This window comes from Microbacterium sp. NPDC078814, from assembly GCF_040702645.1.
Taxonomy (GTDB): Bacteria; Actinomycetota; Actinomycetes; order Actinomycetales; family Microbacteriaceae; genus Microbacterium.
On the sequence record NZ_JBFBLT010000012.1, the window covers coordinates 1 to 55,355 of the forward strand.

58 protein-coding genes and 3 tRNA genes (1 of these 61 running past the window's edge) are annotated in these 55,355 nt (G+C 70.0%); 20 read left to right on the top strand and 41 right to left on the bottom strand.

Going from position 1 to position 55,355, the window contains the following annotated elements; all coding sequences use genetic code 11:
* Positions 1-110: 110 nt before the first annotated feature.
* Positions 111-1,841: an FAD-binding protein gene (locus AB0300_RS16950; protein ID WP_126893476.1), complete on the bottom strand. Its 1,731-nt coding sequence runs from the start codon at positions 1,839-1,841 to the stop codon at positions 111-113.
* A gap of 71 nt (positions 1,842-1,912) precedes the next feature.
* Here AB0300_RS16950 and AB0300_RS16955 point away from each other — a divergent pair, with 71 nt between their 5' ends.
* A complete protein-coding gene (locus tag AB0300_RS16955) occupies positions 1,913-2,848 on the top strand; it encodes a LysR family transcriptional regulator (protein WP_029989652.1) in 936 nt (311 codons plus the stop codon).
* A gap of 77 nt (positions 2,849-2,925) precedes the next feature.
* Here the strand turns inward: AB0300_RS16955 and AB0300_RS16960 are convergent.
* The 14 genes from AB0300_RS16960 to AB0300_RS17025 all read right to left on the bottom strand — a co-directional run bounded on the left by AB0300_RS16960 (position 2,926) and on the right by AB0300_RS17025 (position 13,331).
* Positions 2,926-2,998 (bottom strand) — tRNA-Arg (locus tag AB0300_RS16960).
* A gap of 77 nt (positions 2,999-3,075) precedes the next feature.
* On the bottom strand, positions 3,076-3,660 hold the full coding sequence (locus tag AB0300_RS16965; protein ID WP_126893477.1) for an asparagine synthase: 585 nt from the start codon (positions 3,658-3,660) through the stop codon (positions 3,076-3,078).
* Between the two features lie 106 nt (positions 3,661-3,766).
* Entirely contained in the window at positions 3,767-4,618 is an 852-nt protein-coding gene (locus AB0300_RS16970) for a hypothetical protein (protein WP_238695607.1), read from the bottom strand.
* Between the two features lie 8 nt (positions 4,619-4,626).
* Positions 4,627-4,872 carry a hypothetical protein gene (locus AB0300_RS16975; protein WP_025104550.1) on the bottom strand — a complete coding sequence of 82 codons (246 nt, stop codon included), beginning with the start codon at positions 4,870-4,872 and terminating at the stop codon, positions 4,627-4,629.
* A 100-nt stretch (positions 4,873-4,972) separates the two neighbouring features.
* Positions 4,973-5,632 carry a GntR family transcriptional regulator gene (locus AB0300_RS16980; protein WP_025104551.1) on the bottom strand — a complete coding sequence of 220 codons (660 nt, stop codon included), beginning with the start codon at positions 5,630-5,632 and terminating at the stop codon, positions 4,973-4,975.
* Between the two features lie 68 nt (positions 5,633-5,700).
* The gene (locus AB0300_RS16985) at positions 5,701-6,342 is read right to left on the bottom strand and encodes an NAD(P)-binding domain-containing protein (protein ID WP_366216535.1); all 642 of its coding nucleotides are present in this window, start codon (positions 6,340-6,342) and stop codon (positions 5,701-5,703) included.
* A gap of 58 nt (positions 6,343-6,400) precedes the next feature.
* Positions 6,401-6,835, bottom strand: coding sequence for a Fe-S cluster assembly sulfur transfer protein SufU (gene sufU, locus AB0300_RS16990; protein WP_025104553.1), 435 nt, complete (start codon positions 6,833-6,835; stop codon positions 6,401-6,403).
* The gene (locus AB0300_RS16995; RefSeq protein WP_126893478.1) at positions 6,832-8,139 is read right to left on the bottom strand and encodes a cysteine desulfurase; all 1,308 of its coding nucleotides are present in this window, start codon (positions 8,137-8,139) and stop codon (positions 6,832-6,834) included. The genes sufU and AB0300_RS16995 overlap by 4 nt, the downstream gene beginning before the upstream one ends.
* Before the next feature lie 54 nt (positions 8,140-8,193).
* Positions 8,194-8,997, bottom strand: coding sequence for a DUF1206 domain-containing protein (locus AB0300_RS17000; protein WP_025104555.1), 804 nt, complete (start codon positions 8,995-8,997; stop codon positions 8,194-8,196).
* A 70-nt stretch (positions 8,998-9,067) separates the two neighbouring features.
* On the bottom strand, positions 9,068-9,703 hold the full coding sequence (locus AB0300_RS17005) for a GyrI-like domain-containing protein (protein ID WP_366216536.1): 636 nt from the start codon (positions 9,701-9,703) through the stop codon (positions 9,068-9,070).
* 86 nt (positions 9,704-9,789) lie between these two features.
* Positions 9,790-10,653, bottom strand: coding sequence for an AraC family transcriptional regulator (locus AB0300_RS17010; protein WP_366216537.1), 864 nt, complete (start codon positions 10,651-10,653; stop codon positions 9,790-9,792).
* Positions 10,654-10,737: 84 nt separating this feature from the next.
* Complete coding sequence (locus AB0300_RS17015; RefSeq protein WP_085603954.1) at positions 10,738-10,872, bottom strand: methionine/alanine import family NSS transporter small subunit; 135 nt, start codon at positions 10,870-10,872, stop codon at positions 10,738-10,740.
* Positions 10,869-12,488, bottom strand: a complete 1,620-nt coding sequence (locus AB0300_RS17020; RefSeq protein WP_366216538.1) for a sodium-dependent transporter — start codon at positions 12,486-12,488, stop codon at positions 10,869-10,871. The genes AB0300_RS17015 and AB0300_RS17020 overlap by 4 nt, the downstream gene beginning before the upstream one ends.
* Before the next feature lie 51 nt (positions 12,489-12,539).
* On the bottom strand, positions 12,540-13,331 hold the full coding sequence (locus AB0300_RS17025; RefSeq protein WP_366216539.1) for an SDR family oxidoreductase: 792 nt from the start codon (positions 13,329-13,331) through the stop codon (positions 12,540-12,542).
* 140 nt (positions 13,332-13,471) lie between these two features.
* On the opposite strand from AB0300_RS17025, the gene AB0300_RS17030 reads away from it, so the two are divergent.
* On the top strand, positions 13,472-13,939 hold the full coding sequence (locus tag AB0300_RS17030; RefSeq protein ID WP_366216540.1) for a MarR family transcriptional regulator: 468 nt from the start codon (positions 13,472-13,474) through the stop codon (positions 13,937-13,939).
* A 315-nt stretch (positions 13,940-14,254) separates the two neighbouring features.
* Here the strand turns inward: AB0300_RS17030 and AB0300_RS17035 are convergent, their stop codons facing one another.
* Entirely contained in the window at positions 14,255-15,289 is a 1,035-nt protein-coding gene (locus tag AB0300_RS17035) for a bifunctional NAD(P)H-dependent oxidoreductase/GNAT family N-acetyltransferase (protein WP_366216541.1), read from the bottom strand.
* A gap of 54 nt (positions 15,290-15,343) precedes the next feature.
* Here AB0300_RS17035 and AB0300_RS17040 point away from each other — a divergent pair, with 54 nt between their 5' ends.
* Entirely contained in the window at positions 15,344-15,838 is a 495-nt protein-coding gene (locus AB0300_RS17040; protein ID WP_126893484.1) for a MarR family transcriptional regulator, read from the top strand.
* Here AB0300_RS17040 and AB0300_RS17045 read toward each other — a convergent pair.
* Entirely contained in the window at positions 15,815-16,393 is a 579-nt protein-coding gene (locus AB0300_RS17045; protein ID WP_126893485.1) for a TetR/AcrR family transcriptional regulator, read from the bottom strand. The two genes, AB0300_RS17040 and AB0300_RS17045, sit on opposite strands and share 24 nt — an antisense overlap.
* Positions 16,394-16,466: 73 nt before the next feature.
* Here AB0300_RS17045 and AB0300_RS17050 point away from each other — a divergent pair, with 73 nt between their 5' ends.
* The gene (locus AB0300_RS17050) at positions 16,467-16,874 is read left to right on the top strand and encodes a VOC family protein (RefSeq protein WP_126893486.1); all 408 of its coding nucleotides are present in this window, start codon (positions 16,467-16,469) and stop codon (positions 16,872-16,874) included.
* A gap of 31 nt (positions 16,875-16,905) precedes the next feature.
* On the opposite strand, the gene AB0300_RS17055 is transcribed toward AB0300_RS17050, so the two are convergent.
* From AB0300_RS17055 to AB0300_RS17065, 3 genes are read right to left on the bottom strand one after another with little or no spacing between them, the layout of a single operon-like run.
* Entirely contained in the window at positions 16,906-17,700 is a 795-nt protein-coding gene (locus AB0300_RS17055) for an ABC transporter permease (RefSeq protein WP_126893487.1), read from the bottom strand.
* The gene (locus AB0300_RS17060; protein ID WP_126893488.1) at positions 17,697-18,413 is read right to left on the bottom strand and encodes an ATP-binding cassette domain-containing protein; all 717 of its coding nucleotides are present in this window, start codon (positions 18,411-18,413) and stop codon (positions 17,697-17,699) included. The genes AB0300_RS17055 and AB0300_RS17060 overlap by 4 nt, the downstream gene beginning before the upstream one ends.
* The gene (locus AB0300_RS17065) at positions 18,410-18,769 is read right to left on the bottom strand and encodes a hypothetical protein (protein WP_126893489.1); all 360 of its coding nucleotides are present in this window, start codon (positions 18,767-18,769) and stop codon (positions 18,410-18,412) included. Before AB0300_RS17065 ends, AB0300_RS17060 begins: the two co-directional genes overlap by 4 nt.
* 72 nt (positions 18,770-18,841) lie before the next feature.
* Here AB0300_RS17065 and AB0300_RS17070 point away from each other — a divergent pair, with 72 nt between their 5' ends.
* Positions 18,842-19,369, top strand: a complete 528-nt coding sequence (locus AB0300_RS17070; RefSeq protein WP_126893490.1) for a helix-turn-helix domain-containing protein — start codon at positions 18,842-18,844, stop codon at positions 19,367-19,369.
* A 93-nt stretch (positions 19,370-19,462) separates the two neighbouring features.
* Entirely contained in the window at positions 19,463-20,071 is a 609-nt protein-coding gene (locus tag AB0300_RS17075) for an SGNH/GDSL hydrolase family protein (RefSeq protein ID WP_366216562.1), read from the top strand.
* A gap of 94 nt (positions 20,072-20,165) precedes the next feature.
* Here the strand turns inward: AB0300_RS17075 and AB0300_RS17080 are convergent.
* A tRNA-Ser gene (locus tag AB0300_RS17080) sits at positions 20,166-20,257 on the bottom strand.
* A 163-nt stretch (positions 20,258-20,420) separates the two neighbouring features.
* Between AB0300_RS17080 and AB0300_RS17085 the strand changes: the two genes are divergently transcribed.
* Positions 20,421-21,128 carry a potassium channel family protein gene (locus AB0300_RS17085; protein ID WP_366216542.1) on the top strand — a complete coding sequence of 236 codons (708 nt, stop codon included), beginning with the start codon at positions 20,421-20,423 and terminating at the stop codon, positions 21,126-21,128.
* Between the two features lie 3 nt (positions 21,129-21,131).
* Here the strand turns inward: AB0300_RS17085 and AB0300_RS17090 are convergent, their stop codons facing one another.
* Positions 21,132-22,136, bottom strand: coding sequence for a LacI family DNA-binding transcriptional regulator (locus AB0300_RS17090; protein ID WP_025104562.1), 1,005 nt, complete (start codon positions 22,134-22,136; stop codon positions 21,132-21,134).
* 148 nt (positions 22,137-22,284) lie between these two features.
* Here AB0300_RS17090 and AB0300_RS17095 point away from each other — a divergent pair, with 148 nt between their 5' ends.
* From AB0300_RS17095 to AB0300_RS17135, 9 genes are read left to right on the top strand one after another with little or no spacing between them, the layout of a single operon-like run.
* Entirely contained in the window at positions 22,285-23,802 is a 1,518-nt protein-coding gene (locus AB0300_RS17095; RefSeq protein ID WP_366216543.1) for a sugar ABC transporter ATP-binding protein, read from the top strand.
* Positions 23,799-24,818 carry an ABC transporter permease gene (locus tag AB0300_RS17100; protein ID WP_025104564.1) on the top strand — a complete coding sequence of 340 codons (1,020 nt, stop codon included), beginning with the start codon at positions 23,799-23,801 and terminating at the stop codon, positions 24,816-24,818. The genes AB0300_RS17095 and AB0300_RS17100 overlap by 4 nt, the downstream gene beginning before the upstream one ends.
* On the top strand, positions 24,815-25,918 hold the full coding sequence (locus AB0300_RS17105) for an ABC transporter permease (protein ID WP_366216544.1): 1,104 nt from the start codon (positions 24,815-24,817) through the stop codon (positions 25,916-25,918). The genes AB0300_RS17100 and AB0300_RS17105 overlap by 4 nt, the downstream gene beginning before the upstream one ends.
* Positions 25,915-26,946, top strand: coding sequence for a rhamnose ABC transporter substrate-binding protein (rhaS, locus tag AB0300_RS17110; protein ID WP_366216545.1), 1,032 nt, complete (start codon positions 25,915-25,917; stop codon positions 26,944-26,946). The genes AB0300_RS17105 and rhaS overlap by 4 nt, the downstream gene beginning before the upstream one ends.
* A 56-nt stretch (positions 26,947-27,002) precedes the next feature.
* Positions 27,003-27,383, top strand: a complete 381-nt coding sequence (locus AB0300_RS17115) for an L-rhamnose mutarotase (RefSeq protein WP_085603978.1) — start codon at positions 27,003-27,005, stop codon at positions 27,381-27,383.
* The gene (gene rhaI, locus AB0300_RS17120) at positions 27,380-28,546 is read left to right on the top strand and encodes an L-rhamnose isomerase (RefSeq protein ID WP_303708520.1); all 1,167 of its coding nucleotides are present in this window, start codon (positions 27,380-27,382) and stop codon (positions 28,544-28,546) included. Before AB0300_RS17115 ends, rhaI begins: the two co-directional genes overlap by 4 nt.
* A 4-nt stretch (positions 28,547-28,550) precedes the next feature.
* Positions 28,551-29,399 (top strand): alpha/beta hydrolase fold domain-containing protein, encoded by an 849-nt coding sequence (locus AB0300_RS17125; protein WP_085603984.1) that lies wholly within the window; start codon positions 28,551-28,553, stop codon positions 29,397-29,399.
* A 46-nt stretch (positions 29,400-29,445) separates the two neighbouring features.
* On the top strand, positions 29,446-31,482 hold the full coding sequence (locus tag AB0300_RS17130; protein WP_338565398.1) for a bifunctional aldolase/short-chain dehydrogenase: 2,037 nt from the start codon (positions 29,446-29,448) through the stop codon (positions 31,480-31,482).
* Complete coding sequence (locus tag AB0300_RS17135) at positions 31,479-32,921, top strand: rhamnulokinase family protein (protein WP_366216546.1); 1,443 nt, start codon at positions 31,479-31,481, stop codon at positions 32,919-32,921. Before AB0300_RS17130 ends, AB0300_RS17135 begins: the two co-directional genes overlap by 4 nt.
* 7 nt (positions 32,922-32,928) lie before the next feature.
* On the opposite strand, the gene AB0300_RS17140 is transcribed toward AB0300_RS17135, so the two are convergent.
* From AB0300_RS17140 to serS, 4 genes are all read right to left on the bottom strand, one after another.
* Complete coding sequence (locus AB0300_RS17140) at positions 32,929-34,188, bottom strand: LCP family protein (RefSeq protein ID WP_085603992.1); 1,260 nt, start codon at positions 34,186-34,188, stop codon at positions 32,929-32,931.
* Between the two features lie 47 nt (positions 34,189-34,235).
* Positions 34,236-34,320 (bottom strand) — tRNA-Ser (locus AB0300_RS17145).
* Positions 34,321-34,362: 42 nt separating this feature from the next.
* Positions 34,363-35,184, bottom strand: coding sequence for an HAD hydrolase family protein (locus AB0300_RS17150; RefSeq protein WP_025104573.1), 822 nt, complete (start codon positions 35,182-35,184; stop codon positions 34,363-34,365).
* A complete protein-coding gene (gene serS, locus AB0300_RS17155) occupies positions 35,181-36,485 on the bottom strand; it encodes a serine--tRNA ligase (RefSeq protein ID WP_366216547.1) in 1,305 nt (434 codons plus the stop codon). The genes AB0300_RS17150 and serS overlap by 4 nt, the downstream gene beginning before the upstream one ends.
* Before the next feature lie 98 nt (positions 36,486-36,583).
* Here serS and AB0300_RS17160 point away from each other — a divergent pair, with 98 nt between their 5' ends.
* The gene (locus AB0300_RS17160; protein WP_366216548.1) at positions 36,584-37,582 is read left to right on the top strand and encodes a diacylglycerol kinase family protein; all 999 of its coding nucleotides are present in this window, start codon (positions 36,584-36,586) and stop codon (positions 37,580-37,582) included.
* A gap of 14 nt (positions 37,583-37,596) precedes the next feature.
* On the opposite strand, the gene AB0300_RS17165 is transcribed toward AB0300_RS17160, so the two are convergent.
* The 3 genes from AB0300_RS17165 to AB0300_RS17175 form a co-directional block, all read right to left on the bottom strand.
* On the bottom strand, positions 37,597-38,343 hold the full coding sequence (locus AB0300_RS17165) for a hypothetical protein (RefSeq protein WP_366216549.1): 747 nt from the start codon (positions 38,341-38,343) through the stop codon (positions 37,597-37,599).
* 57 nt (positions 38,344-38,400) lie between these two features.
* Complete coding sequence (cls, locus tag AB0300_RS17170) at positions 38,401-39,861, bottom strand: cardiolipin synthase (protein WP_025104577.1); 1,461 nt, start codon at positions 39,859-39,861, stop codon at positions 38,401-38,403.
* Between the two features lie 86 nt (positions 39,862-39,947).
* Entirely contained in the window at positions 39,948-40,121 is a 174-nt protein-coding gene (locus AB0300_RS17175) for a hypothetical protein (RefSeq protein WP_164498164.1), read from the bottom strand.
* Between the two features lie 112 nt (positions 40,122-40,233).
* On the opposite strand from AB0300_RS17175, the gene AB0300_RS17180 reads away from it, so the two are divergent.
* Positions 40,234-41,343: a DUF4192 domain-containing protein gene (locus AB0300_RS17180; protein WP_366216550.1), complete on the top strand. Its 1,110-nt coding sequence runs from the start codon at positions 40,234-40,236 to the stop codon at positions 41,341-41,343.
* Positions 41,344-41,354: 11 nt separating this feature from the next.
* Here AB0300_RS17180 and lysS read toward each other — a convergent pair whose 3' ends face one another.
* Complete coding sequence (gene lysS, locus AB0300_RS17185) at positions 41,355-42,887, bottom strand: lysine--tRNA ligase (protein WP_085604003.1); 1,533 nt, start codon at positions 42,885-42,887, stop codon at positions 41,355-41,357.
* An 86-nt stretch (positions 42,888-42,973) separates the two neighbouring features.
* Between lysS and AB0300_RS17190 the strand changes: the two genes are divergently transcribed.
* Positions 42,974-44,827 (top strand): DUF2207 domain-containing protein, encoded by a 1,854-nt coding sequence (locus AB0300_RS17190; protein ID WP_366216551.1) that lies wholly within the window; start codon positions 42,974-42,976, stop codon positions 44,825-44,827.
* A 27-nt stretch (positions 44,828-44,854) separates the two neighbouring features.
* Here AB0300_RS17190 and AB0300_RS17195 read toward each other — a convergent pair whose 3' ends face one another.
* The 10 genes from AB0300_RS17195 to hpt all read right to left on the bottom strand — a co-directional run bounded on the left by AB0300_RS17195 (position 44,855) and on the right by hpt (position 53,629).
* Positions 44,855-45,547: a DUF2520 domain-containing protein gene (locus AB0300_RS17195; RefSeq protein ID WP_085604009.1), complete on the bottom strand. Its 693-nt coding sequence runs from the start codon at positions 45,545-45,547 to the stop codon at positions 44,855-44,857.
* A 2-nt stretch (positions 45,548-45,549) separates the two neighbouring features.
* Positions 45,550-47,589: a PH domain-containing protein gene (locus AB0300_RS17200; protein WP_366216552.1), complete on the bottom strand. Its 2,040-nt coding sequence runs from the start codon at positions 47,587-47,589 to the stop codon at positions 45,550-45,552.
* The gene (locus AB0300_RS17205) at positions 47,586-48,167 is read right to left on the bottom strand and encodes a PH domain-containing protein (RefSeq protein WP_366216553.1); all 582 of its coding nucleotides are present in this window, start codon (positions 48,165-48,167) and stop codon (positions 47,586-47,588) included. The genes AB0300_RS17200 and AB0300_RS17205 overlap by 4 nt, the downstream gene beginning before the upstream one ends.
* Positions 48,118-48,600, bottom strand: a complete 483-nt coding sequence (locus tag AB0300_RS17210) for a DUF3180 domain-containing protein (protein ID WP_025104584.1) — start codon at positions 48,598-48,600, stop codon at positions 48,118-48,120. Before AB0300_RS17210 ends, AB0300_RS17205 begins: the two co-directional genes overlap by 50 nt.
* A complete protein-coding gene (gene folK, locus AB0300_RS17215) occupies positions 48,597-49,136 on the bottom strand; it encodes a 2-amino-4-hydroxy-6-hydroxymethyldihydropteridine diphosphokinase (protein WP_366216554.1) in 540 nt (179 codons plus the stop codon). Before folK ends, AB0300_RS17210 begins: the two co-directional genes overlap by 4 nt.
* Positions 49,133-49,528, bottom strand: a complete 396-nt coding sequence (folB, locus tag AB0300_RS17220) for a dihydroneopterin aldolase (protein WP_085604020.1) — start codon at positions 49,526-49,528, stop codon at positions 49,133-49,135. Before folB ends, folK begins: the two co-directional genes overlap by 4 nt.
* A 34-nt stretch (positions 49,529-49,562) precedes the next feature.
* Positions 49,563-50,372 (bottom strand): dihydropteroate synthase, encoded by an 810-nt coding sequence (gene folP, locus AB0300_RS17225; RefSeq protein ID WP_366216555.1) that lies wholly within the window; start codon positions 50,370-50,372, stop codon positions 49,563-49,565.
* Positions 50,369-50,980, bottom strand: a complete 612-nt coding sequence (gene folE, locus AB0300_RS17230; protein ID WP_025104588.1) for a GTP cyclohydrolase I — start codon at positions 50,978-50,980, stop codon at positions 50,369-50,371. The genes folP and folE overlap by 4 nt, the downstream gene beginning before the upstream one ends.
* Position 50,981: 1 nt before the next feature.
* Positions 50,982-52,982 carry an ATP-dependent zinc metalloprotease FtsH gene (gene ftsH, locus AB0300_RS17235; protein WP_259981931.1) on the bottom strand — a complete coding sequence of 667 codons (2,001 nt, stop codon included), beginning with the start codon at positions 52,980-52,982 and terminating at the stop codon, positions 50,982-50,984.
* A gap of 95 nt (positions 52,983-53,077) precedes the next feature.
* Positions 53,078-53,629: a hypoxanthine phosphoribosyltransferase gene (hpt, locus tag AB0300_RS17240; RefSeq protein WP_017204674.1), complete on the bottom strand. Its 552-nt coding sequence runs from the start codon at positions 53,627-53,629 to the stop codon at positions 53,078-53,080.
* Positions 53,630-53,751: 122 nt separating this feature from the next.
* Between hpt and AB0300_RS17245 the strand changes: the two genes are divergently transcribed.
* The gene (locus AB0300_RS17245) at positions 53,752-54,342 is read left to right on the top strand and encodes a DUF937 domain-containing protein (RefSeq protein ID WP_366216556.1); all 591 of its coding nucleotides are present in this window, start codon (positions 53,752-53,754) and stop codon (positions 54,340-54,342) included.
* Between the two features lie 26 nt (positions 54,343-54,368).
* On the opposite strand, the gene tilS is transcribed toward AB0300_RS17245, so the two are convergent.
* Positions 54,369-55,355, bottom strand: partial view of a tRNA lysidine(34) synthetase TilS gene (gene tilS / locus AB0300_RS17250; RefSeq protein WP_366216557.1) — the 3' portion only. The gene runs 6 nt beyond the window's last position; the window shows 987 of its 993 coding nt (coding positions 7-993); its start codon lies beyond the right edge, outside the window; the stop codon is at positions 54,369-54,371.

The window sequence follows — 55,355 nt, forward strand, 5'->3', positions numbered from 1 at the left end:
GCGACCGCGCCGTGGACGTCACGGGACACAATCTGCTCCCCGGCGTCGTCAGGGCACCTGCCGAACGTGCTGCACGCCGAGGCTCGACGCGAAACCGGGGTCTCGGCGGACTACTCGACGAGCTTGCCGGTCGTGTCGACGTCGCGCATGAGCTCGGCGATCTCGCCGGGGATCGCGGGGATCTCCTCGCGGGTCACGCCGGCGGTCGGCGACCAGACGAGGTTCACCCGCAGCGTGGGATCGGTGTCCGGGAAGTCGCTGCGGTTGTGGCATCCGCGGGTCTCCCGCCGCTCCCGCGCCGCCTCCAGCGTGGCCCGGGCGGCGAGCGCGGAGGCCTTGAGGTCGAACGCGTGCGCGAGGTCCTGGAACCCGGCGATGTCCGGGTGGATGCCGATGTCCTCCATCCGCCCCTCGATCATGTCGAGGTCGGCGAGGCCGGCGTTCAGCCCGTCCTCCGACCGCACCACACCGGCGTACTCCGTCATGAGGTTGCGGATCGCGCGCTGCAGAGCCCGCACGTTCTCGCGCCCCTCCGCGGCGAGGAGGTCGTCGATCTCGGCACGGGCGGCGGCGACCGCATCGGCCGACCGGCGCTGGGCGTCGAGTCCCGCGGCGTGGGCCATGGCGGCCTGACCGACGATCCGGCCGTAGACGAGCAGCTCGATGAGGGAGTTGCCCCCGAGACGGTTCGCGCCGTGGAGTCCGCTCGACGCCTCCCCGATCGCGTACAGCCCGTCGACGTCGGTCTGGTGGTCGTCCGGCCGCACCCACACGCCGCCCATCGAGTAGTGCGCGGTCGGCGCGATCTCGATCGGGTCCGCCGTGATGTCGAGCATCTGCAGCTCCATCATCGTCTGATAGACGCGCGGAAGCCGGGTCATGATGGTCTCGCGGGGCAGGTGCGACACATCGAGCCAGACGCCGCCGTTCGCGGTGCCGCGCCCTTCCTGGATCTCGGTGTAGGCGGCGAGCGCGACCCGGTCCCGCGTCGACAGCTCCATCCGCTCGGGGTCGTACTTCGCCATGAACCGCTCGCCCAGGGCGTTGCGGAGGACGCCGCCCTCCCCGCGCGCGGCCTCGGAGATGAGCGTACCGGCGGCGTTCTCGGGCTCGATGATGCCGGACGGATGGAACTGCACCAGCTCCGGATCGCGAAGTCGCGCCCCCGCCTCGACGGCGAGCCGGAAGGAGTCTCCGGTGTTCTCGTCGCGACGCGACGACGTGCGGCGCCAGATGCGGTTGTGTCCCCCGGCGGCGAGGATCACGGCGTCCGCATGGATGAGGTAGCGCGTGCCGTCCGCCTGATCGAAGCCGTAGGCGCCGAAGACGACGTTGTCGCGCACGAGCAGGCGCGTGATGTAGACGTTGTCGAGGATGGGGACGTCGAGTTGCTCGGCACGGGCGACCAGCGTCCGCTGGATCTCGAGGCCCGTGTAGTCGCCGGCGAAGGCGGTGCGGCGGTAGGTGTGCGCGCCGAAGAAACGCTGCGAGATGCGGCCGTCCCCTTCGCGGGCGAAGTCCATGCCCCAGCGCTCGAGGTCGCGGATGCCGCGTTCGGCGCCCTGGGTGACGATCTGGACGGTGTGGGGGTTGGCGAGGAGGTAGCTCTCCTTGATCGTGTCCGCCGCGTGCTGCTGCCAGCTGTCCTCGGCGTCCATCGTGCCGAGGGCCGCGTTGATGCCGCCCGCCGCGAGCGACGTGTGGGCGTCCTGCCGGGGGCGCTTGCCGACGGCGAGCACATCGACGCCGTGTTCGGCGACCTCGATCGCGGCGCGGAGCCCGGAGCCTCCGGTGCCGATCACGAGGACCGTGGTGGAGATCTGTCGTTCGGGTGCATTCATGCTCTCGACGCTAGTTAGGCGATCCTAATAACTCCAATGCATAGTTCGTCTGGAAACCATGCGGGTACGCTATGGATATGAACCTCGAGCAGCTCCGCGGGTTCGTCGAAGTCGCCCGCCTCGGCCATTTCACCCGCGCGTCCGAGCACCTCCACCTCGCGCAGCCCTCGCTGAGCCGTCAGATCTCGACCCTCGAGCGGGAACTCGGCGCCGAGCTGTTCCATCGCGCTCGCGGTCACATCGCCTTGACGGCCGCCGGCGAGACGGTCCTCCCCCATGCGCAGCGCATGCTCGCCGAGGCCGACGCCATCCGCGACGAGGTGGCCGAACTCGCCGGACTCCGCCGCGGCCGCGTGCGCCTCGGCGCGCCTCCCACGCTCTGCATCAGCCTCGTGGCGGAGGCCCTCAGCTCGTTCCATGCCACACACCCCGGCATCGATCTGCACCTCACCGAGGGCGGCTCAAGGCTGCTCGTGGAGCAGCTCGCGGTCGGGGCGGTCGACATCGCCCTCGTCACCCAGTCCGAGGGACCGGTGCCCGCGGGGGTCAGCCTCACGCACGTTCCGCTCCTCGCCGAGGAGCTCGTGGTGATCTCGTCGGCGGCCGCACCTCCGGTCACCCACGGCCCGTCCGTGAGCCTCGCCCACCTCGCCACCCTCCCGCTCATCCAGTTCGACGAGAGCTATGAGCTGCGGGCCGCGATGGACGCCGCTTTCCGCGCCGCCGACCTCACCCCGACCCTCGCACTGGAGGGTGCGGAGATGGATGCGGTGCTCCGCTTCGTCGAACGGGGCGTCGGGGTCGCGGTGGTCCCGGCGATGGTGCTCTACGAACGCCCCGCGCTGCGGTCGGCGCGCCTCGCCCACCCGGCGATGTCGCGGACGATCAGTCTCGCCCATCGCTCCGACGTCACCCCCGCGGTCGCGGTGGCCGCGATGCGCACCGCCATCATGGCCACGGCGGCCGACCTCGCCGAGCGCGACCCGGCGATCACCAGCCTGCTCTGACCGGAGCACTCACCCCGGAACAGCGAGAACCCCCGCCGCTTCCGCGACGGGGGTTCTCGTACTGTCTCAACACAGTGTGCGCCTCGAGGGACTCGAACCCCCAACCTTCTGATCCGTAGTCAGATGCTCTATCCATTGAGCTAGAGGCGCAGGACCCGCGGTGTTTTACCGCTCAGCGGGCCGACGACCAGCCTACAACAGACGAGACCGGAAAGCGAAACGAGGCCTCACTCCCCCTTCGCGGCCGCCTTCTCCTGCTTCTTCCGCCGTTTGTCCTTGGCCCGCTGCTGCGACGAGAGCGCCTGGAGATCGACAAGGCGCAGCGCCTGCATGCGCGCCTCCCGCATGCGCGCGTAGTCCGGGTCCTGATCCGGTCGCATGCCCTCGACGCGCAGCCGGCGGTCGAGGTTGTGCCGCACGTCGGCCCAGGCCGCCGCGCGCGCCTCCTCGACGATGCTCTCCAGCTGGGCACGGTCGTCCATCATCTCGCGCAGACGCTGCGCGACGCCGAGCGACTGCTTGGCCCGCCGCCGGAGATTGCGCACATCGCGGTCACGGTAGTCGTGCGTGCCGACCGGATCGGAATGCCGGCCGCGGGCGCGCTTGCGCAGGGCGGTGACCGTGGCGGCGGCCTCCTCCGACTCCTCGGCCATCGCCCCGAGGGCAGCCCTCGCATCCTCGACGTACTTGTCGAGGTCGAAGACGCCGTCCTCCGCGATGGTGCCGATGAGGATGTGATTCTTCACGGCGAGGCGCGCAGCGGCCGTCGCGATCGCGACGCCTTCGGCGATGGCATCCGCAGTCCGTCCCACCCGCACCTCCTTCTCTCGAGCGTACCGGTATCGATGCCGCGCAGTCTCGGCCGAAACGGCTCCGATCAGGATGCCGGAGACCTCCGACATCGACTCGGACTGCGGCTCAGCCGACGACGCCGACCCAGATCCCCGAGGCCCAGGCCTGCTGCTCGCCGGAGCAGCCCACCGCCCCCGGGAAGCCGCGGACCACGGCCATGCAGTTGGCGAGGAACTCCGGGTCGCCACCGAACATCGCTCCGTACGCGCCCGAGGAGGTGAGGGAGCCCCAGACGCGGAACTGGTAGATGTGGGCCAGCTCATGCGCCATCGCCCAGTTCAGGCGTCCGTCACTCCACCCGGTGATGTCGGCGCGATACTTGATGTACCCGTTGCTGTTGGCGCAGGCCGGTGCCGTGCCGCCCGCGCACGATGACGACTCGTACAGCCCCACGCCCCCGCCGCCGACCCTGTCGAGGGCGGCGCGCACCCGCGCGTAGCCGTCCGGCCCGCTCGACGTCCATGCGGGCCCGCCGGGGCCGGCACTCTGCGACGCCTGCCAGCCGGCGACCTCGGTGCCGACCTTCTGCGTGAGCGCCTCCACCGTCGCGGTCGCCGCGACCACGGTGTCCGGGTCATGGCGCTCGGCGCGCACGGTCTCCTGGGCGGACCGGGCGGACGCGAGGTGCGCCGCCGTGTCGACCTTGCCGTCCGCACCCTGGAGGACGGCGGCCAGTGTCGAGAGCTCCTCCAGGAATGCCGGCCGCACCGCCAGCACGGCAGCCCGATCCTCCGCGTCCTGCTCGGCCTGCGCCACGGCGCCGGACAGGTGGTCGGTGCGCTGTGCGGCGTCGTAGGACTGGTCGGCCAGCACGGAGAGCTCGGCCACCGCCTCGGCGCGCTCCTGGTCCAGTGCGTCGGATCGTGCGACGGCAGCCGCCGCGACGAGCACGGCCGCCGACACCGTCACCGCGAGCACCCGGCGCCTCACGGCAGGAAGCCCGTCGTGTCGTTCAGCTCGGCGTCCTGCTCCGCGATGCGCGATCGCAGAGCGGTGAGACGCTCCGCCAGTTCGAGGTTCTCGGCCTGCGACTCCGCGAGCACCTGCTCGATCCGCGCGATCTCCGCCTTCACGGCGGCGACACCGGCGGCGCGCTCCTGATCGGCCACCACCAGGAGCGCAGCACCTCCGAGCAGGAGGATCCCCCCGACGACGACAGCAAGACTTCGCATCTCGCTCCCCAGGACAGCGCGAACAGACCGGACCGACTCCGACCGGACAAGGATACAACCGCTCGCGGCGCGTCCGGGGGTCGTTCTCCCGACGGACGGCTCAGGTGGTCGCCGTCTGCGCCAGCCGCCGTTCGGCCGCGGAGTGCCCGCTCGCCAGGTGCGCGGGCACGATCCGTCGCAGCGCCTCGACATCGCGCGCGCGGACGGCCTCGAGGATGACGCGGTGCTCCTCCGCCATCGCCTCCAGATCGTCGTGCTGTCCGAACAGCCAGCGCAGGCGCGTCAGGAACACGGCGATGAGCTCGCCGAGCATCTCGTTGCCCGCCAGGTCGACGGCGATCTCATGGAACGCCGCGGCCGCCGTCCGGGCGGTCTCCGCGTCGCCGGCCCGGGCCGCGGCGACTTCGCGCTCGTACGCCTCGCGCAGCCGGGCGAGCCCTTTCGCGTCGTGGCGCTCGGCCGCGAACACGAAGATGAGGGTCTCGATCGCCTCGCGCACCTCCGCGAAGTTGCGGATGTCGTCATGGGTGAACTCCCGCACCACGGCCCACGTCCGGGGCCGTGCGACGACCACGCCCTCCGCGACCAGCGTGCGGATGGCTTCCCGCACCGGGAGTCGGGACACATTCAGCTCGGCGGCGATATCCCGCTCCACGAGCCGGGAACCGGGCGCGCGCCGACCCAGCACGATGTCATCCCGGAGGATCCTCGTGACCCTGACCGACTCGAGTTCCCCGCTTACCCCCACAGCCCCCGCCATCCGGGCATTGTCGCACCCCGGCCCGGGATTGGCCAAGTTTGGTATCCCAGACCGGGGCGCGCGCCGCGTCAGGGCAGACGGTTCGCCCGCGCGACGTTCGCCGCCAGCTCTTCCGCGTTCTGCCGGATGACGTACGCCGGACGGTCACGCTCGACTCGCCACGACTCGCTGAGCGGGCCGACGTTGACCGTGTCGAAACCGGCCTCGTCGTAGAAGCGGGTGACGAAGGCCACGGCCTCTGCGTCGTCCCCGGCCGTGGCCAGCGCGCGACGGTTCGGCGTACCGGCCGGCGTGCCGTCGGTGGTGATCTCGGCGGCGTAGATGTGGTTGAACGCCTTGGCGATCTTCGAGTCCGGGAGCTGCGCCTGCACGAGCTCGGACGTGGTGGTCTCGCCCTTGTCGAGGGCCTCGATGTGCCCGTCGCGCTCGAAGTAGTAGTTGTTCGTGTCCAGCACGATCTTCCCGGCGAGCTGCGCGGCGGGAAGCTGATCGATCGCGTGCAGCGGCACCGTCACCACGGCCACGTCGGCCGCGGCGGCCGCCTCCTCCGCCGTCGCCGCCTTCGCGCGCGGCCCGAGCTCTGCGACGAGATCGGCCAAGGTCTCCGGCCCTCTCGAGTTCGCGATCACGACGTCATAGCCGTTGGGCACGGCCACACGCGCGACCTGGCTGCCGATGTTGCCTGCTCCGATGATTCCGAGAGTTGTCATGCTCGGGCCAACGCCTGCCGGCGGATGCTATTCCCGTCGAGGAGGGAGGCGAACGCGGTCAGAGGCGCGTGAGCGCGTCCTCCGCCGCCACCCAGGCGAGCATGGCGCACTTCACGCGCGCCACGTACCGCGAGACTCCCCCGAGCGCCGCGGCATCGCCGAGCAGTTCCTCGTCCGGCTCGATCGTGCCGCGGGAGCGCATCGCCTCGCGGAAGGCAGCGATGCGCACCTCGAGCTCGTCCACGGTGAGGCCCTCGGCGAGCTCGGCAAGCAGGGACGCGGAGGCCTGGGAGATGGCGCACCCGTGTCCCTCCCACGCGATCGCCTCCACGCCGCCGTCGGCGCTGCGATGCACCTGCAGCGTGATCTCGTCGCCGCAGGTCGGGTTGAGCTGATGTGACTGGGCCGGGATCTCCTCGCGGAGCCCGAAGCCGTGCGGCGTGCGCGAGTGGTCGAGGATCAGCTCCTGGTACAGGCTCTGCAGGTCGCTCATGCGCCCCTCCCGAAGAACGCGATCGCTCCGGCGACCGCCTCGATGACGGCGTCCACCTCGGACGCGGTGGTGTACAGGTAGGTGCTCGCCCTCGTCGACGAGGTCACACCCAGCCGACGGTGCAGGGGCTGCGCGCAGTGGTGACCGACGCGCACCGCGATGCCCTGGTCGTCGAGGAACTGCCCGACGTCGTGCGAATGGATCCCGGCCACGTCGAAGCTCGCGAGGCCGACGCGCGGCAGCTCGATGCCCGCGCCCAGGACGCGCACGCCGTCGATCGCCCCGAGCCCTTCGACCAGACGCTGCCCGAACGCGGCCTCGTGCGCGGCGATGCGATCCATCCCGACCGCGGAGAGGTAGTCGACGGCAGCGGCGAGCGCGATCGCCTGGGACACCCGCTGCGTGCCCGCTTCGAAGCGCTGCGGTGGCGGCAGGTATTCGGCCGCGGTCGTGGTCACCGTCGTGATCATGGAGCCGCCCGTGAGGAACGGGGGCATCGCGGTGAGGACCTCGCGACGGCCGTAGAGCGCGCCGATGCCGGTGGGGCCGAGCATCTTGTGGCCGGATAGGACCGCGAAGTCGACGCCGAGCGCGTGCAGGTCCAGCGGGAGGTGCGGAGCCGACTGGCAGGCGTCGAGCAGGGTGAGGGCGCCGACCTCCCTGGCCAGCGCGACGAGGGTCTCGACGGGGTTGATCACGCCCAGAACGTTCGACACGTGGGTGAAGGCCACGAGCTTCGTGCGCTCCGAGATGATCTCCGCGGCCGCATCCAGACGGAGGGCCCCGTCGTCGTCGAGCGGGATGACCCGGAGCGTGGCCCCGGTGCGCGCGGCGAGCTCCTGCCAGGGGATGAGGTTGGCGTGGTGCTCCATCTCGGTGGTGACGATCTCGTCCCCTTCGCGGAGCCGGAGAGGCTCGGCCGCGGCGCCACCCCGGCCGAGGGAGGCGTTGGAGAGGGAGTAGGCGACGAGGTTGACCGCTTCGGTGGCGTTCGAGGTCCAGACGATCTCGTCGTCATCGGCGCCGACGAACCGGGCGAGGGTGCTGCGGGCGTCTTCGAAGAGCTCGGTCGCCTCGGCGGCCAGCGTGTGGGCACCGCGGTGGACGGCCGCGTTCATCGTGGTGGCGAAGCGGCGTTCGGCGTCGAGCACGGACTCCGGACGCTGCGAGGTCGCCCCCGAGTCGAGGTACGCCAGCGGGTGCCCGTGGACGCGGGTGTGCAGGATCGGGAAGTCCTCGCGGATCCGCTGCACCTCGGTCTCGGTCAGCGGGGTGATCACGTCGACTCCGGGAGAAGCGCTCATCGTTCCAGTCTCCCATCTTCCGGCCGACCGGGGCCCGGCGGAGGCGCGGAAGGACTATGACATGCGGGCGAGGCGGGCGCGGGCGATGCAGAAGGCGCCGTACAGCGCGAAGCCGACGCCGACCGCACCGAGGATGAGCCGGCCGAACGGCAGACTGAGGAGGCTGTGCAGAGCGGCGTCGAGACCCGCGGCGCGTTCCGGGTCCTGCGTCACGGCCGCCACCACGAACAGCACGCCGGTGACCCCCACCGCGATGCCCTTGCCGATGTAGCCCACGACGCCGAGCGCCATCACGCCGGCGCGGGCGGCTCCGGTCGGCACGTCGATGAGCTTGCGGAAGGAGCGCATGATCCCGCCGATGATGAAGCCGATGCCGACACCGATGACGCTGAGGCCGATCACCACGAGCAGGGCCACCCCGCCCGGTGCGGCGAGGACCACCTGGCTCAGGGTCTTCGACGCGTCGGAGGACTCCGCGCGGCCGCCCACCGCGTAGACGAGTGCGAGGCCGGCGATCACCAGGTAGGTGCCCGAGATCCCGAAGAGCTTGAGGCGCTTGCCCCACTTCTTCGTCTCGGCGGGGTCGGCGGCCAGGAACCCGCTCGCCACCTGCCACACGGCGAGCGCGAAGAGGCCCACGGCGATCGCGAGCAGCAGCAGTCCGCCGATGGGGTTGTTGCGCACCTGCTCCATCGCGCCGTCCTGGTCGGCGTCCCCCGACCCGCCGGCCGCGATCGTGATGGCGATCGCGCCGATGATGATGTGGATGATGCCGAGGACCACGAATCCCGCGCGGGCGGTCCGCCGGAACGCGGTGGAGTCCTTCGCCACGCGCGCCGCATGCTTGACGGTGCTCATGCTCGAAGAGTATCCGCCGCGGCGCGTCCCGATCAGGGGGTTGCTTTCCGGACCCCCGGTGCGACAGCGCTCAGGTGATCCGTTCGACGGGCTGCCGCAGGATGGTGCGCAGCCTCTCCGGAGCCGTCCGACGACGGTCGCTGAGGTAGATCTCGTGGTGCCGTCCGCGCATCTGCACCCCGTTCTCCGGGACGAAGCGCTCGTGCAGCTCCTCGAGCACGGGTCCTTCATCGTCGAACGGCCCGATGTGCAATGTCTGCACGCAGAGGCCCTCGTCGAGGACCTCCCGCCGGACGGCGGCCAGCGCCGGAAGCTCTTCCCCCTTCTTCGCGCTCTTCGCCGCGACCGTCTCGACCGCGCGGTCGAACAGGGCGGGAGTGACGTGATCGCCCACCATGATCATGAGCGTCCAGAGCCAGGTCGACTTGTCGCGCCGGGTGGTGAACGACGCCATGTCGGGCGCATGCCACAGGCCTTCCAGGGGCATCACGACCTGATCGATGCCGAGCTCGGCGCGACTGGCGAACTTGAGGGTGTACGCCAGCGGGTAGAGCGCCGCGACCGCATCGAAGAAGGCCGGAGCGGTGTTCGGATCTCCGGCGCCGTTGATCATCAGATAGGCCAGCGGTGGCACCTCGAGGACACGGAAGGCACCCCGCTTCGCCTGATACGCGTCGAGCGTCTTCTTGGGATCGATCGCCGTCATGGCCCGCCTCTCGGTACGTCGTGCGGTCAGTGTGCCACCGGGCACCGACATCGGGTCGAGCCCCAGAGGCCCGACCCGATGGGCGGTCAGCTCTGCTCGACGGGGAGCCAGAGCTCGCAGGAGGCCGTGTCGCCGGTGAACTCCCGGTAGCGGACGATCGAGGGCCCGGGCCGCAGCCGCCATGGGTTCGACGGGAACCACTCGGTCGCCGTCGCCGCCCACAGATTCTGCAGGGTCTCGGGGAAGGGTCCGCTCGCGCCGAACACGGCCCAGGTGCCCTCCGCCACGCGCAGGGCGTCGAGGTCGTCGGGAACCGCGGTGTCGGCGCGCACGGCCACCCCGTGCAGGTACGTCAGCGGCGTCCCCTCCGGGGCATCCGGATCGATGTCGGCGGTCACGGCGAGGATGCCCGCGGGCTCCTCGTTCCCGAGGGCTTTGAGTCGGGCGTGCTCCTCCGGCGGGATGCCGGCGATGTGCGCCTGGATGTGCGGATTGACGCCGACGTGGATCAGCGGGACCTCCGCGGCATGGCCGACGAGGACGAACGCGGGGCGGTGGGTGATGGTGACATCCATCGGGGTGCTCCCTTCGACGCTCAGGCGGAACCGGAGCGTGGGTTGTGTGCGGAGAGGACCCCCGTGCCGACGCGCGTCCGCCGGCCCGATGCCGTGCACGGCGCGGAACGCCCGGGCGAACGCCTCGGTCGAGCTGTAGCCGTGCCGAACGGCGACATCGAGCAGACTCGGCGCGCCGGCGGCGAGCTCCGCGCCGGCGAGCGTCATCCGACGACGCCGCACATACTCGGTCAACGGCATCCCGGCCAGCGCCGAGAACATCCGTCGCAGGTGGTACTCGGTGGTGCCGTGCGCATGGGCGAACGCGGCGACGTCGATCTCCTGACCGTGGTCCGCGTCGACGAGGTCGACCAGGGCGTTGAGCGTGCCGATCACGGGGGCCCTCCTTTCCCCACCATCGTTTCGCCGCAGTCCCCGCCTGCACCCGATCGTCGTGGTCCGATGCGATCGGGCCGGGGATCAAAGCTCGACCGGGACCGCCGGCTCGGCGTCCTCCACCTCGGGATGGCGGGCGAGGTTCACGACGGCGGCGATGAGGCCGCCCCACACCGTGACCATGGCGATGATCATCATGACGATCGCGGTGGTGGTCATGCTCCCGCTCCCTTCGTCTGCGCCGCCGGGACGGCGATGCTCGTCGTCTCCGGGTCGGCGGCGTACTCCTCCTGGTCGAGGAAGTCGTCGTACCCGACGTCGTCCTTGGCGCGCGAGCGCCTGCTCCACGGCACCAGCGACAGCAGCACTCCGCCGACCACCAGCGCGATGACCATGCCCCAGCCGAACACCCCGAGGAACCAGCCAGGGTAGCCGCTGTACGGCTCGGCGATCTTCGTCAGGAGTTCCGTGATCAGCAGGTAACCGAGCACGAGCGGGGCCAGCACACCCACGAGCAGGCGCCAGATCAGCCCGACCCGGAAGCTGGATCGCCGGTTGAGGTGCTCCTGCAGCTGCGGCAGCCTGTGCAGCACCCACGCCACCACGATCACCGCGACGAGGGCGACCGCCATGATGCCGAAGGCGTTGACGAAGGCGTCGGTGGTGTCGAGCACCGACAGCGCGGTGGTGGTGGAGAACAGGGCCATCGAGATGACGGCGAGCGGGATGGAGACGATGAGGGTGGTGCGCACCCGTCCCCACCCGAGCTTGTCCTGCAGGGCGGCCACGATCACCTCGAGGATCGAGATGAGCGAGGTCACCCCCGCGAAGACGAGGGCCCCGAAGAACAGCACGCCGATGATCGAGCCACCGGTCGCCTGCGACACGATCGTGGGGAAGGCGACGAACGCGAGACCGATGCCCGAGGTCGCGACGCCGGAGACATCCGTGCCCTGCGCCTGGGCCATGAACCCGAGGGCGGCGAACACGCCGATGCCGGCGAGGATCTCGAAACCGGAGTTGGCGAACGCGACCACGAGACCGGAGCCGGTGAGGTCGGTCTTGCGCTTGAGGTAGGACGCGTACGTCACCATGATCCCGAACGCGACGGACAGCGAGAAGAAGATGTGCCCATAGGCGGAGGCCCACACGGCCGGGTCGGCGAGCGCCTCCCAGTTCGGCGTGAAGAACGCGTTCAGACCGTCCAACGCGCCGGGGAGGAAGAGGGCCTGCACGACGAGCACCGCGAACATGAGGGTGAGCAGCGGCATCAGGATCATGTTGGCGCGACCGATGCCGCGCTTGACGCCGAGCGCCATGATGATGATGACGATCAGCCACACCGCGATCAGCGGCAGGCCCACCTGCGGCACGAACTCGCCGGACAGGCCGACCACCGCGACGTCGGCGGACTTCAGGAAGTCGACGAAGAAGAAGTCGTTCTCGTTGCCCGCACCCCAGGTGAGCTGCGCGGAGAACCAGGTGTACATGCCCGCCCACGCGACGATCACGGCGTAGTACACCGCGATGACGACGCAGATCAGCACCTGCCACCAGCCCAGCGGTTCGGCGGCCCGGTGCAGGCGTCGGAATGCGAGGGGCGCGGAGCCCCGGAACCGGTGGCCGATCGCGTAATCGAGGAAGAGCAGCGGGATGCCGGCGGTCAGCAGCGCGCACAGGTACGGAATGAGGAACGCACCGCCGCCGCCTTCGTAGGCGACGTAGGGGAAGCGCCAGATGTTCCCGAGACCCACGGCGGAGCCGATCGCCGAGAGGATGAACACGTTCCGCGAGCCGAAGGCCTCGCGCTGCGGGGTCTGGGTCGGTTCAGGCATGCCCGCGAGGATACCCGAACGTGTGCGCCCCGGCGACTCGCCCGGCCGCGCTCACAGCATCGCGGTCAGCACCCCGCCGTCCGCCCGCAGCGCGGCGCCGTTCGTCGCCGATGCGCGGACGCTGGAGAGGTAGACGACGAGGTCGGCGACTTCGGCCGGATCGAGGAAGCGCCCCAGCAGTGTGGTCGCATTCTGTCCGATGATCGCCTCCTTCATCACCTCCTCGGAGACGGACCGGGCCTCGGCGACCGCGGCGACGCTCGCCGCGACCCCCTCCGAGTAGGTCGGGCCGCCCAGGACGGTGTTCACCGTCACGCCGGTGCCGCGGGTGAGTTTGGCCAACCCGTTCCCGAGCGCGATCATCGCGGCCTTCGTCACGCCGTAGTGCACCATGTCGGCCGGGACGTTGACGCCGGACTCGCTGCTGACGAAGACGATGCGCCCCCAGCCCCGTTCCCTCATCCCCGGCAGGAGAGACCGGGAGAGGCGCACGCCGCTCATCACGTTCACCTCGAAGTAGTGCGCCCAGTCCGCATCGGCGACGTCCGCGAAGTCGGCGAGACCGAAGAGACCGACGTTGTTGACGAGGATGTCGACGTCACCGAGCCGCTCCGTCAGCCGCGCCACCTGCGACGGGTCGGTGAAGTCCGCGGCGATCCCGGACACGGTCACCTCCGGGTGCGCGAGGGCCAGCACGCCGACCGCCGCGTCGACCCGCCCCTCGTCGCGACCGTTGATCACGACATCGACACCCTCGGCGGCGAGAGCCGACGCGACCGCGTATCCGATCCCCTGGCTCGATCCGCTGATGAACGCCCTCTTGCCGCGCAGCCCCAGTTCCATCCGTCTCCCTCTCACTTCCGCGGACGCCCCGCATCACTTGCCTGAGCAAGTCATACTAGCCTCCAGTCACTTTCCTGAGCAAACGAAGAGCACGGCTCGACCGCTACGGTGGAGGAATGTCGTCATCCTGCCCCGCCCCCTTGAGCACCGAAGAGATGGACGTCTGGTCGGCACTCGCGACGCTCCTCGAACGGCTCCCCGCGGCCCTCGACGCGCAACTGCAGCGCGACAGCGGACTGACCCACTTCGAGCACGGCATCCTCTACGCCCTCGATGCGGCACCGGAGCGCACGCTCCGCCTCAGTGTCCTCGCGGGCTACGCGAACAGCACGCTGTCCCGACTCTCCCGTGCGGTCACCCGCCTGGAGGCGAAAGGCTGGATCCGGCGCGAGGTCGATGCGGAGGACGGGCGCTTCACCCTCGGCATCCTCACCGACGCCGGCCACCGGAAGGTCGAGGAGTCGACCCCCGCACACCAGGCCCTCATCCGCCGCGTCGTCTTCGACACCCTGACCCCGGCGCAGGCCCGGCAGCTCGGCGCGGCCAGCCGGAAGATCTCCGCCGCACTCTCCCCCGACCCGACCTGGATGCCGGGGACGCGGGCGTGAGGAGGGCCCGCCCGCACGCGAGAACACGAAAGCCCCGGCGAGCGGACTCGTTGGGGCTTCTCAGTGCGGAGACGAGGGGATTTGAACCCCTGGTCCCCGTAAGGGGACTCCACCTTAGCAGAGCCCGCGACGTATGCAGTTGTCGAATGATCCCGGTGACCGCTGCCCCCACCCGTATCGAGCACCTCGCGTGGAGCAGCTTCAATCCCGCCCCTGCGGCAAGAGCATTCCTCGAAAGCCTGCCGATTCCTCAACCGGGCGACGACAAGTAGGTGCATGGGCAGGAAGCCGAGTGCCAGTCCGTCGGGTTTCGCTTCAGAAGCGCTTGACGAGTTCGACTGTTCCTTCGGGGTTCTCGGTGTGCTGGACGAACCCTTCGCTCGTGTACAGATGGATGTTCTTCGTGCTCCGCGATCCGGTGCTGAGCTCGATACGGTCGCAGGAGCTCGCGAGAGCATCCGTCGCGTGCCGGAGGAGCCAGCGCCCGATTCCCCGCCCGTAGAGATCGGGAACGACGGCGAGTCTGCCGATGTGCCCTGTTCGCGATGCGCGTCGAGCGCGAACCATTCCGATGAGACGCCCGTGGAGCCAGAGTCCGATGGTCTCCCAGTCGGTGAGCCAGGTCTGCACGTCTTCGAGGGTCTCGGTGAACGGAGGGAGGTCTAGTGTTTCGTTGCTCAACGCCTCGTCGACCCAGCAGCATCGCTGCAGAACCAGTACGTGCGGGGCGTCGTCGGGAGTCAACGAGCGTGTGTAGCTTCCGGGCAACGGCCCAACGTCGATACCGGGTCGCGCAGCCTCCCGCATGGGCTTGAGCGCGTGAGCTAGTCTGACCAGCTCCTCCAGCAAGCCCTTCGCCGACGCGGTCAGCTGTACACTCGGACGAACCCCAGTCGAATCGATCGTGTCTTTCAGCCGCAGGGCGACGGTCGAGCCGAGCGGGACGAGACGAAGCGTCGTTGTCACCTGTTTCGCGTGCTGCACGGATCGGGTGCCTGCCGACGTGTTGCCGTAGCTCACGAATCCCATGGGCTTCCACGCCCATTCATGGCTCAGGTAGTCGAGGGCGTTCTTGAGCGTTGCGGGCATGCCGTAGTTGTACTCAGGTGTGACCGCGATGAAGCCATCCGCCTCGTCGACGATCTTGCTCCACGCTTTGGTGTGCGGCTTTCGATAGGCGCCGAGAGCAGGATGATCCTCCTCGTCGAAGAACGGGAGATCGAGATCGCGCAACGACACATGCTGAAGCTCGACGTCGAGTGCGTCAGCGCGGGGGGTGAGGGCTTGCAGGAGCCAGTCTGCAACCGCCGGGCCCATCGCTCCGGGCCTGGTGCTGCACGTGAGGATCACGACTCTAGGCGATTTCGTTGACATGTAAACGAGCGTAGATCGTAGAATGATTACATGTCAACGAAAAGGATCGGGTCGGCGGCGCCTTGGTTGAGCGAGGACGAGGAGGTCGCCTGGCGCGCGTTTCGTCGCATGACGATCGCAGTGCAGGCCGGTGTGGTGCACGACCTTGCTGCATCGGGTCTCTCGGAGCCCGACTACGAAGTACTCAGCACCCTGGTCGAAGCGCCGGAGATGACGAGCACACTGCATGCCCAGGCGCAGAAGATGGGGTGGTCGCGAAGCAGGCTCTCGCGTCAGGCCGGCAGGATGGAAGCGCGAGAGCTGATTCGCCGTGACCCCGACCCGGCAGACGGTCGCGGCTGTCTGCTCGTACTCGCCCCACTCGGGCTCGACGCCCTTCGCGGAGCGACTGCCGTGCACCTGGAATCCGTGCGCCGCCGCTTCGCCGATCGGCTCGACGCGCGCGACCTCCTTGATATCGTGCGAATCTCTGGAAAGCTCGCCCATGCCCCAGAACCGGCTCTACGACACGTAGGCCGTGAGTAGTCTGTCGAGAACCTTATGAGATTGCCGACGAGCCAGGTCGGTGTCCTCGTGTTGGGCCGTCCAGAGAGCCGCCTCGTTCATCGCGCCGGAGAGCTGCGCGGTCGACGCATCGAGGATGTCTTCTGCAACTCCCGCCTCACGTAGTGCCTCTCGCAGATGCGTCGCCGAGTTCTCCGCGTCGAGTCGGCGCCATTCCTGCCAGCCGGTCACCGCTGGTGCATCGATGAGCAGGATTCGCATGGCCGCCCCGTTCGTGATCGCATCGAGGAACGCGTGCGACCCGGCCCTGAGCTGTTCGAGAGGCTGCGGGTCTGCCTTCTCTGCTGCCGCGACGACAGCTCGTGCGACGTCGGCTTGGAGGCGGGCGACGACCTCGCCGAACAGTGCGACCTTGTTCCGGTAGTGGTGGTAGACCGCGCCTCGCGTGACCCCGGAGTCCCGGGCGACGTCATCGACCGAGACTTCGCTGAAGCCTCGTGCTGAGAAGAGCTCCTTCGCCGAATCGAGGATGCGTTGGGCTGTCTGGGCGGCGTCGGCCGCGGAGGCGCGAGGCATGGTCCTCTCCCTTTACGTACAGTGTGTATGTAAACTGGCTTCGTTACATTCATATCGTACGTAAAGGAGTGCAATGTCCGTCACCAGCCTCTATCCCGTGCTCATGTCTCGCGATGTCGACGCCGCGGCGTCCTTCTACCGCGACTTCATCGGTTTTGAGACGACCTTTGAATCCGACTGGTATGTCAGCTTGCGCTTAGGGGAGTTCGAGCTGGCGATCTTGGCTCACGATCACCCCACGGTGCCGGACGGATACCGTGAGCTTCCCCGAGGAGTGATCGTCAACCTCGAAGTCAGCGACGTCGATGCCGTCCACACGCAGCTGGCCGGCAAGACAGAGGCGAACGTGGTGTTACCGCTTCGCGATGAGGACTTCGGTCAGCGGCACTTCATCGTTGCCGCCCCCGACGGCGTCCTGCTCGACATCATCCAGCCCGTGGCCCCCAGCGAGGACTACGCGAGCGCGTATGTGCAGACATAGAGGCTTTCGTTCGGCGAGACCCTGGATCCGGTCACCTCAGGTCTCGCCGAAGGGGAACGAAGACGGCGAGAATCGCCGCGATGACCGCGTATGCCACGAGAATCGCAGCGCCGAGCACAGGTGAGACCATCGTCGCAGGCGTCAGCGCTGTCTGGCTCGCGATCGCGCCGGTGAGGAAGTCAAAACTCGTCAGCGATGCCGTCGCGCCGCCCGGCAGGAACGGGTAAATCGCGTTGACGCCGGGAACCAGCATCAGGATGTACTCGACGAACAGGAAGTAGCCGAGCACGACGCCGATCGCGACGAAGGGTGAACGCGCCAACGCGCCGATACCTACTCCGAGCAGCATGTAGGCCGCAGCGGCGAGGGTGAGCTGTATGAGGGCCGGCGCCAGATCCACCGCATCGACGCCCAGCGGTACACCGCGCACCCATGCTGCGACGATCAGGGCGAGCAATGCCGACAGAGATGCGATCATTCCGTAGACGATGCCCAGCACTGTGTACACGGCGAGCTTGGCTGTTAGTACTCGACCCCGTCGAGGAACGACGAGGAGCGTCGTGCCGATCGTGCGGTGTCGATACTCGCTTGTGATCGCGATGGTCCCGACCAGCGCGGGGATGAACAGAAGCACGGTCCCGATGCCGAGCACGAATCCAACGCCTTCGGGGGTGTCGATGTCCGGCATGGGAGGCTGGGCGTTCTGCGGTCCGGTGAGCGCAAGGAGAAGCGTCAATCCGCCACCACACGCGAGCGCAACCACTGCCGACCACAGTGCTACTCCGGTGGCGCGCAGTCGCACGACCTCTCCGTAGACGGCATTCATGAGAGAGGTCCTTTCTGCGTGAGGTGCAGGAATGCTTCCTCGAGAGGAGCATCTTGCGCCACGAGTCGTTCGAGCGCGCCCGTCCAGACGGTGCGGCCCTGGTCGATGAGGATGACGTCGTCGATCGCGTGCTCGATCTCATGAAGCACATGGCTGGAGAGCAGTACGGCGCCGCCAGCATCGGCGAACCCGCGCAGGAATGTGCGGAGCCACGCGATTCCGCTTGGGTCCAGACCGTTCGACGGCTCATCGAGCACGAGGATGTCCGGGTCGCCGAGCATCGCGGTGGCCAGCGCGAGGCGCTGCCGCATCCCGGTGGAGAAGGCGCCGATTCGACGATCGGCGTACGACTGCGCCCCCACGAGGGATAGCACGGTGTCCACCCGCGACCGGTCCATTCCTCCGAGTGCCGCGTAGGTGTGAAGGTGAGCGCGTGCTGTCATGCGTGGATGCGCTGACGCGATGTCCAGGACCGCGCCCACGGTACTTGCGGGCGCAGACAGGTGGGCGTAGGGCAGGCCGGCGATGAGCGTCTCACCGCTGTCTGAGCGGATCAGGCCGAGTAGCGCGCGCATCAGCGTCGATTTCCCTGCCCCATTGGGCCCGAGAAACCCGACGATGCGCCCATACTCGACTTTCACGTTCACATCTTCGAGTGCAACGACGTTTCCGAACCGCTTGGAGAGCGCCTCTACCTCGATCGCAGCGTTCAAGAGTGCACATCCGATCGGAGGTCTGCCGCGATCGACGCTGCAGCATCGGTGCTCAGGAGGATCTCGTCGAACCCGACGGCGGCCCGGTCGACGGCGATCCGCAGCAGCGGGTGCCCGCGCTTCATTGAGACCAGGCGCCGCACCCCGGAAGGGTGCCTAAACGTGCCCAGTTTGCGGTAGCCGGAGATGACGAGACCGGACTTCATCCCGAGGATCTCGGAAGTCCATCCCTGTTCGCTCGCGACACCACGGATCGCCGACCTCGGAATCAACAGCTTCGGCAAGCCCGTCATCGTCGACTCCCAACCGGGAAACTGCACGTGCACTCCGGCTCGGTCGTATGTGATGTTCGTCATCGTTCTCTCCTCGATCGCTAGAGTGGAATCGTACTGAGAACATTATCATCGTGATAACAGTGAGGAGTCAACGTGCCCGACGGGACTGCTCTGGCAAAGGTCGTACTGCACCCGGTGCGATTGCGGATCGTCCAGCAGCTGGGTGGCCGCAACCGCACGACGGCGCAGTTGCGCGAGGCGCTCCCGGATATCCCGCAGGCCACGCTCTACCGACATGTGGCTGCCCTCCTCGATGCCGAGGTTGTCGCAGTGGTCGACGAGCGCAGATCTCGTGGTGCGATCGAGCGAACCTTGGCGCTGGGCGACCGGATGGCAGCCATTGACCACGCTGAGCTTTCTGCGATGAGCAGCGCGCAGCTGAGCACTGCCTTCCTGGCTTTCCTGGGAGACGTCACGGGTGACTTCGATCGCTTCCTCAGCGCGGATTCTCCCGAAGCCCGTGAGCTGGTCGGATTCGCCCGAACGCCCTTGTACGTGAGCAGGGAGGATCTCGCCACGATTCAGGCAGGCCTCGCTGAGCTACTCACTCCTTACCTGACGGAACGGGAGGACGGTCAGCAACGCGTCAACCTCGCCACGATCCTCCTTCCAGACCCGTGAACGCAAAAAGAAACGACGGCAACGCAAAGGAGCCAAGATGCCAACGACGAAGCACATCCTTGTGTACTCGGACTCGCTGACTGGGGCATAGTCCTGACGACTCGGCAGCGACTTCCTTTCGAAGAGCGCTGGCCCGGAGTTCTGCACGCCGCGCTCAACGCGGGATGGGACGGTCACATCCGGCTCACGGAGGACTGTCTCAACGGGCGCCGCACCGCCTTCGACGACCCATACAAACCGGAGCGGAACGCCCTCAGCGGCATCCAACAGGTCATAGAAGCGCAATCACCGCTCGACCTCGTGATTCTCCTACTCGGCACCAACGACTTCCAATCCATGCACCAGCACAAACCCTGGCACTCCGCGATGGGCATCGCAGCGCTCATCAACGAGATCAGGACAGCACCGATCGAGCCCGGGATGCCTACCCCGCCGATTCTCGTCATCGCGCCCCCGCAGCTGGAGAACCCTCGAGGACCGATCGGCCCGAAGTTCGCGGGCGGGGATATCGCCGCACAGGGTCTCGCGCAGGCAATTCGACAGGTCAGCGAAGACACCGGCTGCGTCTTTTTCGACTCGAACACGATCACCACCAGCAGCAAGCACGACGGCGTGCATCTCGACGCCGACCAGCACCACGCCCTGGGCGTCGCACTCGCGCCGGTCGTCGCGCACCTGATGGCAGACCGCAATGCTCGCTGAAGCTCCGCTGTCCAGCAACGAGGGTCGGGGCTATCTCGGTAACGGTGGTTCCGGCGGCTTCCCGGAAGAAAACCGGATCTGACCAGGAAAAATTTGGCGGAGACGAGGGGATTTGAACCCCTGGTCCCCGTAAGGGGACTCCACCTTAGCAGGGTGGTGCACTAGGCCGGACTATGCGACGTCTCCAGACATCCGGCTCGAGAGCACGGATGCACCCCACCATCATAACGGGTCCGGCGCGTGGTCACGAACCGCCGGTCTCGGATGCTCCCGGGAGCCGGCCGCATGCCCTGCGATACTGGCCGCACGTTGCGAGGGTCCGGCCCCCGCGGACGCGAGAGGAGACGCCATGTCCGAGCCATCGGGAGCGCACGTCCGCGCGGGGTTCGCTGCCCCGGCCGACCCGAGGCGCGGCGCCCTGGGCTATGCCGCGGTGCTCGCCCTCCTCGTCGTGTCGTACGGACTGTGCGCGGCCCAGCCCGGCACGGTCCCCAGCCCCTGGGCGTTCCTCGCGATGCTGGTCACGGTCGCGATCGTGTTCCGCGTGACCAGGGCGCACGCCCTCGTGCAGCGGGTGTCGTGGGTCGTGCTCTCGGCCGCGGGGCTGGCTGCCCTCCTCGCGGCATTCTTCGCCACGGACAGTCCCGCCCTCGCGGTCGCCCTGTCCGCCGCCTCCATGCTCGCGCTGCTCGTGGCGCCGTGGGCCATCATCGCGCACCAGGTCACCCGCCGAGGCCTCGACGTCGAGGCGCTCCTGGCCGCGGTGACCGCGTACATCCTCGTCGGCATGTTCTTCGCCTTCGTCTACAACCTGCTGTCGCTGCTGCTGCCGACGCCGCTGTTCGGAGATGCGGCGAACGACTCGCTCGGCAATCAGCTCTTCTTCTCGTTCACGGCACTGACCACGACGGGCTACGGGAACCTCGTCCCCGTCGGACCGGGCGTGCAGGCGGTGGCCGTCGCCGAGGGGATCACCGGGCAGCTCTTCCTCATCACCGCCGTCGCCCGCATCATGCGGGGTGCGAGCGCCCAACGCACCACATCGACGCCGGCCTGACGGTCACTCCCCGGTCGTCGAGCGGCGGGCGACGAGCTCCGGCCGGAACAGCACGTGCTCCGGCGCCGGCGCCACCTCGTCCTGGCCTCGCAGCAGCAGGTCGACGGCGGTCGAGCCGATGAGAGCGGCCGGCTGCCGCACCGAGCTGAGCGGGATCACGGCGGCCGCCGCGAAGTCGATGTCGTCGTAGCCCACGAGCGCGATGTCCTCGGGGACCCGGGCATCGCCGGTCATCACCAGGCTCTGCAGGAGGCCCAGTGCCAGGAGGTCGTTCGCCGCGAAGACCGCGTCCGGCCGGTCCCCGGGGGCGCGGTCGAGGATCTGCGCACCGGCCCGGCGTCCCTCCTCGACGGTGAGCGCGGAGGTCGGGATGAACTCCAGCCCGATCCCCGCCGCGGCCGCCGCGGCCTGCGCGCCGCTCAGGCGGTCGGAGACCTGGCGCAGCGCGACCGGGCCGCCGACGAAGGCGATCCGGCGACGACCGACCGCCAGCAGGTGCTCGGTCGCGATGCGTCCGCCCTCGACATCGTCGACGGCGACGGAGGCGAACCGCTCGTCCTGCGATTCCCGGTCGACGAGCACGGCGTGCGTCCCGCGCTCATGCATCCGCACCAGCCGCGGCAGGGATTCCGCCACGGGAGTGACGAGCACGCCGGTCACCCGCTGCTCCTCGAAGAGATCGAGATGCATCGCCTCCCGCTCCTGCTTCTCGTCGCTGTTGGCGACGAGGACGGAGAGTCCGTGCTGGTCGGCGCGCTCCTCGGCTCCGCGGATCACCTCGGCGAAGAAGGGGTTGCGGATGTCGAGCACGACGAGGCCGATCGTCCGACTGCGCCCCGCACGGAGCTGCCGTGCCGCGTCGTTGCGCACGAACCCGAGGCGGTCGATCGACGCCTGCACACGCGCGACGGTCTCCGCGGCCACCTTCTCCGGCCGGTTGAGCACGTTCGAGACGGTCCCGACGGAGACACCCGCGTCCTCGGCGACCTCCCGCACACTGACGGCCATCGCGCCCTCCCTCCGGCTCCCGCCGCTGAAACGACTCATCCGCGGGGATCGCCTCAGACTCTCATGCCGTATTGACACGCGTCAACACAGCCCCTAGTCTCATCTCCATCAGGGTTTGAAACGATTCATTCCCTCAATGGAGAGAGAAATGATGTCCTCACCCACGACGGCGCCCGTGCTCGAGCTCGCCGACGTCCAGAAGGCGTTCGGGTCGGTGATCGCCCTGCGCTCCGGCACCATCGCCGTCCGCCCCGGCTCCATCCACGCGCTCGTCGGCGAGAACGGGGCCGGCAAGTCCACGCTCGTGAAGATCGTCGCCGGTCTCTACCAGCGCGACGGCGGGGTCTTCCGGCTTCGCGGCGAAGACGTGGACTTCACCTCGACCGCCCAGTCGAAGGCGGCCGGCGTCGCGGTCATCTACCAGGAGCCGACGCTCTTCCCCGATCTCTCCGTCACCGAGAACATCTTCATGGGGCGCCAGCCGACCGGGCGGTTCGGGCGGATCGACCGCAAGGCCATGCGCCACGAGGTCGAGCGGCTCTTCACCCGCCTCGGCGTCACCATCGACCCCGACCGCCCCGCCGAAGGCCTGTCGATCGCCGACCAGCAGGTCATCGAGATCGCCAAGGCGGTCTCCCTCGACGCCACGCTGCTCATCATGGACGAGCCCACCGCGGCGCTCTCCGGCGTGGAGGTGGAGCGCCTGTTCGCGATCGCCCGGAGCCTGCGCGACGAGGGCCGCGGCCTCATCTTCATCTCGCACCGGTTCGACGAGGTGTTCGCGCTCTGCGACACCGTCACGGTCATGCGAGACGGCGCGTACATCGCGACCTCCGCCATCGCCGACACCACGGTCGACGAACTCGTGCACCAGATGGTCGGCCGCGAGGTGTCCGAGCTGTTCCCGAAGCAGGAGGCGACGATCGGCGAGCCGCTGCTCGAAGTCGAGGGGCTCACGAGTCCCGGCCTCTTCCACGACATCTCGTTCTCCGTCCGTGCGGGCGAGATCGTCGGGCTCGCCGGCCTCGTCGGCGCCGGGCGCAGCGAGGTCGCGCGCGCGGTCTTCGGCGTGGACGGGTACCGCGAGGGCAGCGTGCGCATGAAGGGCGGCCGGATCCGCGCGCGCCGTCCGGTCGACGCCATGCGCGCCGGGCTCGCCCTCGTCCCCGAGGACCGCCGGAAGCAGGGCCTCGTCATCGAAGCCGGCGTCGGCGGGAACATCACCCTCGCGATCCGTCGGCGTCTCGCCCGCCTCGGCCTGCTCACCACCGCGATGGAGAACCGCGCCGCTCGGGAGTGGGCCTCGCGGCTCGAGGTGAAGACCCACGCCCTGGACACCGTCGCCGCGACGCTCTCCGGCGGCAACCAGCAGAAGGTCGTCCTCGCGAAGTGGCTCGCCACGCAGCCGCAGGTGCTGCTCATCGACGAGCCCACCCGCGGCATCGACGTCGGCACCAAGTCCGAGGTGCACCGCCTGCTGTCCCAGCTCGCCGGTCAGGGCATGGGCATCCTCATGATCTCGTCCGAGCTACCCGAGGTGCTGGGCATGGCCGACCGGGTGCTCGTGATGCGCGAGGGTCGCATCACGGCCGAGATCCCCCGCTCGGAGGCCACCTCCGAGAACGTCATGTTCGCCGCGACGCATGCATCGGAGCTCAGCTCGTGACCACCGCCATCCCCGTCTCCGCGCTCACCAAGCGCATCTCCGGTCTCGGCAGGGCCCGCGAGTTCGGCATCCTCCTGGCCCTCGTGCTCGTGGTGACCGCCGCGACCCTCAACAATCCCAAGTTCCTGTTCAGCGCCGACGGCTGGCGCGACCTGCTGCTGACGCCGTCGATCCTCGTGCTCGTGGCCGTGGGACAGGCCATCGTCCTCATCACGCGCAACGTCGACCTGTCCGTGGGTTCCGTGATGGGTCTGACCGCGTACCTGACCGGTCGGCTCTTCATCGACATCCCGGGCATCCCGATCGTCCTGGTCGTGGTCGCCGCCGTGGTGCTCGGCGCCCTCCTCGGTCTCATCAACGGCGCCCTCGTCGCGTACGCCAAGGTGCCGGCGATGGTGATCACCCTCGGCACCCTCTACGCCTACCGCGGCATCAACGTGCTGTGGACCGGCAGCGACCGCGTGAACGCCTCCGACATGCCGCGCGACTTCCTCGCCCTCGGCACGGGGCAGGTCCTCGGCATCCCGATCCTCGCGATCGTCGCGGTCGTCGTGCTCGCCGTCGCCGCCTGGTACATGAAGAACACCCGCGGCGGCCGGGAGTTCTACGCGATCGGCTCCGACCCCGCGGCGGCCGAGCTCTACGGCCTGCGCGTCACGCGCCGCGTGCTCACCGCGTTCGTCCTGTCGGGAGCTCTCGCCGGACTCGCCGGCGTCTTCTACGCGGCCCGATACGGCACCATCAACTCCCAGGCGGGAGCGGGATGGGAGCTGGACGCGGTGGGCGCGGCCGTCATCGGCGGCGTCGCGATCACCGGCGGCATCGGCTCGGTGTGGGGCGCCGCGATCGGCGCCGTCCTGCTGCTGACCATCAACCGCGCTCTGCCGATCCTCGGCATCCCCGACTTCTGGCAGCGTGCCGTCGTCGGCCTGCTCATCATCGGCGCCATCGTGCTCGACCGCGTGCTCGCGGTGCGGCAGAGACGGCGGCTCATCGAGGCGAGGGACGAATCATGACCACCGCGACCGCCACCGCGACCACCCGCGTCATCCGCGACTACGACAAGCCCCTGTGGCGCCGGCTCCTGCTCACGCGCGAGGCCGCGATCGTCGGCCTGCTCCTGCTCGTCGCGATCGTCTCGGCCTCCAGCATCCGCGGGTTCGGACAGCCCATCACGCTGACCTACCTGCTGCTCGACATCGCCCCGATCCTCCTGATCGCCCTGCCGATGACCCTCATCATGATCACCGGCGAGATCGACCTCTCGGTGGGCAGCATGGTCGGGCTGTCCAGCGTCGTCACCGGCGCGCTGGTGCAGGCGGGGCTCCCGTTCGAGCTCGCGGCCCTCGCCGCCCTCGTCGTGGGCGTGGTCGGCGGCGCGTTCAACGGCTTCCTCGTGACGGTCGTCGGCTTGCCCTCGCTCGCCGTCACGATCGGCACGCTCGCCCTCTTCCGCGGCCTCGCCGTCGGACTGCTCGGCACGGCCGCGGTCACCGACTTCCCGGAGTTCTGGACGGCTCTCGCCAAGGCGAAGATCGCGGGCACCCCGATACCCGTCATCACGATCCCGTTCCTCGTGCTCGTCGCGGTCTTCGCGGTCCTGCTGCACTTCACGCCGTTCGGCCGCGGGGTGTACGCGATCGGTCTGTCGAAGGACGCGGCGCACTTCTCCGGTGTGCACGTCGAGCGCACGAAGCTCATCCTGTTCGTGCTGTCCGGAGCGGTCGCCGCGTTCGCCGGCATCTTCTACACGCTCCGCTACGGCAGCGCCCGCGGCGACAACGCCACCGGCCTCGAGCTCCAGGTCATCGCGGCCGTCGTGCTCGGCGGGGTGTCGGTGTTCGGCGGTCGCGGCAAGATCTACGGCGTCATCGCCGCCGCCTTCCTCATCGGGGCGCTCGCGAGTGCACTCCGCCTGGTGAACGTCACCTCCGACGTCATCAACATCATCACCGGCACGCTCCTCGTGATCTCGGTGGTGGCCGCAAGCTTCCTGGCCTGGCTGCAGAAGGCACGCCGCCGACCGGGCAGACCCCCCGCCGGTGCCGCCACAGCGACGAAGGCACCGATGGACGCCGCATCCGCGGCATCTCCCGACGAAAGGAACGAACAATGACGTTTGCACGCAAGCGTGTCACCGCCTTCGCCGCCCTCGCGGTGGCGGCGGCGGTCGCACTGACCGGCTGCGCCGGCTCCACCGACGGCGGAGGAGACGGCGGCGGCGACGGGGCGGACGCCTCGATCACCTTCCTGCCCAAGAACCTCGGCAACCCGTACTTCGACACGTCCAGCGAGGGCGGCAAGAAGGCCGTCGAGGAGTTCGGCGGCACGTTCTCCGAGGTCGGTCCTGCCGAGGCCACGCCCGACGCCCAGGTCAGCTACATCAACACGGCCACGCAGCAGGGTGTCGGCGCCCTCGTCGTCTCGGCCAACGACCCGCAGGCCATCTGCGACGCGTTGAACGAGGCCAGGGACGCCGGGGTCAAGGTCGTCACCTTCGACTCCGACACCAACACGGACTGCCGCGACCTGTTCATCAACCAGGCCGACTCCGAGGGCATCGCGAAGGTGCAGGTCGACCTCATCGCCGAGCAGATCGGGGGCGCCGGGGAGATCGCCATCCTCTCCGCGTCGGCCAACGCCACGAACCAGAACGCGTGGATCGAGCTGATGGAGGAGTACGTCGCGAGCGAGTACCCCGACATCACGATCGTCGAGACGGTCTACGGCGACGACGACGACCAGACGTCGTTCGACAAGACGGCCGCGCTGCTGCAGACCCACCCGGACCTCAAGGGCATCGTCTCGCCCACCACGGTCGGCATCGCCGCCGCGGCGCGCTACCTGTCGACGTCCGACTTCAAGGGCCAGGTCGCGCTGACCGGACTCGGCACGCCCAACCAGATGCGCGAGTACGTGGAGGACGGCACCGTCACCGCCTTCGCGCTGTGGAACCCGGCCGACCTCGGCTACCTGGCCGCTTACGCCGCCCAGGCCCTGATCGCCGGCGACATCACCGGTGAAGAGGGCGACACCTTCGAGGCCGGCGACCTCGGCGAGTACACCGTCGGCGCCGACGGCGTCGTCCTGCTGGGCGACCCGTTCGTGTTCGACGCCGACAACATCGGCGACTTCGACTTCTGAGTCGCCTCCGGCCGGCGCTCCCCGCGGGCGCCGGCCGGACCCCCGAGAGGAATCGCATGACCCGCGTCGCCTTCCAGCTCCAGGTGAAGCCCGAGCTGCTGCCCGAGTACCTCGCCCGTCACACGCCGGTGCGCCCGGAGATGCTCCGCGAGATCGCGGCCGCCGGACGGCGCGACTACAGCCTCTTCCTCGGAAGCGGTGGGGTGCTCTTCGGCTACTACGAGACCGATGACGATGCGGCCGCGCAGGCGTACCTCGCCGCCTCCCCCGTCGCCGCACGCTGGGAGGCCGAGATGGCCCCCTTCTTCCTCGACCTCGACGGCCGTCCCGATCAGGCCGCCACCCCTCTCACCGAGGTGTTCCACCTCGAAGACCAGCTCGCCGCCGCCGGCGAGAGCGTCACACCCGCCACCGACAACGAAGGCCGTGCATCGTGAGCATCCTCACCCCCGACATCCTCGCCGCGCTCGAGAAGCAGAGCATCGAGCTGCCCAGCTGGGCGTTCGGCAACTCCGGGACCCGGTTCAAGGTGTTCAGCACTCCCGGCACGCCCCGCGACCCGTACGAGAAGATCGCCGACGCCGCGCAGGTCCACGCCCACACCGGGCTCGCCCCCACCGTGGCGCTGCACATCCCGTGGGATCTGGTTGACTCCTTCGACGACCTGCGCCGTCATGCCGAGGACCACGGCGTCGCCCTCGGCACCGTCAACTCCAACACCTTCCAGGACGACGACTACAAGTTCGGCGCCCTCACCCACGAGGATGCGGCCGTGCGCCGCAAGGCCATCGACCACCACCTGGCCTGCATCGACGTCATGGACGCCACCGGCAGCCGCGACCTGAAGATCTGGCTGGCGGAGGGGTCGAACTACCCCGGTCAGGCCGACCTGCGCGGACGGCAGGATCGCCTGCACGACTCGTTGCAGCAGATCTACGCGCGTCTCGGCGACCACCAGCGCCTCGTGCTCGAGTACAAGTTCTTCGAGCCGGCGTTCTACCACACCGACGTCCCGGACTGGGGGACGTCCTACGTGCAGGTGACCGCCCTCGGCGACAAGGCGATGGTCTGCCTCGACACCGGTCACCACGCGCCGGGCACCAACATCGAGTTCATCGTGATGCAGCTGCTGCGCCTCGGCAAGCTCGGCTCGTTCGACTTCAACTCCCGCTTCTATGCGGACGACGACCTCATCGTGGGTGCGGCCGACCCGTTCCAGCTGTTCAGGATCCTGTTCGAGGTGATCCGGGGCGGCGGGCTGAACAACCCCGACGTGGCCTTCATGCTGGACCAGTGCCACAACATCGAGGACAAGATCCCCGGACAGATCCGCTCCGTCCTGAACGTGCAGGAGATGACCGCGCGGGCGCTGCTCGTCGACCGGGATGCGCTGACGACTGCCCAGCGCAGCGGCGACGTGCTCACCGCGAACGCCGTCTTCATGGACGCCTTCTCCACCGACGTCCGCCCGGCCCTGGCCGCGTGGCGAGAGGAGCGCGGGCTGCCCGCCGACCCGATGGCGGCGTACGCGGCCTCCGGGTACGGGCAGCGGATCGTGGAGGAGCGCGTGGGCGGCGTGCAGGCGGGCTGGGGAGCCTGAGCGTATGAGCGCGCGCGACATCCACGATCACGTCTTGGACGGGCCGCACGGGCCGCTGCGTGTGCGCGTCTACTCCCCGAAGTCGCCGAGCGGCCACGGCCTGGTGTGGGCTCACGGCGGCGGATTCGCCGGCGGCGACATCGACATGGCGGAGGCCGACGCCGTCGCGCGGGCGTTCGTCGACCACGGGATCGCCGTGGTGAGCGTGGACTACGCCCTCGCCCCGATGACAGCCGAGTGGAGCGCACGCCTCGGCGCGGAGAAGCGCGGGGGTGTGCACTACCCCGTCCCGCACGACGAGATGGTCTCCGCGTTCCGCTGGGCCGCCACGTCGGACGTCGCTTCGCGAGGTTGGGCGATCGGCGGAGCCAGCGCAGGCGGCAACCTCGCCACCGGCGCGGCGCTCCGCCTCGCGCACGAGGGCGGCGTGGTGCCCGCACTCGCGGTCCTCGCCTACCCGACCCTGCAGGCGGTGCAGGCCGCTCCCGACCCGGAGCTGCGTGCCCTGCTCGACGGAGATCCCTCCGCTGACGTGTTCACCCCGGACTTCGTGCGGGGCATGTACGAGAACTATCTCGGGAGCGACCCCGACACGGCGGACGTCTATGCCGTCCCCGGCACCGCAGAGCCGACGGCGCTCGCCTCTTTCCCGCCCACCATCATGGTCAACGACGAGACCGACGAACTCCGTATGTCCGGCGAGGCGTTCGCCGGCTCCCTCGCCACCGCCGGCGTGGAGGTCGACGTCGTCGTCGAGCCGGGCACCACCCACGGGCACCTCAACCGCCCCGAGGAATCCGCCTTCGCCGCGACGATCGATCGGTTCGCGACTCGGATCCTGCAGCTCCCCTGACTCTCCGGCGTCGACCGGCATCTTCACTCACGAACCGAGGACTCACATGACCAACCCCACCGCCGCCGACCTGATCGCGCGGAGCAACCGCCTGGGCGCCGACCCGAAGAACACGAACTACGCGGGCGGCAACACCTCCGCCAAGGGCACCGAGATCGACCCGGTGACGGGGCAGCCGGTCGAACTCCTCTGGGTGAAGGGCTCCGGTGGTGACCTCGGCACCCTGACCGAGGCCGGTCTCGCGGTCCTCCGCCTCGACCGCGTGCGCGCGCTCGTCGACGTCTATCCGGGGGTCGAGCGGGAGGACGAGATGGTCGCCGCCTTCGACTACTGCCTGCACGGCAAGGGCGGCGCCGCCCCCTCGATCGACACCGCGATGCACGGCCTGGTCGACGCCCCGCACGTGGATCACCTCCACCCCGACTCGGGCATCGCGATCGCCACCGCGGCCGACGGCGAGGCACTCACGACGACGATCTTCGGCGATCGGGTCGTCTGGGTGCCGTGGCGCCGCCCCGGCTTCCAGCTCGGACTGGACATCGCGCAGATCAAGGCGGAGAACCCGCAGGCCATCGGCACGATCCTCGGCGGCCACGGCATCACCGCGTGGGGAGACACCTCGGAGGAGGCGGAGGCGAACTCCCTGTGGATGATCGACACCGCCGCCGCCTACATCGCGGAGCACGGCTCCCCCGCGCCGTTCGGCGGCACGCGATCGGGCTTCGAGGCCCTGCCGGAGCCGGAGCGCCGCGCACGGGCGGCCGCCCTCGCCGGCACCATCCGCGGTCTCGCGTCGACGGACAAGCCGATGGTCGGCCACTTCACCGACAGCGACGTGGTCCTCGACTTCCTGGCGTCCGAGAAGGCTCCGGCCCTCGCCGCCCTCGGCACGAGCTGCCCCGACCACTTCCTGCGCACCAAGGTCAAGCCGCTCCTCCTCGACCTGCCCGCCACCGCGACCCTGGAGGAGCAGACGGAACGCCTGCGGGAGCTCCACGCCGCCTACCGCGCCGACTACCAGGCCTATTACGACGCCCACGCGACCGCCGAATCCCCCGCGATCCGAGGCGCGGATCCGCTCATCGTCCTCGTGCCCGGCGTCGGGATGTTCTCGTACGGGGCGAACAAGCAGACCGCACGGGTCGCCGGCGAGTTCTACGTCAACGCGATCAACGTCATGCGCGGTGCCGAGGCCCTGTCGACCTACGCCCCCATCTCCGACGCGGAGAAGTTCCGCATCGAGTATTGGGCGCTGGAGGAGGCGAAGCTGCAGCGGATGCCGAAGCCGAAGTCCCACCAGGGCCGCATCGCCCTCGTCACCGGTGCCGCGAGCGGGATCGGCAAGGCCATCGCGACCCGCCTTGCCGCGGAGGGCGCCTGCGTCGTCGTCGCCGACCTCGACCTCGGCAAGGCCAGAGCCGCGGCCGCCGAGCTCGGGAACGAGGACGTCGCCATCGGGGTGGCCGCCGATGTCGCCGACGCCGACGCGGTGCAGGCGGCGATCGACGAGGCGGTGCTCGCGTTCGGCGGCCTCGACCTCGTCGTGAACAACGCGGGTCTCTCGCTGTCGAAGCCGCTGCTGGAGACGACCGAGAAGGACTGGGATCTCCAGCACGATGTGATGGCGAAGGGCTCGTTCCTCGTCTCGAAGGCGGCGGCCCGGGTGCTCATCGATCAGGGGCTCGGCGGCGACATCATCTACATCTCCTCCAAGAACTCCGTCTTCGCGGGTCCGAACAACATCGCCTACTCGGCGACGAAGGCCGACCAGGCGCACCAGGTGCGACTGCTCGCGGTGGAACTCGGCGAGCACGGCATCCGGGTCAACGGCATCAACCCCGACGGTGTGGTCCGCGGTTCCGGCATCTTCGCCTCCGGGTGGGGAGCGAACCGGGCGGCCACGTACGGCGTCAAGGAAGAGGACCTCGGCCAGTTCTACGCCAACCGCACCATCCTCAAGCGCGAGGTCGTGCCGGAGAACGTCGCGGACGCCGTCTTCGTGCTGACCGGTCCGGAGCTGAGCCGGACCACCGGGCTGCACATCCCCGTCGATTCCGGCGTCGCCGCGGCGTTCCTGCGATGACCGGCGACCGCTCGCCCGCGACCGCACGGCACGTCCGTGCGGTCGCGGCGGTGGATCTCGGCGCCACGAGCGGTCGTGTGATGATCGGCCGCGTGGGGCCGGGCGTCCTGGAGCTCGAGCCCGTCTCCCGCTTCCCGAACGGCCCGGTCGCCCGCGCCGACGGTCTGCACTGGGACTTCGACGCGCTCGTCGACCATGTCCTCGACGGCCTGGCCGAAGCGGTCCGCCGGGAACCGGGCATCGAGTCGATCGGGATCGACTCGTGGGCGGTCGACTACGGCCTCCTCCGCGCCGGCGAGCTGCTCGCGGAGCCGTTCCACTACCGCGACGACCGCACCGCCCGCGGGGTGGACGAGGTGCACTCCCTCGTCCCGTTCGACGACCTCCACGCACGCAACGGCCTGCAGTTCCTCCCGTTCAACACGCTCTACCAGCTCCGGGCGGACGAGCTCCGGCACGACGCCGATACCGCGCTCCTCATCCCGGACCTCCTCGCCTTCCTCCTCACCGGCGCCCGCGTCGCCGAACGGACCAACGCCTCGACGACGGGGCTGCTGGATGTGAGGGCCGGCACCTGGGATCAGGCGCTCGCGACCCGCCTCGGCATCGATGCCTCTCTCCTGCCGGACCTCGTCGATCCCGGCACGGTCATCGGTCGGCTGCGCCCCGAGGTCGCGGAGCGCATCGGCGCGGATCTGCCGGTGATCGCCGTGGGCTCGCACGACACCGCCTCGGCGGTGGTCGCCGTCCCGATGACGTCGCCCCGTGCCGCGTACATCTCCTGCGGTACCTGGGGACTGGTCGGGGTCGAGCGGGTCGAGCCGATCCTCACGGCGGCGGCGCGGGACGCCAACTTCACCAACGAACGCGGCGTGGACGACCGCTTCCGCGTCCTCCACAACGTGACCGGACTGTGGCTCCTCAGCGAGACCGTGCGGGCCTGGGAGGCCGAAGACGGAGAACCCATCGATCTGTCGGGACTGCTCGCCGAGGCCGCCGCCGCGGAGCCGCCGTCGGCGGTGTTCGCTGCGAACGACCCCGCGCTCTCGGCCCCCGGCGACATGCCGGCGCGTATCGCCGATCGCCTGCGGGCGAGCGGCGTCGCCGCCCCCACCTCGCGCCCGGCCTTCGTCCGGCTCGTCGTGGAGAGCATCGCGGCCGCGTTCGCCGACGCCGTCGGGACGGCGGGCCGGCTCTCCGGGCAGCCCCTCGACGTCGTCCACCTCGTCGGCGGCGGGTCTCTCAACCGGCTGCTGTGTCAGGCGACCGCGGACCGCACCGGGCTTCCCGTCCTCGCCGGTCCTGTCGAGGCGACCGCTCTCGGCAACGTCCTCGTCCAGGCGCGGGCCCGGGGAGCGGCGCCGGCCGCGCTCTCGGAGCTCCGCGCTCTCGTGGCGACGACGCACCCGCCGACGGTCTACCGCCCGCGGGGCGCCTGAGGGCCGATCAGCGCACGTTGCCGTTCGAGCAGGTCTGCTGGGCGGCGGAGTTGCCCTTGATCGAATCCGGCAGCGCCACGACGTCCGGAGCGGTCGTCGGGGTCGGCGTCGCCTCCTGCGTCGGTTCGGCGGGCTCGGTCGGCTCGGTCGGAGTCGTCGGGTCCTGCACGACGACGCCGTCGTTGCTGGTGTTCTCGTGGGTGATCTGTAGCTGGGCGTTGGCCTCGATCGCGTCCCAGAGCGCGACGGCGGCCTCCTCGTTCGGCACGACCTTGTTCGGGTCGTTCCAGTCGGTCAGCGTCGGGTACTGCACGAACACGATGTCCTCGAACGGCACCGACTTCACGGCGAGCGCGATCTGCACGATCATCATGGGATCGGCGAGCGACGTGCTCGTCTCCAGGTTCTGGATGCCGGTGTTGGCGAGCTTCAGCATGACCGGCACGTTGCCCAGCACCTCACCGCTGATGAGCTTGCGCGCGAGGCTGGACATGTACTGCTGCTGGTTGCCGATGCGGCCGAGGTCGCTGCCGTCGCCGACACCGTGCCGGGTGCGGAGGAACTGCAGGGCTTCGAGGCCCTGGACGGTGTGGGTGCCGGCGGCCATGTCGAGACCGGTGTAGCGGTCGCGGATCGGGTTGGCGAGGCAGACGTCGACGCCGCCGATCGCGTTGGTGATCTCGATGACGCCGCCGAACGTCACGGAGGCGGCGAACTGCACCTCCTGGTCCGTGAGGGCGGAGATCGTGCGGACGACGCAGTTCAGGCCGCCGTCGGTGTACGCGACGTTCAGGGGCTGCTTGCTCATCGCGGCGGTGGCGTTGCCGTCCTCGTCCTCACAGGACGGGATCGGGATCATCAGGTCGCGAGGGAAGCTGACGACCGTGATCCGCCGCGGCTCCTCCGAGACGTGCACGAGCAGGTTCACGTCGTTGAGGGTGCCCTCGGCGTCGCCGCCCGTGCACCGGTCGCCGAAGTACTGCTTGTAGTCGTCCTCGCACGTGTCGACGCCGGTGAGGACGAGGTTGAACCCGCCCTTGTACGCGCTGATGTCCGGCGGGAGGTCTTCCTGGCCGTCGAGGTCGACGGCGTTCGCCGAGACCGTGCTCGAGAAGTCGAACCAGATGTAGGCCGCGACCCCGATGCCGCTGACGAGCACCACCGCCATGCTGATCGCGAGGAGCTTGAGCAGCTGACTGGCGGCGCCGGGCGAGCGCAGCTGACCATGTCGCGCGACGGTGCGGCGGCGGCGGGTGTTCTCGCTCACTCGGGCCCTTTCGAATTCAGCGACGGCGGGGTACCGCGCTCAGGAAGCGGAGGGTGTGGGATTCGAACCCACGAGACATCTCTGCCCACTGGTTTTCAAGACCAGCTCCATCGGCCGCTCGGACAACCCTCCCGACAGAAACATCTGCCGACCAGGCGCGAGTCTAGCCGAGTTCTATTCTCCTGCGTCGACCTGGGCGGGTGCTGGAAGCGTGTTCAGCGCCGCCGCCAGCCCTCCCTGCTCGACGTCGGCGGTCACCTCACCCGCGGCGTCCTTCACCTCGGCGGGCGCCTGCCCCATGGCCACGGCGCGGCCGCCGCCGGTGCGCGCCCAGCCGAACATGCCGATGTCGTTGCGTCCGTCCCCGGCGACGAGGACCCGGGCCGCGTCGAGGCCGAGCTCGTCGCGCACGCGCTCCAGCGCCGTCCCCTTGTCGACGCCCTGCGGGGCGATGTCCAGCCACGCCGTCCAGCCGATCGCATACGAGACCTCGTTGAGTCCGGCGTCGGCGACGAGTCGGTGGAAGTCGTCCTCATCGTGTCCGGGCGAGACGACGACGATGCGGGAGACGGGGAGGGCCCCGAGCTCCTCGAAGTCGACCTGGCGGCCGCCGTCGAGCGTCCAGTCGTCGAGCTGCTCGGTGAACAGCCGCTGCCCCGACCCGAGCTCGACCATGTAGCGCGCGTCCGGAAGGCGCTCCTGGAGCAGGGCGAGCACCGGCGTCGGGTCGAAGGTCTCGACGTGCCAGCGCTCCCACTCGTCGCCGTCACGGCGCATGGTCACCGCACCGTTGGAGCACACCACGTAGTCCGCGGTCAGCCCGAGCTCCTCCACGTAGCGGCGGGTCGCCATCCAGCTTCGTCCCGTCGCGATGGTCACCACATGACCCGCGTCCCGCACCCGGGCGACGGCCTCGGGCACGCCGGGGCTCATCGTCTCGTCCTGCAGGAGGATGGTCCCGTCAACGTCGAGGCCGACCAGCCAGGGCGCTGTCATCGGGCGGCCTGCTCGTCGGCGAGCGGGCGGATCACCTCGAGTCCGCCGAGGTAGGGGCGCAGGACCTCGGGGACCCGCACCGAGCCGTCCGCCTGCTGGTGCGTCTCGAGCAGGGCGACGATCCAGCGCGTGGTCGCGAGCGTGCCGTTGAGCGTCGCGACGTGCTGGGTCTTCGGCGCCGTGCCGCCGTCCTCCGCGGCCGGGCGGTACCGGACGTCGAGACGCCGCGCCTGGAAGGTCGTGCAGTTCGACGTGGAGGTCAGCTCGCGGAAGGCGCCCTGAGTGGGCACCCAGGCCTCGATGTCGTACTTCCGCGCCGCGCTCGACCCGAGGTCTCCTGCGGCGACGTCGATCACCCGGTAGGCGAGGCCGAGCGAGGTCAGCATCTCCTCCTGCAGCGCGACGAGCCGCAGGTGCTCCGCCTCGGCGTCCTCGGCCGTGGTGTAGACGAACATCTCCAGCTTGTTGAACTGGTGCACGCGGATGATTCCGCGGGTGTCCTTGCCGTGCGAGCCGGCCTCCCGGCGGTAGCAGGTCGACCATCCGGCGTACCGGAGGGCCCCGCGCGCGAGGTCGACGATCTCGTCCTTGTGGTACCCGGCGAGCGCGACCTCGCTGGTGCCGACGAGGTAGAGGTCGTCGTCCTTGTCGAGGTGGTACACCTCATCGGCATGCTCGCCGAGGAAGCCCGTGCCCTGCAGGATCTCCGGACGCACGAGCGTGGGCGTGATCAGCGGCACGAAGCCGTTCTGCAGCGCCTTGTCGAGGGCGAGGTTCATGAGCGCGATCTCCAGGCGGGCACCGATTCCGCGGAGGAAGTAGAACCGCGCACCGGAGACCTTGGCACCGCGCTCCATATCGATCGCGCCGAGCATCTCCCCGAGCTCGAGGTGATCCCGCGGCTCGAAGTCGAACGCCGGCACCTCCCCGACGCGCCGCAGCTCGACGAAGTCCTCCTCACCGCCGGCGGGAACGCCGTCGATGACGACGTTCTCGATCCGGGCGAGGGCCGCGGCCGCGGCGTCGGCGGCCTCGTTGGCCGCGTGCTGGGCCTGCTTGACCCGGTCGGCGAGGTCCTTCGCCTGCGCGACCAGGGCGGCCTTCTCCTCCTTGGGCGCCTTCGCGACCTGCTTGCCGAAGGCGTTCTGCTCCGCGCGCAGCTCCTCGAACGCGGCCAGTGCCGCGCGGCGCGATCGGTCGGCCTCGAGTGCGACGTCGACGGTGCTCTGGTCGTTGCCACGGGCAGCCTGCGAACGGCGGACGATCTCCGGATTTTCGCGGAGGAGTGCGAGGTCGATCATTCCGCAAGTCTACGAGGTGCGCGGCGCGGGACCGGGCGTCCTGGTTTTCCCTCCACCGGCGTCCCGCCCCTCGGCGGATGCCGGTCTAGAGTAGCGCCATGACCACGAGTCCCCGCGTTCTGAAGCAGGCGGCGCTCGTGTACAACCCCGTGAAGGTCGACGGGAAGCGCCTGCGCGCGCAGGTCCGCGATCTGTCCCGAGAGGCGGGATGGGATCACCCCGCCTTCTATCCGACGACCGTGGAGGATGCGGGCCAGGGGGCGACGGCCGAGGCACTGGCGCGCGGCGTGGATGTGGTGCTCGTGGCCGGCGGAGACGGGACGGTGCGCGCCGTCGCGGAGGCCATCGCCGGCACGGGGGTCCCCCTCGCCATCCTGCCGAGCGGCACCGGGAACCTCCTCGCCCGGAATCTCGGGCTGCCGCTGGCCGACCCGGCGGAGATGATCCGCGCCGCCCTCGGCGACTTCCGTCATCCGATCGATATCGGCTGGGCGCGGATGACCAGGGAGGACGGCTCCGAGGAGGAGCACGCCTTCGTCGTGCTCGCCGGCATCGGCCTCGACGCCGACATGATCGCGAACACCCGTGCCGACCTGAAGAAGTCCGTCGGCTGGATCGCCTACGTCGACGGCGCCGCCCGATCCCTCCCCCGCGCCAAGCCCTTCCGGGCGGTGTACCAGATCGGCACGGGGCGCCTGCATTCCACCAAGGTGCACAGCATCCTGTTCGCGAACTGCGGCACGCTTCCGGCCGGCATCTCCCTCATCCCGGACGCCTCCATCACCGATGCGACCCTCGACGTGGCGGTCATCCAGCCGACCGGCGTGCTCGGCTGGCTCGGGGTCTGGCGCAAGATCTGGTGGGACAACTCCGTGCTGCGCCGCTCACGTGCCGGTCGGTTCGTGCTCGAGCGCCGCGGCACGGATGCCTCGGTGCACTACTTCCGCGGTGCCCGCGCCGAGGCCGCCGCCTCCGCCCTCACACCCGTCGAGCTCGACGGCGACGAGTTCGGCGAGGCCGTGCACCTCACGTGTCGAGCCGACCCCGGCGCGCTTCTGCTCGCGCTGCCCACCGGTCACCCGGTGCACATCCTCTGACGAGGGCGTCCGACTCAGCGGACCTCGACCGTGCCGTCGAGACCGCCGCCGACGAGCGTCAGCTCGAACGGGGCGTCGTCGTCGACCTCGTCCTCGGCGAACTCGACCACCGTGGCCCGCGGCGCCATGTCCATGGTGCACACCTGATCCTCGTCCGTGACGAAGGTCACGGTTCCCGTCGAGCCGTCCGCTTCGACGGAGTCGACGACCGGAGCACAGCTGGAGGAGCCCCAGGTCAGCAGCACCAGACCGCCGTCGTCGAACCAGGCCGCGGACGGCTGGTACTCGGTCGACGAACCGGGAGTGGCCGTGGCGGCGGGGTCGCCGTCGACGTCGATCTCGTCGATCAGGTCGCCGTACGTCACCACCAGCGTCACGTCCTTGGTCGGGTCGACGCCGTCCGGCAGCGCTCCGAGGCTGGCCCGGGGCGCGAGGTCCGCCGTGCAGGCCTGCTCCGTGGCGCCGTCACCTTCCGGCTCGACGAGCGTCACGGAGACCCGCTGCCCCTCGGCGGACACCTCGTCCACCTGGGGGAGGCAGGTCGACGACCCCCAGCTGACGACAGCGAACATCCGTCCCTCGTCGAGGAGCGCTCCGTCCATGTCGTCCTGGTCGTCCGCGCTCCCGGCACTTCCCGGGCCGCTGGAGGGGTCGGACGTCGAATGCGGTGCGGCTCCGCCGGGACCGACCGTGCAGCCGGCGAGGACGAGGGCCGCGGCGAGCGCGGAGGACACGGCGAGCACGAGCCTGCGGGGAGTCATGCCCTCAGGGTAGCGGCGGGTTCCGCTCCCCGGAACCGGGGTTGACGGATCGAGCGATCACTGCAGCGCGGACGTGAGCCGCGCGAGATTGTCGAGCACGGTGGAGCGCAGCGGCTGCTGCAGCCACTCCTCGAGCGTCAGCTCCCGGCTCAGCGACCGGTACTTGTCCTCGACCTCGCGCATCTCGGCGACGAACTCCTCGCCGCGCACGAGCATCGAGACCTCGAGGTTCAGGCCGAAGGAGCGCATGTCCATGTTGCTGGAGCCGATGACGGCCACCTCGTCGTCGATCGTGAGGCTCTTGGTGTGGAGGATGTAGGGCTTCCGATACATCCAGATCCGCACCCCCGCCCGGAGCAGCGCCTCGTAGTAGCTGCGCTGGGCGTGGTAGACCATCGCCTGGTCGCCCTCTTCCGAGACGAAGAGCTGCACCTCGACACCGCGATCGACGGCCGCGGTGACCGCGAGCAGCAGGGCTTCGTCCGGGACGAAGTACGGACTGACGATCATGATCTGCTTCTTCGCCGCGTACAGGAGGGCGAGGAAGAGCCGCAGGTTGTTCTCCACCTCGAAGCCCGGGCCCGACGGCACCACCTGGCAGTCCAGGTCGCCGGAGCCGATGTTGGCGTGCGAGATGTCGATCTCCTCGAGCACGACGTCCGTCTCGCTGTACCAGTCGCTGAGGAAGATCGCGTTGACGCTCAGCACCACCGGCCCGTCCAGGCGGACCATCAGGTCGACCCAGTGCAGACCTCGGCGGATGTTCTTCGGCAGGTTGTAGGTGGAGTCCGTGATGTTCTGCGACCCGAGGAAGGCGATGTTGCCGTCCACGACGAGGAGCTTGCGGTGATTGCGCAGATCCGGGCGCTGCATCTTGCCCTTGAGCGGCTGCACGGGAAGCATCAGATGCCACTCCGCGCCCATGTCGTTCAGGCGTGCGATGGTCTGGCGGTAGCGCGGCTTGCCCCGGTTCGCCCAGTGGTCGAGGAGCACGCGCACGGCCACACCCCGCGCAGCCACCTCTTCGAGGGCGCGGAAGAAGTTGTCCGTCGAGTCGTCGGACTGCAGGATGTAGAACTCGACGTGCACGTACTCCTGCGCCGTGCGGATGGCCTCCGCCATCTCGTCGAGCGACTCCTGGTAGTCGGAGATGAGGTGGGCGCCGTTGTCGCCGGAGAGCGGCAGGGCACCGAGACGCTGGTTCATCTGCACGATCGGCCCGAACCAGGCGGGGGCGTTCGGCCGGAGCGTCCCGAAGTGGAGGTGCTCGCTGGTCTCCGCGATGTACTGGTTGATCTGCTCCTGCTTGCGGCGCCGTGCGCGCGGCAGGCGGGGATTCCCGATCAGCAGGAACAGGAAGACGCCGACCACCGGGATGAAGAACACGGCGAGGAGCCAGGCCATCGCCGCGGTGGGACGGCGGTTGCGCGGGATGACGATGATCGCGGTGACGCGGATGATGATGTCGAGCACCAGGACGAAGGCGGCGACCCACCATCCCCAGGACTCCGCGGTCATCACGCCCCCTCACCCACACCGAGGATGGTCACCCCGGGGCGCGCCGGACCGGGCGCGCTCGCTTCACAGTAGCGGATGGGCCGGACTCAGGGGCGCGGCGGCAGCCCGCGCGCGGCGCGTTCCTCGGCCTCGATCTGCGCGTGCACCTTGCGCTCCGTGCGATCGAACCGGAGGATGCCGCGAAGCACGACGAAGAAGACGATGCTGACGCCGACCGTCGGCAGGAGCGACCATGCCGCGGCGAGCCAGAAGTTGTCCATGCGTCCATCGTACGCGAGCGACTACTCGTGCACAGGTGGCGCTTCCCAGGATTCTCATCCACAGCGCCCCTCCGGTGCCCCGTCACGTGCGCAGACACGTCACCCTCTCCTCATGACAACCGTGCTCCGCGCCTCCGACTCCGCCCAGTTCCTGGCCATCGTGCCCGCCCTCGCCGGCTTCACGCCACGCGAGAGCATCGTCCTCCTCCCGTTCCGCGGCTCCCGCAGCGACGGGGCGATGCGCCTCGACCTCCCCGATCACGTCATCCCCGTCCTCCACTACGCCACGGCGGCGGTCGACCTGGTCGTCCGGGTGCCGGGGACCGACGCCCTGGCCGTCGTCGTCTACACCGACACCCCGGCGGAGCAGACGCCGGACGGCCTCGTGCTTCCGCACGCGGTGGCGGTCGAGACGCTTCTGGGTTGTGCCGAGGGCGCGGGGCTCCGAGTGGTCGAGGCCCTGTGCGTGACGCCGGAGGGCTGGAGCCGGTACGACGACACCGATCCGGTGCTGCATCCGCTGACCGACATCGTTCCGCCGCCCGGGGCCGCCGCACTCGGCGATGTCTCGGGAGACCAGTTCTCCGGAGCGGCGTTGCCATCCGCCCCTGCGGCGGAGGCCCGCCAGGTCGCCCGCATCCTGCACGGCCTCGACCGTGCGCTGGGTCCGGAGCGCACGACGCGCGCCGGCGAGCCGCAGGTGATCGCCGCCGCCGCTCTGCTCGACGACATCCCCGCGTTCCTCGAATCGGTTCTCGAGGCCTCGGATCCGCTCCCGCCCCTCACCGCCGCCGCGCTCGTGTGGTGCCTGGGGCGACCACCGGTCCGCGACACGGCGATCGCGCAGTGGGCGACCGATCACCGTCAGGGCATCCGCACCATGGAGGCGCAGCTCGCCTTCACCGCCGCCGGGGCACCCGTGCCCGACGACATCGGGCGCGTGTTCCTCGGCCGCGGCACGGCGCCGGACGGCGAGCGACTCCGCACCGCGCTTCGTGCCGTACGCGAGGCCACGGCACGAGCGCCGCGGGAGGCACGCCCCGGCCCGCTCACCGTCGCGGCCTGGTTGTCCTGGGCGCTCGGACGCGCCACGCACGCGGGCCGCTACCTCGAGATGGCGCGGGAGATCGACCCGACGTACAGTCTCGCGCTACTGCTCGACGCCATGATCGGCGGGGCGGTCCTGCCGGAGTGGGCCTTCCTCGGGCGGCGCGGAGAATGAGCGCCCCGCTACTACTTGACGAGCGGGAAGAGGATGGTCTCGCGGATCCCCAGGCCGGTGATCGCCATCAGGAGACGGTCGATGCCCATGCCCATCCCTCCGGACGGCGGCATGCCGTGCTCCAGAGCCCGGAGGAACTCCTGGTCGATCGGCATGGCCTCGACGTCGCCGCGGGCGGCGAGCTTCGCCTGCTCCTCGAACCGCTCACGCTGGATGACCGGGTCCACGAGCTCGGAGTACCCGGTCGCCAGCTCGAATCCACGGATGTAGAGGTCCCACTTCTCCACGACGCCCTCGACGGAGCGGTGCTCCCGCACGAGCGGGGAGGTGTCGACGGGGAAGTCCATGACGAACGTCGGCCGGACGAGGTCGCCCTTCACGAAGTGCTCCCAGAGCTCCTCGACGAGCTTGCCGTGCGTGGCCTGAGGCGGCACGTCGACGCCGTTCGCCTCGGCGAAGGCGATCAGGTCCGCGACGGCGTCCGTCGGCGTGACGGTCCGCCCGGACGCAGCCGACAGCGACTCGTACATCGAGATGCGATCCCACTCGCCACCCAGGTCGTATTCGGTGCCGTCCGCCCACGTCACCGTGGTCGACCCGGCCACCGCGATCGCCGCCTGCTGCACGAGCTCCTGCGTCAGTGCCGCCATCTGGTTGTAGTCGCCGTAGGCCTGGTAGGCCTCGAGCATCGCGAACTCCGGGCTGTGCGTGGAGTCGGCGCCCTCGTTGCGGAAGTTCCGGTTGATCTCGAAGACCCGCTCGATGCCGCCGACGACCGCGCGCTTGAGGTACAGCTCCGGGGCGATGCGGAGGTAGAGCTCCGTGTCGAACGCATTGGAGTGGGTGACGAACGGGCGAGCGGACGCGCCGCCATGCTGCACCTGCAGCATGGGCGTCTCCACCTCGAGGTAGCCGTGGGACGCGAACGTCGCCCGCAGGCTCGCGTTCACCGCCGCACGCGCACGCACGGTCGTCCGCGCCTGCTCCCGGACGATGAGGTCGAGGTAGCGACTGCGGACGCGTCCTTCTTCGCTCAGCTCGGCGTAGGCGTTGGGCAGCGGGAGGATCGCCTTCGACGCGATGGCCCAGTCGTCCGCCATGATCGACAGCTCGCCGCGACGGCTGGAGATGACCTCACCGTGCACGAAGACATGGTCGCCGAGGTCGACGTACTCCTTCCAGTCCGCGAGCGATTCCTCGCCGACGTTGGCGAGGGAGACCATCGCCTGGATCCGGGAGCCGTCGCCGGCCTGGAGCGTCGCGAAGCAGAGCTTCCCGGTGTTGCGGCTGAACACCACGCGGCCGGCGACGCCGACGACGACGCCGGTCTCGGCGCCGGGCTCGAGGTCTCCGTACTCCGCGCGCAGCGCGGGAATGCTGTGCGTCACGGGCACGGCGACCGGGAACGCACCGCCGCCGGCGTCCGTGCGCTTCTCGATCAGACGCTCGCGCTTGGCGAGGCGGACGGCCTTCTGCTCGTGGATGTCCTCTTCGGCGGAAGGGGCGGCCGAGGCCGTTTCGGGCGCGGCGGGCGCGTCAGTCATGTGCGGGGCTCCTTGGAAGTCCTCCCCAGTTTACCGAGATGGCGCGGGACGTCCTCGCCGCGCGGCGTGCTGGGTAGCCTCGAGGCATGGCCCCCACTCGGATCCTCCGCGCGAGCGCCGTCGTCGCTCTCGCCACCGTCCCCGTCCTCGCGCCGGAGATCGCCGTCGCGGCGGCCCCGGCGACCGCGACCACCGTCGTCTCCGCCGCCGACGTGGACGACTTCTCCTACGCCTCCTGGGACGCGGTGTACGACGTCGGGCTCGACGAGGACGGGCGGGCGCGCATGCAGGTGACGGAGACCGTCGTCGCGCGATTCCCCGACGCCGACCAGAACCGCGGCATCGTGCGGGGGCTGGCCACGACGTACAAGGACGCCGCTCTCGACACCCGGGTGCTCGCGGTCACCGACGGGGACGGAGCCGCCGTCCCGTACGAGACCGACGAGGACGACGGGACGCTCTTCATCCTCACCGGCGACGACGACTTCGTCCACGGCCTGACCACCTACGTCATCGAATACGAGATGCGCGACATCATCGTCGGCAGCGCTCCGGACGCGTCGGGTTCCCGCACCGCGGACGAGTTCTACTGGGATCTCCTCCCCCTCGACAGCACGCAGCCGATCGAGGCGTTCCGGGCCGACATCCGCTTCGACGCGGCCCTGGCCACCCATCTCACCGGCGCGACGAGATGCTACATCGGCCCTGCCGGATCCACGGCTCCCTGCGAGCTCGCGGGGCCGATCGCGAGCGGGGAGGGCGCGACGTTCCATGTCGAGGCCCGGTCGCTTCCCGCCGGGGACGGGGTGACGGTGGCCGTCGGCTTCGCACCGGGGACCGTGACCCAGCCCGCCGCCCGCCAGCCCGATCCCGTCGCCGACCTCGGGCCCGTGCTCGCCGCGGTCGGCGCCGTCGGCCTGTCCGCGGCCGGGTGGGCGGCCACGGTGGGCTCGGGACGACGTCGGCGCCGCGCCAGCGGGATCATCGTGGCGCAGTACGAGGTCCCCGACGACCAGCCTCCCCTCCTCGCGGCCGCGCTCCTCCCTGGTGCCGAGAACGTGGTGCCCGCCGAGATCGTGCACCTCGCCGTCCGCGGCGCCCTGCGCATCGAGGAAGGCGCATCAGCCGAAGCGCCCCGGCTGCGACGACAGCCCCACGGCAGGGCGCCGAGCCCCCTCGATCAGGCTGCGCTCGACGCGCTCTTCCTCCACGCGGATGCGGACGGCGTCGTGGACCTGCCGACCGAGAGCGAGGCCTTCGCGACGCGGATGACCGCGCTGACGGCGAAGGGCCAGGAGGAGGCCTCCCGCCGCGGTCTGACCACCACGGCGCGCAGCCGCGCTGCCGTCATCCTGCAGTCCGTGGCCATCGCCGTCGCCGTGGCCGGTCTCGTCGTCGCCATCGTGGCCGTGGCATCCGGACGCCTGTCCGCCGGCCCCGCGCTTCTCGCCATCTCCGTCGGGACGCTGCTCGTCGCGGCCTCGAGTTTCTTCACCTTCTCGCGGCACACGGTGCTGACGCCGGAAGGTGCGCAGGCGTACGAGCATCTGCAGGGGGTGCGCGAGTTCATCCGGGTCGCGGAGGAGGATCGGTTGCGGATGCTGCAGTCCTACACCGGCGCGGAACGGCGCACCGAGGAGGGGGCGGACGTCATCCATGTCTACGAGCGCCTCCTCCCCTACGCGATGCTGTTCGGCATGGAGGACGAGTGGGGCCGGGTGCTGGAGAGTGCCTACAGCCGGGAGGCGCACGGCCCGACCTGGATCGGCGACCCCACGTCCTTCGCTCTCCGCACGTCGCTCGTGGCGTTCATGAGCTCCTCGACCGCGGCCGCGACCTACTCGGCCCCGTCCACCGGCACCTCGTCCGCTACCGGCGGCTCGTTCGGCGGCGGGTTCTCCGGGGGCGGAGGCGGAGGCGGCTTCTCCGGCGGACGCTGAGCCCGAGACGCCGCGCCGGGAAGGCGATCAGACCAGCGGGGGCGGATCCGAGGCGTCGCGCAGCGCCCGCTCGACCGTCGACTGCACCAGAGCCGACAGGAAGCCACCCGGGTTCTCGACCCCGATGTCACGGAGCCGCGAGGTCGACTGTCCGATGATCGAGCGGGAGAACTCCGTGGCCGTGGCGATCGCGTCGGCGTAGACGGCACGGTCGGCTTCCGCGATGACCACCGGTTCGCACCCCATCTCCACGGCCAGCGCCTGGGCGATCGGGAGCACGGCGGCGGGAGCGGTGACCGCCGCGAAGCCCGCCTGCAGCTGTCGGAGGTCGATCGAGGTCCCCGTGAACGTGATCGCCGGGTGCACCGCCAACGGGATGGCACCGCGCTCCGCCGCCGGGCGCAGGACCTCGATGCCCTGCGCCGGATCGGTGTGCAGGACGAGCTGGCCGATCTGCCACCCGCCGACCTCCGCGATGCCCGAGACGAGGGACGGAAGCTCGGCGGAGGGGACCGCGAGGATCACCAGTTCGGCGCGCCGCACGACCTCCTGCGTGTCCAGCACCGGGACGCCCGGGAGCACCGCGGACGCACGCTCGTCGTCCGATCCGCTCGTGATCCCGACGATCGCGTGCCCGGCTCCGGCCAGTGCCGCGCCGATCACCGGACCGACGCGCCCGGCCCCGACGATGCCGACGCCCAGGCGCCCGTCGCGCACCACGCTCACTCCTCGCGCGACGTGTCCGGTCGCGCCGGCGGAGTGGGTGGCGGGGTCGGGCCGGTCGGCGACGGAGAGGCCGAGGGGGCAGCCGTCTGCGGCGGTGGCGGCGCGACCGGCGGAGCGGGCGGCGGAGCGGCCGGAGGCGCCGTGACCGGCGGAGCAGGCGGCGGAGCGACCGGAGGCGCCGTGACCGGCGGAGCAGGCGGCGGCGTCACCGGAGGAGTCCGGACGGGCGGGACCGGCGGAGTCGCCGACCCCGGAGCGGGCGGAGCAGGCGGAGCGGATGCCGCCCCTCCGAACGCGGGAGACGCCGGCGTCGCAGGACCACCGAACACCGGCGGAGCGGGCGGTGCGACCGGAGTTCCCGCCGCAGCGTGCTCGCTCCAGCGGTGCGTGTGGTCTCGGGACGCCGCCTCGGCCGCGGCGACGCTGACCTCGTTGAGCAGTGCGAGGGCGTCCGCGCGCTCGAGCCCGGAGAGGAGGCCGGTGATCGGCCCGGGCACGGTGTGCACCTGTGCACCGGAGACCCCCTGGGCCCGGTCGATGGGCCCCTGGCTCAGCGACACGCCCTGGAGACGCGCGAGCGGGAAGACCGCGAGCTTGCGCCACACGATTCCGCGGCGCAGGAGCAGGCCGTCCGAGGTCACCGTGTATCCGTGACGCTTCCAGGAGAACGGTCGCCGCCACCAGGCCCGGCGCGGCATCGTCCGATAGGGGTCGGCGTCGGTCGGACCGACGACACCCTGGTCCCACAGCGCGGGGATGCTCTCGGCCGGCACGTCGGGCAGCACGAGCGACAACACGCGCTCCACGTCCGCGCGCTTGCCGACCGGGAGCACGACGTTGAACTGCTGACCGCTGCTCGACGACTGCTGCGCGGCGCTCTTGCCGCTCATGCGGTTGATCTTGATGGTCCACCAGCCGAACGGCCGCCACAGCAGGGACTGCGACACCTCGACCGCGAAGATGCGGCCCGGCGGAAGGGTCTCGGTGACCGTGGTGAGTAGGCCGTAGGTGATGCGCACGCCGTCGGGGGTGGGCGCGATGGAGTAGCGCAGCGACTTGGAGATCTGTGCCCACGTGATACCGACCACGGCGATGACCATGGGGACGCCCATGCCGAGCCCGATGCCCAGCAGCACCACCCCGCCGTCGGGATCGCCGTCGACGAGGATGCCGATGAGGGTGCTCCCGATCGCGATCGCGAAGATCACGCCGAAGAAGACCAGCCACAGCAACCCGGAGATGAGCTGCGAGCCGATCAGCCGGCCGGCCGGGATCTTGACGACGCTCTCGGGGACGACGTCCTGCAGGTCCACGCCGGCGAGCAGGCCGTTGACGCCCTCGTTCATCGAGCCGACGAGCTGTGCACGCGCGGTAACCGGAGCGGTGCCGCCGGACGTCGCGCCGCTCTGCGGATCCAACGCCGCGTGCCGAGCGGCTCGCGCACCGGAGGCCAGGCGCAGGATCTCGGCGCGCACGCCTTCGGCGCGCGGCGTCGCCAGGTATTCCAGCGCGACGTTCGCGTCGGTGCCCGCGCCGACGACCTCGAGCTTCGCGAGGCCGATGATGCGTGCGGGGAACGGCCGCGTGAGGTTCACGCCCTGCACACGGTCGAGCGGGGCGCGACGGTGCGACCGGAAGATGATGCCCTTGCGCACCTCGACGTGCTCCCCGGTGATCCGGAACTGCTGGAAGCGCCAGACGAACCAGAAGATGGCCACGAGCACCACGACGAGCGCCAGGACACCCAGCAGCGCGATCAGGGCGAAGTTGTTGGCGAGCACCCAGTCGACCGGATCGCCGCCGGTGTAGTCGTCGTAGTGCGCCTCCTCCGGCGCGAACTGCCCGACGAGCCAGGCGATGACGCGGTCGCGCATGTTCGCGATCACGATGCCGCCGACGATGATGAGCGCCAGGCCGCCCTTGAAGAGCGGCGTCAGCGGATGCATCCGGTGCCATTCGCCGTCCGCGAGGTGCGTCGACGGTGCGCCCGCGGAGGTCTGCCCCGGCGCGGCGGTGGGGAGCTGCGACTCGCTCACAGTCCGGTCCGGCGGGTCTCGGCGACCTGGATGAGCGTGTCGCGCAGCGCCTCGGCCGCCGCCTGGGTGAGGCCGGGGATCTGCACGCCGGTGGTGGCCGCCGCGGTGACCATCTTGAGCTGGGAGATGCCGAACGCCCGGTCGAGAGGCCCCTGGGTGATGTCGACGAGCTGCATGCGACCGTACGGCACGGCGATCATGCGCTGCCAGAGGATGCCCTTGCGGAACACGATGTCGTCCGCCCGCAGCATGTAGCCGATCGCCCGCGCCTGACGCGGGAGGATCACCAGCGTCACGAGGGTGATGAGGATGATGACCCCGGCCGGGATCCACACCCAGTCCTGTTCGAGCACGATGTTCAGCACGATGGCCGCCGCCACGACGATCGCCAGGAAGATGACGTTCTGCACGATCTGCGACACCACGTAGCGCGGCGAGATCTGGTGCCAGGTGCCGTCGAGCTCGAGGCGGGCCTCGTTGCGCGCCGTGCGCAGGCCCGTGTAGGTGCCCTGGTCGAGGGCGCCGAGGTCAGTGCCCTCCGCCGGGTTCAGGGGCGCGGTCTCTGGGTTCTGAGTCATCAGGATCCTTCGGCAGGGTGCAGAACTGTTCGGCGACGAGAGCGGCGATGACGAGCACGACCGCACTCGCGATCAGCGCCACCATGGCCACAGTCGACCCTATCGGGGGATCGATGGGGCGCGTGAGGAGGAAGGCCAGCAGTCCTGCCCCGAAGCCCGCCAGGATCGCCCCCAGCAGACTCGACGCCCGCGCGAGGGTCGCGGCCCGGAGGGCACGGAACGGGTCGATGCGCACCCCGGAGCGGACGCTGCGCCGCACCGGCCAGGCCACCCCGAGCGATGCGCCCGCGATGAGGACGAGCAGCACCGGGAGGAAGAGGGACGGCGTGAACGTGGCCCGCCCCGTCGCCGTGAGCATCTGGTCGAGGATGAAGCCGGCCCCGGCGCCGACGAGCGCGAGGACGGCGAGAAGTCCGGCGGAGGTGCGCTTCATCCCTCGCCTCGCGCGCGAAGGTCCGCCGCCAGATCGGCGACCCGGCCGCGCCCCACGAGCTCGGCGTCGGGGTCGACGTCGAGCCACGGCTCCAGGACGAACAGCCGCTCCGCCGCCCGCGGATGGGGCAGCTGGATGCGGGGGTCGTCCGAGACGACGTCGCCATAGGCGATGAGGTCGAGGTCGAGGGTGCGGTCGCCCCACCGCTCGCCGCGCACGCGGCCGTTCTCGTCCTCGATGGCGTGCAGCATGCCGAGGAGGATCTCGGGAGCGAGCCGGGTGGTCACCAGAGCCACCGCGTTCACGTACCCGGGGGCGTCCGGATCGGGGCCGTCCACGCGCAGCGCCACCGTCTCGAACAGGCGCGACAGGCGCACGTCCGAGACGAGCGGCAACCGAGCGATGCGCGCGGCCGCGGCGCGGATCGTCTCCTCGCGGTCTCCGAGATTGGCGCCGAGCGCGACGACCGCCACCGTCTCGGGGCGCGGAGCTCGGGGGCCCGGCACCTCCGCCGGGCGGGTGAGGTTGCGGCTCATGTGGTGATGTCCTCCAGCGACTCCGGAGCCCGCGTCCGATGCACCGTCACGGCCACGTCGCCGAAGGTCAGGGCGATCGGCGCCTGCGGCTTGTGCACCGTCACGGTCACCTGCTGCACGCGGCGGTCACCGAGGGCGACGTCCGCGATCCGCTCGGCCAGGGTCTCGATGAGGTTCACCGGCTCCCCCGCGACGACGGCGGCCACCCGCTCCGCGAGCTCGCCGTAGTGCACGGTGTCGGCCACATCGTCGGACGCGGCGGCCTGTTCGAGGGAGAGCCGCAACCGGAGGTCGACCGTGAACTCCTGTCCGTTCTCCCGCTCGTGCGGGTAGACGCCGTGGTGGCCGAACACGGTCAGCCCTGTCAGCACGATCTCGTCGAGGAAGTCCATGCCTCTAGGGTACGGCGACGCTCCGACCTCGCACTCAGCCTTCCCAGGCGCGGGTGATCGCGAGGGCGTCGCGGGTGGCCGCGACGTCGTGCACGCGCACCGCCCAGGCGCCGGCGCGCATCGCGAGCGCACTCGTCACCGCGGTGGCCAGGTCCCGGCGCTGCTCGGAGACGCCGTCACCGCCCGGGGCCGCCTCCTGCAGCACGTCGGCGAGGAAGCGCTTACGCGACGTCCCGACCAGCACGCGGAAGCCGAGACCCACGATCTCGTCGAGGCCCCGCAGCACGTCCCAGTTCTGGGCACCGGCCTTGGCGAACCCGATACCGGGGTCGACGATCAGGCGGGAGGGCGCGATCCCGGCGGCGGCCGCCTCGCCGATGCGCTCGCGCAGTTCGCCGGCCACCTCTCGGGCGACGCGGCGGTAATCGGCGTTCGCGTACATGTCGGCGGAGAAGCCCCGCCAGTGCCCGATCGCGAAGTCGGCACCCGACTCCGCCACCGCGGCGCGCATGTCGGGGTCGGCCAGTCCGCCGGAGACGTCGTTGACGATGCGCGCTCCCGCGCGCACGGCGGCCGCGGCGGTCGACGCGTTGAGGGTGTCGATGCTGACGACGGCACCGGCCGCCGTGAGCTGTTCGACGACCGGAAGGACGCGACGCTGCTCCTCGTCCACCCCGACGCGTTCCGCGCCCGGCCGGGTCGACTCGCCCCCGACGTCGAGGACGGACGCCCCTTCCGCGCGCAGACGGAGGCCGTGGGCGACCGCGCGGTCTGCGTCGAGATACCGCCCGCCGTCGCTGAACGAGTCGGGGGTGACGTTGACGATGCCCCAGATGCCGGTCATGCGCGCGACGTCCCGGCCCCCGGCACGGTCATGCCGATCAGGGTCACCAGCTCCGCGCGTGCCACGGGATCCGTGTATACCCCGCGCGCCGCGATGGTCAGCGTCGAGGCCTCGGTCTGCCGCCCGCCCCGCATCGTCACGCAGCCGTGGCTGGCATCGAGCACGACGAGCACGCCGCGCGCGTCGAGGTTCTCGGCGATCGTGTCGGCGATCTGCTCCCCCAGCCGCTCCTGCACCTGCGGCCGCGCGGCGAGGATCTCCACGACGCGCACGAGCGCACCGAGGCCGACGACCTGCTCGCCCGGAAGGTAGGCGATGTGCGCGTGCCCTGCGAAGGGCAGGAGGTGGTGCTCGCACACCGAGCGGAAGCGGATGTCGCGCAGCAGCACCGCTCCGGACGGCAGGGTGTCCGGCGCCGGCCCGCGGGTCACGCTGATCGTGTGGGCGAGCGGCTCGGCGGGATCCTCGCCCACACCGGCGAAGAACTCCGCGTAGAGCTCGGCCATCCTCGAGGGCGTCTGCTTGATCCCCGGACGATCGGGGTCCTCGCCGATCGCCTCCAGGAGTTCCCTGGTGAGCCGCTCGACGCGTCCCTTGTCGACGGTCACGTCACGCCGTCGCGGGACGAGGGTTGCCCGCTCCGGCGGAGCCCTGCTGCGGACGCGGCGGGGCCGTCGGCGCCTCGACGGAGGCGGCGAGCGAGACGTCCTTCTTCGGGACCTCGATCGGCGGCCGCTCCGAGACCGGGCGGTCTTCGCTGGACAGCCACAGCGGACGCTCGGGGAGCTTCTTCACCTCGGTGAAGATCTCGGCGATGCGGTTGTGGTCGAGGGTCTCCTCCTCGAGGAGCGCGAGGGCGAGACGGTCGAGGATGTCCCGGTTCTCGCTGAGCACCGCATACGCCTCGTTGTGCGCCTGCTCGATGAGCGCGCGCACCTCGGCATCGACCCGCTCCGCGACCTTCTCGGAGTACTCGCGGCCACGGCCCATGTCCCGTGCGACGAACATGTCGCCGCCCTCGGTGCCGAGCTTGACCGGACCGACCTGCGTCGTCATGCCGTACTCGATGACCATCTTGCGGGCGATCGAGGTCGCCTTCTCGATGTCGTTGGAGGCGCCGGTGGTGGGGTCGTGGAAGACGAGCTCCTCGGCGACGCGACCGCCCATGGCGTAGGTGAGCTGGTCCTGCAGCTCGTTGCGGGTCACCGAGTACTTGTCGTCCAGCGGCAGCACCATCGTGTAGCCCAGCGCCTTGCCGCGGGGCAGGATCGTGATCTTCGTCACGGGGTCGGTGTAGTTCATCGCCGCCGCCGCGAGCGCGTGTCCGCCCTCGTGATACGCCGTGATGAGCTTCTCCTTGTCCTTCATCACGCGAGTGCGACGCTGCGGACCGGCGATCACGCGGTCGATGGCCTCGTCGAGGGCGCGGTTGTCGATGAGCTGCGCGTTCGAGCGGGCCGTGAGCAGCGCGGCCTCGTTGAGCACGTTCGCTAGGTCGGCACCGGTGAAGCCGGGGGTCTTGCGAGCGACGACCTCGAGGTCGACGTTCTTCGACAGCGGCTTTCCCTTGCTGTGCACCTCGAGGATCTTCTGGCGGCCCTTGAGGTCGGGGGCGTCGACACCGATCTGACGGTCGAAGCGGCCGGGGCGCAGCAGCGCGGGGTCGAGGATGTCGGGACGGTTGGTGGCCGCGATCACGATGACGTTCGCGTTCGGGTCGAAGCCGTCCATCTCAACGAGCATCTGGTTCAGCGTCTGCTCGCGCTCGTCGTTGCCGCCGCCCATGCCGGCGCCGCGGTGACGGCCGACGGCGTCGATCTCGTCGATGAAGATGATGGCGGGAGCGTTCTCCTTGGCCTGGCTGAACAGGTCGCGCACGCGGGAGGCGCCGACCCCGACGAACATCTCGACGAAGTCGGAACCGGAGATCGAGTAGAACGGGGCTCCTGCCTCGCCGGCGACGGCGCGGGCGAGGAGGGTCTTCCCGGTTCCGGGAGGGCCGTACAGGAGCACGCCCTTCGGGATGCGGGCGCCGATGGCCTGGAACTTCGCCGGGTCCTGCAGGAACTCCTTGATCTCGTGGAGCTCCTCGATGGCCTCGTCGGCACCGGCGACGTCGGCGAAGGTGACCGTCGGGGTCTCCTTGTTGACGAGCTTGGCCTTGGACTTGCCGAACTGCATGACCTTGCCGCCGCCGCCCTGCATGGACGACAGGAGCCACCAGAACAGCAGGCCGAGCAGCACGAGGGGAAGCAGCAGGGAGAGGAAGCCGTCGAACCAGGTCGCGCGTGGCACGGCGTCGTTGAAGCCGTCCTTCGGAGCGGCCGCATCGATCGCGGCGACCACCTCGTCGGCGCGGGCCTCGACGTAGTAGAACTGGACGTTCTCGGAGCCCTCGAACGGCTTCGACAGCGTCATGTCCACGCGCTGATCGCCGTCGGTGGTGACGACCTCGGTCACGGTCTTGCCGGAGAGCAGCTCGAGCCCCTCCTGCGTCGTGATCTGCTTCGGCGCACCGAGGTTCGAGATCAGCAGGAATCCGCCGAAGAGCAGCACGCCGATCAGAGCGACGTAGATCAGCGGATTGCGGGTGAGCTTCTTCACATCCATGGTCGGATCAGCGTATCGCCTCCGTGCTAGGGGGCCGCTGTGCGTTCACCCACGGCGCAACGCCCCTCCCCTGGGTCGCTGAGCCTGTCGAAGCGTCAGCTGTAGACGTGCGGTGCCAGCACGGCGACGTCGCGGAGGTTGCGGTAGCGCTCCGCGTAGTCGAGTCCGTAGCCGACGACGAATTCCACGGGGATGTCGAAGCCGACGTACTTGCAGTCGATCTCGACCTTCGCGGCCTCCGGCTTGCGCAGCAGCGCGAGCACCTCGATCGACTCCGCACCGCGGGACTCGAAGTTCTCCAGGAGCCAGCTCAGGGTGAGGCCGGAGTCGATGATGTCCTCGACGATGAGCACGTGCTTGCCGTGCAGGTCGGTGTCGAGGTCCTTCCGGATCTGCACGACACCGCTCGACTTCGTGCTGGCGCCGTAGCTCGACACCGCCATCCAGTCCATCGGCGCGTGGAAGGGCAGCGCGCGTGCGAAGTCGGCCATGACCATGACCGCGCCCTTCAGCACGCCGACGAGGATGAGGTCCTTGCCCTCGTAGTCCTTCGCGACCTGCGCCGCGAGCTCGTCGAGCTTGGCGTGGATCTCCTCCTCGGTGACGAGGATCTGTGCAAGGTCGTCCTGGATCTCCGCGGCGCGCATGGATCGATTTTAGGCGACGCGGCGGTGTGCTCCGGTCGTGGGCGCGTACCCTCCCCCCGCAGGTCGACACCGCACTACTCTGACGGTGACGCGGGCGCACGCCCCGACGGAAGGAGATCCCCATGGCGACCCAAGACATCCTCAGCCAGGTCCCCCTCGACGACATCGCGCAGAAGCTCGGAGTGTCGCGCGACGAGGCCAAGGTCGCGGTCGAGCAGGGCGGCGCCGTGCTCCTCGGCGGGCTGGCCAAGAACGCGGAGAGCTCGGAGGGATCGGCGGCCATCGAGAAGGCCCTCGGCAAGCACCGCGGTGCGTCGAGCCCGGCGACGGTCGACGACATCGACCAGGAGGACGGCGAGAAGATCGTCTCCCACATCCTCGGCGGGAAGGAGAAGGAGGTCACGAAGGAGCTGACGGAGTCGAAGGCGACTCCGGGAATCGACTTCGGAAAGCTCCTCCCCATCCTCGCGCCGATCGTGATGGGTCTCATCGCCAACGCGACCAAGGACAAGACGGCGAAGGCGGACGCGGGCACGGAGGGCTCCGGTGGGATCGGCGACGTCATCGGCGGCATCCTCGGCGGCGGCGACTCCGGCTCCGGCGGCGGGTTGGGTGACGTGCTGGGTGGCCTCCTCGGCGGCGGCAAGAGCGGCTCCGGCGGCGGCATCGACCTCGGCGGCGTCCTCGGGGGCCTCTTCGGCGGCAAGAAGTAGGACGCGACGCCGCCGCGGCCCGCGATTTAGCGGGTCGCGGCGGTGAACACGATCCGGCCGCCCTGGCGCACGGCGGCGCACCCCGGCAGGTCGATCGGGCCCTGACCGGACCAGTCGGTCACGAGGCGGGCGACCTCGATCGTCTGCGCACGGCTCAGGCTCGCCCCGAACTCGCTGTCGACCACGAGACGGATGATGCGGTTGCGCAGCGCGGCCGGATTGGCGGCGAGCGCGGCGACGCTCACCGAGATCCCGGCCTCGGCGTGCTCGACGATGTCCTCGATCGTCTCGTGGATCATCTCGTCGAACGCCTCCGCGTCCTCCCGGAGCTGCTCGGCGGTGCGGGCCAGCGCCTCGGCGATGCCCGGGCCGAGCTGCGTCTCCAACACGGGGAGCACGTGGCGACGCACCCGCACGCGCGTGTAGCGGTCGTCGGTGTTGTGCGGGTCGTCCCAGGGCTGCAGGTCGGCCGCGGCGCAGAACGCACGGGTGGTCTCGCGGCGCACGCCGAGCAGCGGGCGCAGCCATCGGAGGCCGTCGTCGTCCTGCCGGTCCGGCGCCATGCCCTGCAGGCTCGTCGCCCCGGAGCCTCGGGCGAGTCCGAGCAGGACCGTCTCGGCCTGATCGTCGAGCGTGTGACCGAGCAGGACCGCCCGCGCGCCGATGTCGCCCGCCGCGTCCCGGAGCACGCGGTAGCGCGCGTCCCGCGCGGCCGCCTCCGGACCACCGTCACCGTCGACCTCGACGCGGACGACGAGCGCCTCCAATCCGAGTCGTCCGGCGATGCGTGCCGTCTCGACGGCGACCTCGGCGGACCCGTCCTGCAGACCGTGGTCGACCGTCACCGCGGTCGCACGCACCCCGACTTTCGCGGCCTCGAACGCGGTGGCCGCCGCCAGTGCGAGCGAGTCGGCACCGCCGGACACCGCGACGACGACGGTCGAGCCCTCGGGCAGGTCGGCGAGCGCGGTGCGCACGGCGAGGCGGATCTCGGCGACGGCGGGGTCGAGGGA

Coding starts and splice junctions, on each gene's coding strand:
- AB0300_RS16950 (WP_126893476.1), bottom strand. CDS start 1,841: ATGAATGCACCCGAACGACAGATCTCCACCACGGTCCTCGTGATCGGC.
- AB0300_RS16955 (WP_029989652.1), top strand. CDS start 1,913: ATGGATATGAACCTCGAGCAGCTCCGCGGGTTCGTCGAAGTCGCCCGC.
- AB0300_RS16975 (WP_025104550.1), bottom strand. CDS start 4,872: ATGCGAAGTCTTGCTGTCGTCGTCGGGGGGATCCTCCTGCTCGGAGGT.
- AB0300_RS16980 (WP_025104551.1), bottom strand. CDS start 5,632: ATGGCGGGGGCTGTGGGGGTAAGCGGGGAACTCGAGTCGGTCAGGGTC.
- AB0300_RS16985 (WP_366216535.1), bottom strand. CDS start 6,342: ATGACAACTCTCGGAATCATCGGAGCAGGCAACATCGGCAGCCAGGTC.
- sufU (WP_025104553.1), bottom strand. CDS start 6,835: ATGAGCGACCTGCAGAGCCTGTACCAGGAGCTGATCCTCGACCACTCG.
- AB0300_RS16995 (WP_126893478.1), bottom strand. CDS start 8,139: ATGAGCGCTTCTCCCGGAGTCGACGTGATCACCCCGCTGACCGAGACC.
- AB0300_RS17000 (WP_025104555.1), bottom strand. CDS start 8,997: ATGAGCACCGTCAAGCATGCGGCGCGCGTGGCGAAGGACTCCACCGCG.
- AB0300_RS17005 (WP_366216536.1), bottom strand. CDS start 9,703: ATGACGGCGATCGATCCCAAGAAGACGCTCGACGCGTATCAGGCGAAG.
- AB0300_RS17015 (WP_085603954.1), bottom strand. CDS start 10,872: ATGACCACCACCGCGATCGTCATGATGATCATCGCCATGGTCACGGTG.
- AB0300_RS17020 (WP_366216538.1), bottom strand. CDS start 12,488: ATGCCTGAACCGACCCAGACCCCGCAGCGCGAGGCCTTCGGCTCGCGG.
- AB0300_RS17025 (WP_366216539.1), bottom strand. CDS start 13,331: ATGGAACTGGGGCTGCGCGGCAAGAGGGCGTTCATCAGCGGATCGAGC.
- AB0300_RS17040 (WP_126893484.1), top strand. CDS start 15,344: ATGTCAACGAAAAGGATCGGGTCGGCGGCGCCTTGGTTGAGCGAGGAC.
- AB0300_RS17045 (WP_126893485.1), bottom strand. CDS start 16,393: ATGCCTCGCGCCTCCGCGGCCGACGCCGCCCAGACAGCCCAACGCATC.
- AB0300_RS17050 (WP_126893486.1), top strand. CDS start 16,467: ATGTCCGTCACCAGCCTCTATCCCGTGCTCATGTCTCGCGATGTCGAC.
- AB0300_RS17055 (WP_126893487.1), bottom strand. CDS start 17,700: ATGAATGCCGTCTACGGAGAGGTCGTGCGACTGCGCGCCACCGGAGTA.
- AB0300_RS17065 (WP_126893489.1), bottom strand. CDS start 18,769: ATGACGAACATCACATACGACCGAGCCGGAGTGCACGTGCAGTTTCCC.
- AB0300_RS17085 (WP_366216542.1), top strand. CDS start 20,421: ATGTCCGAGCCATCGGGAGCGCACGTCCGCGCGGGGTTCGCTGCCCCG.
- AB0300_RS17090 (WP_025104562.1), bottom strand. CDS start 22,136: ATGGCCGTCAGTGTGCGGGAGGTCGCCGAGGACGCGGGTGTCTCCGTC.
- AB0300_RS17095 (WP_366216543.1), top strand. CDS start 22,285: ATGATGTCCTCACCCACGACGGCGCCCGTGCTCGAGCTCGCCGACGTC.
- AB0300_RS17105 (WP_366216544.1), top strand. CDS start 24,815: ATGACCACCGCGACCGCCACCGCGACCACCCGCGTCATCCGCGACTAC.
- rhaS (WP_366216545.1), top strand. CDS start 25,915: ATGACGTTTGCACGCAAGCGTGTCACCGCCTTCGCCGCCCTCGCGGTG.
- AB0300_RS17115 (WP_085603978.1), top strand. CDS start 27,003: ATGACCCGCGTCGCCTTCCAGCTCCAGGTGAAGCCCGAGCTGCTGCCC.
- AB0300_RS17125 (WP_085603984.1), top strand. CDS start 28,551: ATGAGCGCGCGCGACATCCACGATCACGTCTTGGACGGGCCGCACGGG.
- AB0300_RS17130 (WP_338565398.1), top strand. CDS start 29,446: ATGACCAACCCCACCGCCGCCGACCTGATCGCGCGGAGCAACCGCCTG.
- AB0300_RS17135 (WP_366216546.1), top strand. CDS start 31,479: ATGACCGGCGACCGCTCGCCCGCGACCGCACGGCACGTCCGTGCGGTC.
- AB0300_RS17150 (WP_025104573.1), bottom strand. CDS start 35,184: ATGACAGCGCCCTGGCTGGTCGGCCTCGACGTTGACGGGACCATCCTC.
- serS (WP_366216547.1), bottom strand. CDS start 36,485: ATGATCGACCTCGCACTCCTCCGCGAAAATCCGGAGATCGTCCGCCGT.
- AB0300_RS17160 (WP_366216548.1), top strand. CDS start 36,584: ATGACCACGAGTCCCCGCGTTCTGAAGCAGGCGGCGCTCGTGTACAAC.
- AB0300_RS17165 (WP_366216549.1), bottom strand. CDS start 38,343: ATGACTCCCCGCAGGCTCGTGCTCGCCGTGTCCTCCGCGCTCGCCGCG.
- cls (WP_025104577.1), bottom strand. CDS start 39,861: ATGACCGCGGAGTCCTGGGGATGGTGGGTCGCCGCCTTCGTCCTGGTG.
- AB0300_RS17175 (WP_164498164.1), bottom strand. CDS start 40,121: ATGGACAACTTCTGGCTCGCCGCGGCATGGTCGCTCCTGCCGACGGTC.
- AB0300_RS17180 (WP_366216550.1), top strand. CDS start 40,234: ATGACAACCGTGCTCCGCGCCTCCGACTCCGCCCAGTTCCTGGCCATC.
- lysS (WP_085604003.1), bottom strand. CDS start 42,887: ATGACTGACGCGCCCGCCGCGCCCGAAACGGCCTCGGCCGCCCCTTCC.
- AB0300_RS17190 (WP_366216551.1), top strand. CDS start 42,974: ATGGCCCCCACTCGGATCCTCCGCGCGAGCGCCGTCGTCGCTCTCGCC.
- AB0300_RS17205 (WP_366216553.1), bottom strand. CDS start 48,167: ATGACTCAGAACCCAGAGACCGCGCCCCTGAACCCGGCGGAGGGCACT.
- AB0300_RS17210 (WP_025104584.1), bottom strand. CDS start 48,600: ATGAAGCGCACCTCCGCCGGACTTCTCGCCGTCCTCGCGCTCGTCGGC.
- folK (WP_366216554.1), bottom strand. CDS start 49,136: ATGAGCCGCAACCTCACCCGCCCGGCGGAGGTGCCGGGCCCCCGAGCT.
- folB (WP_085604020.1), bottom strand. CDS start 49,528: ATGGACTTCCTCGACGAGATCGTGCTGACAGGGCTGACCGTGTTCGGC.
- folP (WP_366216555.1), bottom strand. CDS start 50,372: ATGACCGGCATCTGGGGCATCGTCAACGTCACCCCCGACTCGTTCAGC.
- ftsH (WP_259981931.1), bottom strand. CDS start 52,982: ATGGATGTGAAGAAGCTCACCCGCAATCCGCTGATCTACGTCGCTCTG.
- hpt (WP_017204674.1), bottom strand. CDS start 53,629: ATGCGCGCCGCGGAGATCCAGGACGACCTTGCACAGATCCTCGTCACC.
- AB0300_RS17245 (WP_366216556.1), top strand. CDS start 53,752: ATGGCGACCCAAGACATCCTCAGCCAGGTCCCCCTCGACGACATCGCG.